Raw genomic sequence first — 57671 nt, 5'->3', positions numbered from 1 at the left:
GTGCAGTCGATTCCGGAACCGGATCGCGCGATCATCGGCCTCGGCAAACGCGATTCCGCTTTCGACGCAGGCATGCCAGAGCCGTCGCGCCACTATCGTCCGGGCACCGAAGCGCCGCGCGATATCGCAGCGAGCGAAGGTTGGGAGATTTTCGGCCTGATGGATCAGCACGCGTATCTGCGGATTCCCGCGGGCGCCGATCTGAAGGTAGGTGACATGATCGCGTTCGACATCTCGCATCCGTGCCTGACGTTCGACAAGTGGCGTCAGGTGCTGGTGGTCGATCCGTCGTATCGCGTCACGGAAGTGATCGAAACGTTCTTCTGATCGCGATAGAACCGGCGCGTTTCACCGCAAGGTGGCGCGCCGTTTGTTGCAGCCCTCCCGCTTAATCGGCAGGTTCGATCCTCGCTGGATTTCGGGCGGCGGGCGCGTCTCCGGCAAGCCGCAGTCTGGATGGTATCCGCACCGGGTGCTCCGGCGGTCGCCGCGGCTTTGAGTCGGGCTTAAGCCTGACGAGCCGGATCCGCCTCCGCCGTGTCGGACACCTGGGAAGCGGATGCCGATGCCGCTGCAGCGCCACTCGTAGCAGCCACTTCGCCGATCCGCACTTCAAGCATCTTCAACGCCCCCGACAACGCGCTCAGCGCTTCGTCCGGCAACGCTGCCATCGTGTCGTGCAAAAAAGCGTTGCGACGCGGCAGGCTGGCTTCGGTCGCCGACCGTCCCACTTCGGTCAAACGCACATTGGTCACGCGGTTGTCGCGCGTATCCATGCTGCGAGCAATCCAGCCTAAACCCTCCAGCGTTTTCAGCTGCCGGGTCAGCGCGCCCGGATCGACGCGCAAGCGCTCGACCAGCCGCTTCTGAGACGATTCGCCGGCCTGTTCGTGCAGCGCGAGCAGAATGCGCCAGCGCGGCAACGGATGGCCCACGTGAGCCTCGAACGCCGACATGAACGCCCGATAAGTGCGGCCGAATTGCTGCATGACGGCGACGCGGTCCTGTTCTTCCATGATCTGTCAGTAAAACGGTAAGACTAAAAAATCAATCCGCGTGAATCACCGGCTCGAGCTTGCGCTGGAGCTTAACTGGCGGCACACGCCGGCTTTGCCACACGGACACCACGGCGATGATCGCCGCGAGCGCGAGACCCAGATGAATGGCTGAAACGAGCGACTCGCGCGCGCTCTCGAGCAGCATCGCGCCGTTGTGGCCCGCATGCGTCAGCTGGCCGAGCAAGGTGGTTTGCGCATCGCGATTGATCAGGATTTGCGGGTCGCCGAGATCGGCGAACCACTGCGACGCGTGATCGTTTTCCAGCGCGCTGCGCACGCCGCTCGCGTACATATGGCTGATCAGCGTGCCGGTCAGCGCCGTGCCTATCATCCCGCCGATCATCCGTAGCGACTGCAGCAGCGCGGTAGCGATACCGAGGTGTTCGCGGCCCGCAGTCTGCTGAGCGAAAATAGTCAGATTTGGCATCACGAAGCCGAGACCGAGGCCGCCGAGCACCATGAACGACATCAGCATCCATTGCGGCATAGAACGCGTCGCGACGACCACGCCGAGGCACGCCAGCGCCACCAGCGCAAAGCCGACGTACAGCATCAGATTCGGATTGCGCACACGCGAGACGATGCGTCCATTGGCGATACTGCCGATCGTGATGAATACGACGAGTGGCGTAATGACCAGCCCCGCCTCTTTCGGCGACATCCCGAAGCCACCCTGAAATAGCAACGGTGCATAGAACAGCAACGAGAACATCGTGAAGCCGCCCAGCACGGCGAGTGTGAAGAGCGCGGCCAGACTGCGATTGCGAAACATGTCCACTGGCAGAATCGCCGTCGGGCAGCGCTTTTCCCACTGCCACAAGCCATATGCCGAGGCGACGCTCAGTGCAAGCAGCGCGAAGGCGCTCAAGGTGACGCCGTGCTTCGGCAACAACTCGACGAACAATTGCAGCGAACCGAGCGCCACTGCGATCAACAACGCACCCGGCCAATCGAGCCGCATCTTGCCTTCGTGCTCGATGTGCCGCAGATGCGGCAGAAAGCGCCAGACGAAAAATAGTGACAGCAAGCCGACCGGCAAATTCACATAAAACACTGAGCGCCAGCCGTAATACTGCGTGAGAAAACCGCCGAGCGACGGCCCCACCGCATTCGCAATCCCGAACGCCGAACTCATCAGTACCTGCCAGCGCAGTCGCACGACCGAATCGGGAAAGAGATCAGGAATGCACGCGAAGGCTGTGCCGACCAGCATGCCGCCGCCGATGCCCTGCAAGCCGCGCGCGAGCACGAGGAACAGCATGTTGTTGGCAGCGCCGCAGAGCACCGATGCCGCCGTAAACACGACGATCGAGGCGATCACAAATGGCTTGCGCCCGTAGTAATCGCCGAGGCGGCCGAAGATCGGCACAGTAATCACCGAGGTCAGCAAATACAACGTGCCGACCCACGCGTAGAGCTCGAAACCCTTCAGTTCCGCGACGATCGTGGGCAACGCGGTGCCGACCACGGTCTGGTCCAGTGCGACCAGCATCGAAACGAAGGAAACGCCGAGCATCGCCAGTAGCGACTCACGGAAAGGTAAAACTTGCCCACTCGAGTGGTGGGCCGCGGTATGGACAGCCATTTTTGATAGAGCAACAGTTGACTCGTCAAGCGATTGGGAATCATACCATGAGGTGATGCTCTAAGCTGGAACCCGCCGGGGCGGCTCAACGCATCGGCAATCGACTGAAGAATGGACAATACATGACGCTAGGGAGGCACATGGAGCCGAGTTCGCTCGCAGCACAATCCTTATCGGACGACGACCTGAGCGCGCTGCGACGCGCGAAACACGAACTGGAGAGCCCGGCGCTGGCGATGAAACTGGCGAGCATCGTCGGCTCGCCGCTCGAGAAGCTGCTCGCGCGCATGCCGGCTTTTGCCAACGAAAAGGTCACGGATGCAACGGAACTGGCGTTGCGCAAGTGCCTGTCGATCGCGCTGCGCACGCTGGGACGGCAGGCTGGCGCCACGCCCCTGGTGGTGCCCGACAAGCCGAGCAACCTGCTGCACAAGTTCGCTGTGGCAACCACCGGCGCGGCCGGCGGCGCATTCGGTCTGTTCGCGCTGCCCGTCGAGTTGCCAGTCACGACCACGTTGATGTTTCGCTCGATCTGCGACATCGCGCGCAGCGAGGGCGAGGATCTGTCGTCGATCGACACGCAGCTGCAATGCCTGACGGTGCTCGGCATGGGCGGCACCTCGAAAGCGGACGACGACGCCGACTTCGGCTACTTCATCATGCGCGGCGCGCTGGCGCAGGCGGTATCGAAGGCTTCATCCGAAATCGCGACGAAAGGCTTCACCGCGCACGGCTCGGCGGCCTTGCTACGCCTGCTCAACACGATTGCTGCGCGCTTTTCGGTGCAGGTGAGTGAGCAGATCGCCGCCAAGTCAATTCCGGCGATCGGCGCGGTGCTTGGCGCGATGGTCAATACGGTATTCATCGACCACTTCCAGCAGGTAGCGCACGGCCACTTCACCGTGCGGCGACTGGAGCGGCAATACGGCCAGGAAACTGTCGAAGCCGCCTATCAGGCGATCGACGTCGCCCTGGATGGCTGAGCGGCCGTGCCGCGCCCATTCGTTGCACTCGTCACGCGCCGCACGAAGGCCGCGGCGCGGTCGAGCGCGCGACCGCCTTCCGGGATGAACGGCGTGAACAAGGGCCAGACGTGCGGCATCTTCTTCCACACTTCGAGTTCGCAGTCGACGCCCGCCGCGCGCGCCTTGTCGGCAACGCGTTGCGAGTCGTCGAGCAATACCTCGGTGCTGCCCGCCAAGATGAAGAGCGGCGGCAAGCCGTGCAGGTCGGCATAGACCGGCGAAGCGTGGGGATGCGTGGCTGGCGTGTCGCCGAGATAAACCTGTGCGGCCCGCGTGATCGCGGGACCGCTGAACATCGGATCAAGACCGTCGTTGGTGCGAATGGTGGCGCCGGCAGCGGCCAGATCGGTCCACGGTGAGAACAGCAGGCAGCCTGCCGGTAGCGGATCGCCGGCGTCGCGCAAGGCGACTACCGTAGCAAGCGCAAGGCCACCGCCTGCTGAATCCCCCGCGATCACAATCGACTCGGGCGGCGTGCCGTCCGCGACCAGTTGACGGTAGGCGGCGGTTGCATCGTCGAGCGCGGCTGGAAAGCGGTGCTCGGGCGCGAGATGATAGTCGAGGGAAAAGATCGGTGCGTTCGCACGCGTGGCGAGGCCGAATACGAGCGAGCGATGCGTACGCGGCGAACAGAAGTAGTAGCCACCGCCATGACAATACAGCACGATCGGGCCATTCCCGAGAGGGGATGTGCCGTCAGCGCGCTCGATCCACTCGCCCTGTAACGGCCAATCGTCCTGCCGGTACGACTCGCGCAGACGCCAGCCGCCCGGCACGCGCGGCGACCAGGCGCGCTTGGCTGTCAGCGCACGCGCCTTCTCGACATTGATACTCGGCTTGAGAGTTTGCGGTCGAAACTGCTTACGCAGATACCAGCACGCGAGTGCACTTTGCCAGCTCATCAGGACACGCTCCTTCGATAGTGTCCCATCATGGTACGTGCGTTCGCCGCCGCGCCGGTGGACGGTGGCTTCTAATCCCGAAAAAGCGCCCGCGCCACCGGGCAAGGCTTTTCTCGTTGCCCTCGTGCCTAGTTCGCCGGCAAAACCTGCCCGCGAATCTCGCCCGTCGGATTCTGCTCGGTATGGACGTTGAAGTACCACTGCCCCGCCATCAGGTCCGTCACCTGCTGTTCGGTGAGCGCCGCCGATCCTTTGATCGGGCTCGCGAGCGCGTCCTTCCCGATCGGCACCTGGACCTTGGCGTTCTGCCCGACCGGCGCAGGACCGTGGAAGTGTGCGGCGGTTGCCGGACCACTCAGCCCTTCATAGATGACGGTCCATTGCAGGGATTTGGTCGACGTATCGAATGTGGCGTTCAACATGCCGTGCCCGTGACTTACGCGCGGCGGCACTTCGCTCGACGGTTCGAGGTCAGCCTTCAACGCCACCGTATCCGCAAAGGCGACGCCCGACGCCAACGCCCACACCACCACAGCAAGATTCAGTTTTCGAAGCGCAATCATGGTCTTCTCCGGACTTTGATGCACCGCCGCACCGACATTTCGGTCACGCGCAGAGCCACCACATACTAGTGCAAATCCGTTGCAGCTGTTTGCGTCGGGGTCAAATGACATCGCGGCGATCTGCGCGACGCCTTCTTCGATATTTACAAACAGTTAATTGCGCAATTCGTACTGAATCTTTTGCGTCATCCCGATTATGCTTCCGACTGCGAGAAGTGACTCCTTCATCGAGGGATGTCTCCAAATCTTTAACGCGGCTTCGGCCGCGTTTTTTTTCGTCCTTTCGATTCGCTGCATGGATTTAGTCACGAGCGCGCACGCACCAATGCGATCGCCCAAGCGAGGCGCTACAGGCCGCCTCGGTGCAGTGCACTGCACTGCGAAGCCGCGTCATGCAAGTAGTGCAGCCTGCTCCTCGATTCCATCTAACATCGCATTGCACTTGCGCACCAATGCCAGCCCATCGCTGCGCAAGCGTTCTGGCGTCTTGACGGTGATATCCCGGCGGTAGTATTCCAACGCATTGAGCAGCGGCGGGTACTGCAATACGCTCGCCGCCCCTGCCACGCGATGATGCCACTCGCGCAGCCGCTCGATCTCGATGCGCTCGAGTAGCGGCGACAATGCCCGCACGTCTTCGCGCACCGATGATACGAATGAATCGAGCAATGCCTTGACGGTCGATTCGCTCCCCCACAACTGCGTCATGTGACTCAGGTCAACCGGGACAAATGGCTCGGCGCCGCAATGCGCATCCGGCCCGGAAACCGGCGGTGCGTTGACCGTTTCAGCGGGAGCCGCTTGCCATGCGCTGTCAGTGCCGAACCAACGGCTCAGGTACTCGCGTAGCGTAGCAAGCCGCGTCGGCTTGACGAGGCAGTCGTCCATGCCGGCGTCACGACACAGCTTCAGGTCTTCCGGCGCGGTGTTCGCGGTAATCCCGAGAATCGGCAAATGATGCATGCCATCCCGTTCCCGCTCCCGGATGCGCCGCGCCAATTCGTAGCCAGACAGGTTCGGCATGTGGCAGTCCGTGATCAGACATCCATAGCTGGTTTGCTCGAGCGCGGCCAGTGCCTCGACGCCGTCGTTCGTCACGTCGCAGGCAAAACCGAGCAAAGCCAGTTGATGGCGGATCAACTCCTGATTGACGGGATGGTCTTCCGCAACCAGGATGAGCCGTCCGCTGGCAATTGCCCGTTCGCGGTCCGGCGGGACGGCGGCGCCGTCAGCCATACGCGGCATGCCGGTGGAACGCGGCGCCACGGAAGGCAGCCCCGTCATCACCGCAGCGCACGCCGCACCGAGACCGCGCCACGAGATTGGGTTGATACTGACGCGCACGTTGTTGTCGAGGATGCGGTAACCAGTCGGTTTCGGCTTCTCGGTCAGGCAGATGATCCGCGATCCGGGCCTCGCGCTTTCGGGCAGCACCACATCTTCACTCACAAAAATCATATCCACGCCGTCCAGGCCGGCTGACTCGCACAGTTCGGTTGCATGCGGCGACACGCGGCTCAACTCGAGTCCGAGGGCCTGGCCGAAATGAATCAGCGCCTGTGCGACCCGCGCGTCGTCCGTCGCCACAACGCCGCGCTTGCCGCGCAAGCCGCTCACCGAGTAGTGCTGCGATGCCACCGGCATGGTGAGCCGCACAGTCATGCGCGTACCGACCCCAGGTTCGCTGCGCAATTCGAGGGTGCCGTTCATCAGATCGATCAGCTTGCGGCAGATCGTCAGGCCAAGACCGGTACCGCCGAAGCGGCGGGTGGTAGACGTCTCCGCCTGCACGAACGGCTCGAACAGTTGCGCCTGCACCTCCGGTGCAATGCCGATGCCGGTGTCCTCAACAGTCATCTCGAGCGTCTGGGCGTCAGCGGACTGATCAACGACCGCAACCTGCACGTCGACTTCACCCTCCGGCGTGAACTTGATGGCGTTGCCGAGGAGATTGAACAGAATCTGCCGCAATCGCACGCTATCCCCACGGAGCGTAGCCGCGACTTCGGGCGCGATATCCACGCGTACCTTCAGCCCCTTTTCGTGGGCGCGGCCCGCGAGCAAACCAACGGCGTTGTCGACCAGTTCGCGCATGTCGATAGGTTCGGCTTCGATAGTCAGCCGCCCCGCTTCAATCTTCGAATAGTCGAGCAAGTCGTCCAGAATCTGCAGCAGCGCACCCGCCGACTCGTGGATCATGCTCAGCATTTCCCCTTGGTCCGCATCGAGCGGCGTGCGCTCCAGCACTTCGACGAGGCCGAGCACACCGTTCATCGGCGTGCGGATTTCGTGACTCATCATCGCGACGAAGTCATCTTTTGCGCGCGAGGCGGCTTCGGCCACGTCGCGCGCTCGCGCGAGTTCCTCGGACCGCGCGTGCTCGACGCTCGCGTCCACCCAATAGCCGCTCCACACCACACTGCCATCGTTCTCACGGCGCGGCACCAGCTCCGCGCGCGCCCACTTGATCTCACGCTCGACTTCGAAGCGAAACTCCATATTCACCGGCGACTCGCAGCGCGCCGATCGCTCCAGCTCGGCCAGCACGAAAGGCCTGTCTTCTTCGCACACGCGTCTGAAATCAATCTCTTCGCGGTTCATCGACGAGGCAGAGCCGTCACCCAGCAGATGTCGCGTGTCGCCGCCGATATACGGAAACGAATACGCGCCGTCCACGGTGCGGCGCAGCTGAAACACGACGGCCGGCAATGAGCGCGTGACGTCGAAAAGGCGCCGCTCGGTTTCGCGCGCGAGCATTTCAGCACGCCGGATATCGGTGATGTCGACCATCGTTCCGAGTACACAACTGGGCTTGCCGTTGCTGCTGTGACAAATCCGGGTCCAGAACAGGCCGTGCCGCAGGTCGCCTGTGCCGCGTTCAAACTCGAGTTCCGCCTGCGCAGGCTCGCCGTCTCTCAGCATCTTGCGTGTGAGGTCGTCCAGAACGTGGCTATTGGCTTCACCCCATGCCTCGACGTCCACGGCCGTACGTCCGATCACCGCTTCGCGGCGCAAACCACACGCTTCTTCATACGCACGGTTGATCGCGATGTAGCGTCCATCCAGATCTTTGGCGACGAGCGGATAAGGAACCATCTCCATCATGGTTTCCTGAAAGTTCAGCTGCAGCGCCAGTTCGCGTTCGGTCTGCTTACGCAGCCTGACTTCGCGTTGCAGCAGTAGATACGCGCGTAGCGTAACCAGCAACACGAGACCGATCCCGATCAGCAACGGCAAAAGACGCACGGCGGTAACGCTCCATGTTCCCGACTCCGCTGTACTGCCGGTCAACCACTTCTGCCGGATGCGCTGATTCTCGGCTGTCAACGCGAGGCGCCGCGCAGCGGACTCAGCTTGCGCGTCGAAGCTGCTGGATAGCCAGTGCATACGGATCGCCGCATCGTCAGCCGGTTTCATTGACGCGATCGCGCGGTCGAGCTGGTCACGCAACGCCACCCGGTTACGCGGTACAGCAAAGCGCAATTCAGCGAGTCTGCTGCGTTCCTCGAAAGCGACTTGCAGTCCGCGGAATTCTTCGGTAGCCAGCGCGTACTGAACAGAAGGACCAAAACCGAGATAGGCATCGGCATCGCCTTGCGCGACCGCCAGGAGCGCCGCGTGCGTACTTGCGAAGGTCCCGAGCTGGGCACGTGGAAAGCGCTCGCGCAGCGAACGTTCCAGTGCAAACCCTTTCTCTACCGCGAGGCGCGCGCCGGCAAGCTGAGCGACACTTCCGTATGCATCGCTGTCGCGGCGGACCACGACTGAAGCGAATGCCCGAAAGTACGGCGCGGTAAAGCTGAAGCAGCGCTCCCGTTCGAGTGTACGAGCGATACTCATGACCAGATCGACGTTGCCTGCGCATGCCGCGGCCAGTAGTTGCGGCATGTCAGGAAACACTTTCGGCTCGATCACGACGTTCGGCCCGACCAGCGCGCGCAGATAGTCGGCGCTCAAGCCGGTTAGCTGACCGTCCTGAAGTCCGTCGAAAGGCAACCAGCCGTTAGCCAGCACACCGACAGTCAATTTGCCAGGAAATGCCCCTGCGACCGGCGGAAGCGATGGACCGGCAAAAGGCTGGGCTGCCGCCGATTGCATCTGCGCAACGACAAAGGCGAACACCACAAGCAGGCACTGCAATACACGTCGGACCACCCGCCGCACCGCGACACCGCGTTGGCGTGTCATAGCGGGCACCATGAGATTAGACGAGGAGGTGGTCACGCGACTTCGCCCTGCCCGTGAGCGAGCGACGCCGCATGCCGGCTGGACTTGCCCCGGAGAAGGCAAAACAGCGCACCGGCGACGACGCCGCCCAGCAGCGGCGCGGCCCAGAACAGCCAGAGTTGGTCGAGTGCCCAGTCGCCGACGAACAACGCCTGACCGGTTGAGCGAGCGGGATTGATCGAACCGTTGGTAACCGGAATCGACACCATGTACACGATCATCAGACACGCGCCGGCGACCAACGGTGCGATCGGCCGCAACCTTCGTCGACTGGCCACCATCAAGCTCGCCATGACGAAAGCGAACGACAGTGCAAGCTCGACGACCAGCGCAGAATGAAGTTGATAGTCGGCCGGAGAATGTTCGCCGAAACCGTTCGCTGCGAATTCGCTCGCGGCCAGTTCGAAGCCAGGGCGGCCGCTCGCCACGTAAGCGAGCAGCGCAGCGGCTGCGATGGCGCCGAGAATCTGGGCGGCAATGTAGGGCAGCAGATCCCGAACCGGGAAACGGTGCGCGACCGTAAAACCGATCGTGACAGCCGGATTGAAGTGCGCGCCTGAGATGGCGCCGAATGCGTAGCTCGCCGTGGCGAGCGCGAGACCGAACGCGAGTGATACCTCGAGCACGCCGTAACCTTGCTGGACCGCGCCGGTGTTCAATACAATGCTGCCGCAGCCGATGAACACCACCCAGGCTGTCCCGACCCCTTCGACCCATAGCCGCTTGCCTAGCCCTACCATGCCGCCTCCCAGTATTTGTGCAAATGGCAGACGGCGCTCCATTTCAGCCGCTCGACATCTGCCTGAATTTTCCAGGCTCGGCGTTGCTCAGCATGGCGAAATGACTGCTTTCGTCAGGCGGGCGTTGGAAGTCGAGCCTCAGCTAATTCGTAACTATGAAGCGGCAACTTAACCCAACCAATCAGAAGACTCCTAAAGTTCTAAGAATCATCGCAGGGGTCGAGGGTCAGTTCTCTGACGCGGGTGTCAGGTCAACCCTATCTGCCTCGCATAATCGATGAGGTCGTTTTCTGTCTCGAGACCGAGCTTGCGCATCGCGCTTCGCTTCTGAGTGCTGATGGTCTTGCCGCTGCGCTGCAATCGCACCGCAATCTCGTGGACCGCCAGACCTTGCACATAAAGCTGGAAGACCTCCCATTCGCGCGCGCTCAGCACGCCCGCGCGCGGTTGCGGCGGCGCATCGCATGCGTCTATCGCAATGCGCGCCTGGTCCGATAGATAAACACGGCCGCTAACCGCCGCCTCGATTGCTTCGATCAACGCCGCGGCGGTATCGCGCTTGTCGACGATTCCGGCTACGCCGAGGTGTAACAATCCTGACAGCATGTGCACATGGCAGATCATGGTCAGCACGACGACGCAGGGGCGCGGCCGCCCCCGCAACAGACGGCGAAGAAACGAGACGGCATTGTTGGCGCCGTGAATGCCTGGCATGCCGATATCCGATACGACGACGTCGCACGCGTGGGTATCGAGCAATTCGGCCAGCGTTTGGGTATCAGGCGCCTCGCCGACTATCTCGATGTGGGGCGCTGCTTGAAGCAGACGCATCACGCCAACACGAACGCAATCGTGATCGTCGGCCACGATGACGCGGATCTTTTGTGTCATTTTTTGTTGTCTTATCGACTGGCACTCCCTGCACGCGACGTGCATCCCCGGGATGTGCGAAGTACATCTTCTATTCGCCATGCCACCGAACCGGCATGACGTCTCGTCGGCTTAGCGCCGGTTTTGCAGGCAATCTTCGGAGATCACGCCGTGCTCGACGGCGAAGCGGAATAGTTCCGCGTCGCTGTGCAGATCGAGCTTGCGCATTGCGGTACATTTCTGAGCGCTGATAGTCTTGACACTGCGCCCGAAGCGCGAGGCGATCTCGGTTACGCCAAGCCCGGAAGCGTACTGCGTGAACACCTCCAGTTCTCGGCGCGACAACATTTTCCGGACAAAATCGAGCCGCTGCACGACCGTTGCATCTGCAATCAGCGATCGCACCACCGGTCCGAGATAGCACTCGCGAGCCAGCGCCGTTATGGCTGCCACGTGAATCAGATCGATCCGGTCACGTTTGCTCATCAGCCCATCGACGCCGAGCGCGATGACCTTTCTCAGCGCGGCCGCTTCAGTTTCCATGGTGAGTACTACGAGTGCGACTTGGGGGTAGCGCGCCTTGAACTGTCTGACGGCCTCCAGTCCGTCGCCGTAGAGGCCGCCTGGCATGTAGAGGTCCATGAAAACGAGGTCGCATGGAATACGATCGACCTCCCTGAACAGTTCCGTGGCGTCGGCAGCGCGGCCGACGATTTGCATATTCGGATAGCCCGCCATCAGATTCTCGATCGCCAACAGAACCAGTGGATGATCGTCCGCGATGATGGTACGCACAGGTGTACTCAATTCAACGTTATCGTTCATCGTCTTTTTCTCCCCCGCACCCAGATTTCCTGTCGCTCTCTCCGGAGCAACCGGCCGTGCCGCGATCATTAATCATATTTCGGTCGATAGACATAAGATCGCTCTTAAATGAGTAATTGTCCTACTCTGAAAATTGATTAGATATACGATCTAACTTCCACAAACCCCATGCGCGCGGATATAAGCAAAAAGGCCGGGATCGTTGGCGACGCCGAGTTTAGCCATTGCTTCGCGTTTCTGACGACTAATGGTGCGACGATGACATCCGAGCGCCGCGGCGATCTCGGAGATCGATCGGCCACGTACAAACATTCTTATAACTTCTGCCTGCCTCGCGGACAATCGCAATACTGGTGGCGGGTCGCACGCGTCGTCTACAGGCTGGGCAAGCGCCTGGATAATGGAGTGGCCCACGTACACCTCACCCTTCCTACCCACCTCGATCGCTTGCCAAAGCTCGTCCATTGTTTCCATTTTGCTGAGCACGCCGACTACACCATCTGACACGATGGCGCGCAGAATCGCCGCATTCGTCAGAGCCGTCATCACGACGATTCGCAAGCATGGCCACGTGGATCGGATTCGCCTGACAAGATCCAGACCATCTTCGACCGTGCCGGATGCCTCCGGCATCGTCAGGTCGGTGACGAGCACGTCGCATGGCGTACTCTGCAGCAGGGTGATCAGTGAAGCGGGGGTAGTCGCTTCGCCAACAATCGCGACACCGGCGTGCATTTCCAGCGCGGCCCGAACGCCAAGTAGAACGAAAGGATGATCGTCCGCAAGAATGACTCGAAGGTTCGCCATGATTTGTTTCCATTTTTGTAGGCGCATTCAGCGAACGAGTAGGGAGACACCGCTCGCTGCATGCGTGCTCTAAAGGCCAGGTGGCGTTGTATGCCATACCAAGGGCGGCCATAAAACCACCGCTACAAACCGGAGAAAATCGGAGCGCTCTGAAACCCACCAACTATTTGATAGTCCATAGCAAAACTATCAACGCGGGAATACGCAATTATGCAAATCGAATATGCGAGAGTTTTTCTCTTGCTGTTTTTTCCTTCTGAAAAGCAATGCAGCGACGAGAGCGGGCGCCGCCGCTCTCGTCGCGTGGAAAATAGCGAATTTGACCAGCAGCATGACGCCACCAGCCGCCCTTACCCCATCATGTGGCATCACAAGCGCGTGCCGCCGTCAGTTTGCTAACGCGAGCAGTGCGCGGAAATACCGGTAGCGCGATCAAGGCGCACACGCTGGCTACCGCCCACACCATCGGCCACGAACCCACCGACAACAGCAGTGGAATCGCGAGCGGTGTCAGGAACAGCGTGAGAAAGACGCAGGTATTGCCGATCGCGAGTGCGGTGCCTGCACGGCTCGTCCCCGCGAGGGTCGCGAGTTCCGTGAAGGCAACGCCGTGCCATGCGGATGCGCTTATGCCGCCCAGCACGATCATCAGCGCGACCACCGCCGTCATCGCCGTGTGGTGCAGGCCGGCCAGACCCGTCACCAGGGCGAGCGATGCGAACAGCACCGCGGTCAGCACACTGCAGGCGCGCATGTAAGCGCGTCGATTGCCGCGCCGATCGGTCCACGCACCGCTCCAGACCCGCGCAATCGCAGCGCCCGTTTGCACGGCCGCCATCGTCAAACTGATCGCCAGCACACCGGCACGGCCGAAGTCGTGAAGAAAGACGGTCCCGAATGTCACGATGGCAATCTGCGGCACACACAACGTACCGGCGCCGAGCGCCACACGCCAGATGCCGACGTCGCGTAGCGGCGAAACCTTCGCCGGCGCAGCACCTATACCTGCTCCCGTAACCGCAGCGTTGCGAGCCGTACCCGCACCATTGCCTTCGACATGCGAAGGCTCGTGCAGCCACCACCATGCGAACATGGCGGTAATCGCACACGCAAGGGCCAGCACGGTATACGCGCTGGCAAAGCCAAATCTCGAGGCGAGCGCCGGCAGGATCAGCGCACCCAGGCCTCCGCCGGCCGGCACCGCGGTCTGGCGAATGCTCATCGCGAGGCCGCGCTCACCTTCGCGAAACCAGGCCATCACCGCACGGCCACTCGACCCGTTGACGCTGCCGCCGAGCAGGCCGACGAGCAACAAGCCCAGCGCGAGCGTCGCCACGCCCGGCACATGCCCGCCGGACGGCACCACGAACAATGCCAGCCCGGCTAGCGCCGCGGCAGTCGAAAGAAGTCCGAGCAACAGCACGCGGCGGTCACCCCAACGGTCGGTCAAGAGGCCCCATGGCAACTCGCTGACCGCGATGCCCAAGCCGAGCATGCCGAGCACCAGGCCAAGCCCGTCGTTGCCGAGGTGATAGCCCGAACGCAAAAACACGGCCGTGGTAGGAATCCCTGAGAAAGCGGCCGAAAAACTCGCGTTCGCCGCAAAGCCGACTCCCAGCACCTTCCACCGATGGCTCGCCGTACGCTCGCCCGGTACCCGCACGGCGGCAATCGAATCGTTTCCCATGACGGCCTCTGCAATGAATGAATTGGAGGTATCCTACGGCTGGGCAAACCATCGGAAAAGCCGGAAATTCAGATGACTTCCATCGGATATGCCGAATTATGAGCCAACGCGGATTTGACCTGACACAGCTGCGCACCTTCGTCGCCGTATCAGAATCAGGCAGCGTTTCGGCGGGCGCGGAGCGCGTGTTCCTGTCGCAGTCGTCGGTGAGCGAGCAGTTGAAGAAACTCGAGGAACGCGCCGGCCAGCCACTCTTCGTTCGCGGCAAGCAGGGTGTGACCGCCACGCCGGCCGGCAGCCGCCTGCTCGATCACGCGCGCCGCATCATCGCCATGAGCGAGGCGGCGTTCGAGGACCTGCAAGGCCGCTCGCTCGACGGGGAACTGCGCATAGCCATCACGGACTACTACCGTCCGCTCGACATCGCACGCATTCTCAAGACGTTCTCGGAACAGCACCCGCGCCTGAAACTTCACGTCACCGTGCAGCCGAGCGCTGTGATCGACAGCAGCGCCGGCGACGATGCGTCATACGACATCGGCCTCTCGTTGCGGCTCGTCACCGGGAGCGCACGCCCCACCAACCGGCGCGGCAGCGCGCAAAGCACCGTGGTGCGGCGCGAGAAACTGCTATGGGTCTGCGCGGCCGATGCCAGTCCGCGGCCTGCCACGCCTTATTCATTGGTATTGCTACCGTCGAGTTGCCAGTTGCAGCGCTTCGTCGTGAAACTCCTCGATGAGCACAAGGTGCCGTATCTGGTGTCGCATTCGGCCTCCGGGGTGGCTGGGTTGCAACTGGCGCTGAAGGCCGGGCTGGGCATTTCCTGCCTGAACGAATCGTCGATCGGCGGGGGCCTGGTGGCCTGTCCGCCGAGTGTCGGGTTGCCCGCACTGCCCGCTGTCGAGTTTCATCTGTTGCCGGGGCGAATCGGCGAAAGCGAACGCGTCAGTAATGCACGCACGGCGTTGATGCATCTCTTCAGTTGACGCGCTCCAAGTCGATGCACTCGTTGCGACTCAGGGAGCACGACAGAAACGCAGTGCATCAATCGCATTCGACGATGCAGTCCGCACTCGAACCAGACACAGAATAAATATTGAAGGCGCTCTAATCGACGCCTATGCTGATCAAATACATCACCGATTGGTCTAGCAAATTTTATTGACGCATCGGATAAATTCCTGCAACCTGCTACACGTCTGCGAGACGCATCAAGCGTTATTACTGCAGCCCGAAAGCCGCCACCCATTGGCGCACTCAGGCAGATCATTGCTTCATAAAGAAGTTGCATTGCCGCATCGCTTCAATACTGTGCCTCCTTAATAAGTCCGTTTCGATGTGCTGTTCATGCAGTCGTGATGAAAAAGAATTGGCAGGCTTGTCATGCATCGTTCATCGAATCCGATGAGTGAATTCACGAGCGAATGCATGAGAAATAAATAGCGAAAATAACCGTTCCCCGGCGAGGCTTGGCGTGCATCGTAGATCTATCGGATTTTCGATTCTGGTGGTGCTTTACGTCATGTTGCGTGGCGCGGCGTTCGCAGCCACCGACGCGTCAGCCGCGATGCCCTCGGCCATGGACGAGCGCGTGCGCGCCTGCACCTCGTGTCATGGGGTGCAAGGCCAAGGCCTGAACAACGATTACTTCCCTCGCATCGCCGGCAAACCGGCCGACTATCTGTTCAATCAGTTGACCGCGTTTCGTGACGGCGGCCGCACCTATCCGCCGATGGGTTATCTGCTCGCCTTTCTGCCCGACGACTATCTGCGCAAGATCAGCCAGTACTTCGCGGACCTGCAACCGCCCTACCCGAATGCCGATCACACCGACGTCGCACCGGCCGTGCTCGCAGCCGGACAACGGCTCGTCACCCAAGGCGACCCAGCGCGCAAGATCCCAGCGTGCATCGCGTGTCATGGAGCACGCATGACGGGGACGCAACCTGGCATCCCGGGCCTGCTCGGCCTGCATGCGAGCTACATCGCCGGGCAGATGGGTACCTGGCGCTCAGGCACACGTCACGCGCTTGCGCCGGACTGCATGCATTCAATTGCCGTCAAGCTGACCGACAAGGACATCACCGCGGTATCGAGCTGGCTCGCCCGCCAGCCGCGCCCTGCCGATCCACGGCCCGCGCCGGCGTCCGCTGAGCGGCTGCCGCTTGCATGCGGGAGCCAACCGCAATGAAGCCGAACTTCCGCTCGATCCGCCCTGTTGCGCATGCCATGACGAAGCGCCGTCGCACCGCTGTCTCCAGCTTGCTGGTTGCCGCCTTGATCGTCGTTGGCGGCACCGCGCTTTTCAGCGCACCGCGTGCATTGCTGATCGCTGAGGCGAGCGCGGCTGAAGCCGTGCCTGCTGCCACGACGGCAACGACTGCAGCGGCCGCTGGCGACAAAGCCGACACCCGCCCCGACATCGTCAAACGTGGCGAGTATCTGGCGCGTGCCGGCGACTGCGTCGCCTGCCATACAGCGCCGCGCGGCAAGCTTTTCGCCGGCGGCCTCGCTATGGATACGCCGTTCGGCACGCTGTATTCGCCGAACATCACACCGGACGCGCAGTACGGCATTGGCACATGGAGCGAGGAAGCGTTCTTCAAGATGATGCGCACCGGCCGCACGCCGGACGGCACCCTGCTCTACCCCGCGATGCCGATCGCCCAGTACACCAAGGTCACACGTGAAGACTCGAACGCGATCTTCGCGTACCTGAAATCCGTGGCGCCGGTACGCGAGCCGAATCACAAGCACACGCTGCGCTTTCCGTTCAACCAGCGCAAGCTGCTGTACGGCTGGCGCACGTTGTATTTCCGTGAAGGCGAGTTCCAGCCGGACCCGACCAAATCGGTCGAATGGAATCGCGGCGCGTATCTCGTCGATGGGCTCGGGCACTGCACGATGTGTCACACCAAGATCAACATGCTCGGCGGCTCGTCGCAAAGCGAGCAGTTCGCAGGCGGTCTGATTCCGGTGCAGAACTGGTACGCGCCCTCGCTCACATCCGATAAAGACGGCGGTCTCGGCGACTGGAGCATCAAGGACATCGTCGACCTGCTGCAGGCCGGCATTTCCGACCGCGGCGCCGTGTACGGGCCGATGGCCGAAGTCACCTATCACAGCCTTCAGTACATGACGGAAGAAGACGTCAAGGCAATGGCGGTCTATCTCAAGACATTACCGGACAAGAGCGGCCGCAAATCGGGGCCGTCCGCACCGACCAACACCAATGTGTTCGCGCTCGGCGAAAAGATCTACGCCGACAAGTGCGCGCTATGCCACGGCGCGAACGGCGAGGGCCAGTTGCAGCACTACCCGCCGCTCGCACGCAACCAGTCGATCGAAATGGACTCCGCGGTCAACCCGATCCGCATCGTGCTCAATGGCGGTTTCCCGCCCGGCACCGCGCGCAATCCCGAGCCGTACGGCATGCCGCCCTTCGGTCAGGAATTGAACGACACCGATGCCGCCGCCGTCGTCACATATATCCGCACTGCGTGGGGCAACCACGGCCAGCCGGTGACGTCCCGCGAAGTCAACGAATTGCGCAAAGCGCCGCTGCACTGAACCTGAACCACTGCACCGGAGAGTCTCCAGATGGAAGCGAACGATACCCGCAGCGCGGCCCCACCTACGGATGAAGAAGTGGAACGCGTCGTCGCGGCCGGCCCGCATGGCGCGATCGCCGTGGCCGGCGTCGCCACGCTGATCGTCATCGCGATCTGGTTCGGCTTCTACTTTCTTGTCTTTCTGCCGCGCGGCGTCATCCACTGACTATGTCGATAGATTCCAATCACCAACCGAGCAGCGGTCACGAAGTCGCCTTGCGCGCCGAGCGCCGTTGGGCGATTTTCGCCACGGCGCTGATCGTACTGATGCTCGCCGTCATCGTGTTCTCGGGGCTGCATTGGGCGATGATGCCGCCGTCGCGGGTCGAGACGATCGATCCTTCGCGCCTGCAACTGTCCGGCGAATTCGTCGAAGACAACCTCGGCAGCGCCGTCGAGCCGGATGGCTCGGTCGTTGTGCGTTTTGTCGCGCAGCAGTATTCGTTCACGCCGCAATGTCTGCTGGTGCCCGCCGACACGCCGATCACAATCCGCACCACCAGCGCCGACGTCGTGCACGGGTTGCTCGTGACCGACACCAACATCAACACGATGGTCGTGCCCGGCTATGTCGCCACGCTGAACACCCGCTTCGACAAGCCCGCTGATCACACCATGCCGTGTCACGAGTTCTGCGGCTTCGGCCATCAAACCATGTGGGCGCACGTCAAAGTCATCGACAAAGCCACGTTCTTCGAGCAAGCCCGACAATCACGGAGGCTCAGCTGTGTTTCACGCTAAGCGACTCGTTCTCGCGCATTTCTGGCTGGCCTTCATCGCGTTTCTGATCGCGCTGCTGCTCGGCGCGTGGCAGATGCTGGTACGTAGCCCGCTGGTGCCGTGGGTCGGCGACCCCGAACTCTACTACCGATCGGTGACCGCGCATGGCTCGGTGATGGCTTACGTGCTGCCCACGCTGGTTTCGATGGGCTTTGGTTACGCGATCGTCGAACTCGCACTTGCGCAGCGGCTCGTCGGTCTCAAGTGGGCGTGGGCCGCGTTCATCATGCTGGCGGTCGGCGCGGTGATGGCGATGGTGCCTGTCGCGCTAGGCAAGGCGTCGGTGCTCTACACCTTCTATCCGCCGATGATCGGCAGTCCGTTCTATTACCTCGGTGTGGTGCTGGTAGTGGTCGGTTCGTGGATCTGGGTCGCGCTGATGCATGTGAATCTACGCATCTGGAAACGTGCGAATCCCGGCAAGCCCATACCGCTCGCGATGTTCGCCAACGTCGCGGGCGCGTACCTATGGGCGTGGACCGCAGTCGGCGCGGCGCTCGAAATCCTGTTCCAGATATTGCCTGTTGCCTTCGGCCTCACCAACACGATCGATGCCGGCCTCTCGCGCATCCTGTTCTCGTGGACGCTGCATGCGATCGTCTACTTCTGGCTGATTCCGGCTTACATCGCGTACTACACGCTGGTGCCGCGTGCGATCGGCGGACGGCTCTATAGCGATTCGATGGCACGCGTGTCGTTCATTCTGTTCCTCGTGTTCGCGATGCCGATCGGCATTCATCACCTGTTCGCCGATCCACAGGTCGGCTCGGGCTTCAAGTTTCTGCATGCGGTGTTCACTGGCATGGTGTCCGTGCCGACGTTGCTGACGGTGTTCACCATCTGCGCATCGGTGGAAATCGCCGGCAGGTTGCGCGGTGGCAAAGGCGCGTTCGGCTGGTTGACCGCGTTGCCGTGGCAAAACCCGATGATGCTGGTGATCGCGTTTTCGTTCGTGATGCTGGGGCTCGGCGGCGCGGGTGGCCTGATCAACATGAGCTACCAGTTGAACTCGACGGTGCACAACACGCAGTGGGTGACCGGACACTTCCATCTGATTTTCGGTGGGGCGATCGTCATCATGTACTTCGCGATCGCGTACGAACTGTGGCCGCAACTGACCGGCCGCGCGATTGCGTCGGTGAAGTTGGTGCGTACGCAACTGTGGCTGTGGTTCATCGGCATGATGGTGGTGACGCTGCCGTGGCATTACGTCGGCTTGCTCGGCGCGCCGCGCCGCATGGCGTATTACGACTACAACATGCCGGGGATGGAATCGCAGGCGTTCTGGGTGGGGATGTCGGCGGTGGGCGGACTGATCCTGGTAGTGTCCGGTATGCTCTTCATCTACATCCTCGCGAAGTCGCAATTCGGGCCGGAGGTACAGCAACAGAGTTTCCGTTTCGCGAGCGCGGTGCAGCCGGTGGAGCACGTGCCTGCCGCGCTCAATAGTTTCGGCTTGTGGGTGGCGCTGATGATCGGGCTGACGGTCGTCAACTACAGTGTGCCGATCGTTCAGTTGCTCAGATTGCCGCAGACGTCGGTGCCGGCAGTTGTCGTCGGAGCGCAGCGATGAGTCAGGAACGCGTCTTCAGCTTGCGCAATCCGTGGTTCACGGTGAGCCTGGGCGGCACGATTGCGATTGCCGTGGTGGCGATATTGATCGGCTTCATCTGGTTGCCTTCCGCCAATAGCGCATTTAGCGATCGTGGTTTATGGGCGACGATTTGCAGCGCCGCGGGTGCGCCATCGAGTTGGTACGGTGGCGCCAATATTGCCGGCCCGGCGCCGAGCGAGGTGGTGGTCTTGCCGCCGTTACGGCGGGTGCGCGCCGACGCGAATTCGATTGGCCGCGGTGCGACGATTGCGACGCAGAATTGCTCGATGTGTCACGGCGTGCTGGGCACGGTGCAGGTGACGGCGCCCGCGTTGGCCGGGCAGTATGCCGACGTGATCTACAAAGAGTTGCGCGACTATCAGAACGGTGTGCGGCAGAACGCGGTGATGCAGCCGATTATCGCGGCTCGCAGCGATCAGGATTTGCATGATCTGGCGGCTTACTATGCATCGCTTTCTCGCGCGCCGGCGGCCGAGGTTGTGCCTACAGGCGTTGAACCGGATGCGAATGCGGTGAAGCTTGCGATGCAGGGTGATCCGCAGCGGAATATTGCGCCTTGTGCGGCATGTCATGGGCAGTTGGATCGTAAAGGGGCGGCGCCCTGGCTTGGAGGACAGTCGTCTATTTATCTTGCTGCGCAAATGCGGGCGTTTGCTTCCGGTGCCCGACATAACGATATTAATGAGCAGATGCGGAATGTGGCCCGGCAGATGACTTCGTCCGAGATTGATAGCGTGGCTAAGTATTACGCGGCTATGCAGTAACCGTTTGAGTCTGGTTTAGCCTTTGCGGCGCTCGACGCGGCGCGCAAGGTCGACCTGGTTGGAAGATTCGCCGACGCGCGTCGCGACATCGATAATGACCTGAATACCTGTTACCAGGCCCGCACTCAGCGGGCCATTTTTTTGTCCAATCTCTTACGCACATTCGGATATCCCTGACGCATTCTCAGATGCGTCCAATACCGCTTTCCGGCAAAAAAAGTCAGGCTCTACAGATAAGTTTTTCAACCCTGTAGGAGACTGATCCATGGCATGTACCACTGCCGACAAAACAATCTTCCTGTTCACCACAACCTGCTCGCTGATGAGATATCAACGTTATTGGGGTGATGACGCGCTCGCAAGATGGGAGCACCGCGCATGATGCGCCTTGTTCTCTGTGTGGGTGATCAACCCGAAACGGGCGGCTATATCGAGCCCATGACGATCGGCGTGCCGAGTTTGATCATGGGTCATCCCGTCGCATTTATCGGTGGCGCAGCGTTTTGCAATGCGTGCAGCGGTGTTGGCGTCATCGCCAAAGCGGAAGGCCCGCGGCGAAGAAAACATCGTGGCGCTGAGATCGCGCTCGAGGGTGACGCTCTGCTCTGCAAGTGTCCCAAGCCGCCGCGCATGGTGGCCGCCATGCAAAGCACATCGCGACACGATGACATGGCCGAGTCCATGGGCACGGTGACTTCGAGCAGGACCGCGAACGGCGAGGTTTCGTCTGTTGCCATGAGCGCTTACGACGAACAGATCGAAGCGAAGCAAGGCAGGCTGTTCGAAGGTTATCCATACTTCATCGAAACCGAAGATGGTCGCGTGGCGTCGGGACGTCTTGATTCGGCAAGGTGCGACGATGTTGCCAGACATTAGCTGGTCAGACCTCGGCGGGTCGAAGTCGATTTTGTTTTGGGAGATCAAGTGAAACGATGCGCGGTGAGCTTAGGCGGCTTTGCCTACGGCTTCGGCCTTACATGGGTCTGCCTATCCGTGCTAGATCATTTCCACTGGACGCGCCACCATGATCGGATAGCAACCGGATGCCATGAAATCGGAGAATGCCCCTTCCCTTGGTGGGCTTGGTTGTTTCTGATTTCGTACCTGTTTGGCCCTGCAATCATTCTAGCAACGATTAACGCAGTCGCATGGCGCAGGTGGTCTGTGAGGAAATGGGCTTGCGGTTGCTTCGGTGCAACGGTGTTGGTTCTTGCGCTATACGCAGTGGATTACTTTGTGTAAAGCCCTATTTGCAAATAGCGGGGGCACGGTACGTTTTCCAGAAGGCTAACAGACACCGCCAAAGCTGGGTTTCGCTCCCTTCGGGGCGCGAAAAAGAATTTTGTTTTGGGAGATTAAATGAGGTGGCGACTTTTCACAGCAGCTTGTTTCAGCGTGATCGGGATCGCAAGCATATTTGCATGGGCGTCTGTAGACGCCAAATTGTGCAAGATGCACCCCACCTTCTGCAAACCAAAGCTGGGCTTTTGCGGTGGAATAGACGTATGCAGCGCCGACGCACACGTGATGGTCGGACTCGCATTGATACTGACTGGACCGGCCGTGTTGTTTGGAATGTTGGGCTACCAGTTAAGCAAGCGAAACGCGAACACGCGTCAGCTATTTTCGTGGGGCCTGGCAGCCAATACCGTTCATTGGACGCTCACCCTTGCGGGCACGAGAGTTCTACCCCTATAGGTCACATCCCACTGCCTTTAGTAACGAACCTACGAATGCCAATCGGAGTCGCTTCATTTCGCCAAGGAGCGAGCGTGCTCGAGGAGCTGAGCTACTCAGATGCGAGCAAGTCAAAGCGCATCCTCTCTGGGGAAATCAAGTGAATCGTGCAGCATGGTCTGTGGCCTTCCTAGTTGTGGGGTTTTTGGTGTCCTGGCAATCAATGTTGTTTGCTAGTCGATTGGCAGGCTGGCACTCCTGGCCCTTAGTCCATAGCCGCTGGCATGGGTGCTGGGACTTTGAACAGTGCAGCGTTTCGTGGCTCGGCTATGCGGCGGCTTTCCTCTTTTTTTTCGGACCGGTTGTCGCTTGGGGTACCGTGGGATTTGCGCAAGCGAGAAGACTCACCATGTCTCGCGCTGCCATTGCCACGTCGATACTACTCGCAGGAACCAGCCTGTTTTACGTGGGTTTTTATGCCGTCGTATGGCCGTGACCACCGGCTAAAGTCGCCAAATTGCGTCGCATCACTGGCGCGCAAGTTTTGATTGCGGTGGAGTTGCCAGCGGGTTCACGGACGAGGCACGTCGATACCGAAGTCCCTGGCAACTACACCGTGTTTTGGGGCGACGAAGCCCTTGCGAAGCAACAAGGAAACTGACAATGCCAAACAAGCCGACCGTGGTTAGAACCAACTCGACACCCGGCTCTATCAAGGTAGTGGAACTGAAGGTGCTGACCTTTCAGGAACTGTGGGATAACTATCCATCTGGTGACCCATACGATGATCCGACGGGACAATACAAAAGCCAGTGCGCGATTCGTATGAGCGTCGCATTCCATCGTGTCGGTATCGCGATGCTATCTTTCTCCCAAAAGCTGGTGAAGCCAGCTCCACGCAGGAAAGACGTTGGTCGCCTCCTGCTTGACGGCAAACCGACGGCAACCCGCGCCTATAAGCTGGCCGAATGGTTGCAGTTGCGACCAATCGCAGGGCTTCAGAAAGCAGAGAATGTCACCGGTCCAGATTGGGTAAGTAAGGTCGAAGGGCGTACCGGCATCTTGTTCTTTTACGGATACTGGCAGCAGGACGGCGATTCGACGGATGATCTCAGCGGTGGACACATCGACCTGTGGAATGGTGAGAAACTGACAGGAATCGGTACAGGCCTTCGTGTCCATTGGAATATTGTGATTTCCGGCATCTGGTCGGATTTTCGAAAGTCCAAGACCATTCTGTTTTTCCCGATTCGGTGAATCGTCATGAGAGTGTTAGCGGGATTCCTTGCAGGAATAATCACATCCAGTCTCGTTTGTTGGGGCGGCCTTATTCTTTGGGGAACAGTTGTTTTGCGCGGGAATGGTAGTCTTTTCGACACCAATCCGACAATCGCTAACGCTTTCTTTATATGCTGGGGAGCTCTTGCCGTGATTTGTGGACTAGCGGGCGCGCTGTATAGTCAGAAGGCTAACGAACGGCGGCGCGGCTAGGCTGCACGTCAAAGTGACGAGAGAAAGCGAAACCTACGCATCATTCATTGATCACGCAGAGGTAGAACCCAGCGGCGAAATTTTTCTGCGCGGCGAGGATGCACAGCGGTTCGTTGTTGCCTGTCAGAGCGCCGGAATGGCAATCCTTGGCATCGAGGCGGCACGCATTGATGCCAATCAGGTAGTGCCATATTTCGATGTCATTGCCGACTATTCGCCGAGATCCGCTATGCAATGGGAGGCATATCAAGAGCGATGTAATCGGCTTGCCCAGGATTTTCTGCGGGAGACGGTTGAGCAAAAAGGCGAGGACACGTACTTTTGCTTTGAAGTCATGGATCGCGTTGAACATGCCGATTGCTTGAAACGATTCACTTCCACCTCTTAGAGGCATGACAACAAAGGCGCGAATTTCTCGCGCCTTTTTAGTTGCTGCGACGCGGCGGCCGCTAGTGTTCTTTAGTGTGCAATGGCAGAGGCCTGTGCGCCGGCTTCTGCTCGCGACGCGACCTTTGTACGCATCGATTTGGGTCGCGCTGTATCCGCGGGCTTCGCGTTCAGCTTGTCATCTGATTTCCTCCGCACTGCGTCAGACAGAAGGCTCGCGGCGCGTTTGGCGGTGATGCGGCTATGAGGCACGTCCTTCGCATCAAGCGCGATCACCTGGTACAGTTCGCGGTCGCATTCAATCTCGCGCTCGTATCCTTCGCCAGTTTCGACAAGCAGTTCCAGCAACGCCTGTTGGCTTTGCCGTTCTTCCCTTGTCATGCAGGGAGTCCTGCGTATTGAGGCCGCAAGCGTAACCAGTCTCTTAAGTTGATCCAACTGCCGGTTGCATAAATCGAAAGCTGAGAGCGCGAGTTTCTCGTACTGGAGCGCATCAACGGGCGCGCGTGAGGTTGCTTGAGGGTTCTTGGCAGATTTGCTCATGGTGCGATTTCCGGTTCGTTCCTGAATCGCCCGACACTCGCTGAAAGATGGGGTGAGCGGGCACGTGGCAAGGTTGACAGACCGGGCGAAATACGAAACCGGCGAGCCTCTCGGCTCCCTCACCACGACCCGCCCATTGAACGCGGCGCGCATAGGTGAGCACTACCCACTTTCGCGGGCAGTGCCGTACTTCGCTGCGGGCTGTCAAACCCGCGCCGTTTTGTCTAACGGCAGGAACAATCTAACGCACCTATTTTTTAAGACGATCAACCAAACAGGCTAAACGCGCGAATTATAACTAATCTTTACATTTGGCCTGGCGCGCACCTTGTACTGATTTTCATGCAGTGCACGCAAGCGCTCGATCACCCTTCAGCACGCTACGCGGTCAGCCGCATCAAGCCGCTACAAACTCACCCGCTTTAACCTTCCGCTGCGTAGCTGCAGCCCCACCTTGCCGCCCGGCAAAAGAAGAATCCCCACTCCCCGTCTGAAACACAGCCACCGCCGAAGTCAACCTCCGAGCCTGCTCCTCCAGCGAACTAGCCGCCGCGGCAGCCTGCTCAACCAGCGCGGCATTCTGCTGCGTCACCTCATCCATCTGCGCAACAGCCAGGTTCACCTGATCGATCCCGGTGCTCTGCTCAAGCGCCGCGGCCGCGATCTCACCCATGATCGAACTCACGCGCGAAATCGAATTGACAATCTCGGTCATCGTCGACCCTGAGCGCTCGACCAGCTGCGACCCTGCCTGCACTCGCGCCGTCGATGCATCGATCAACCCCTTGATCTCCTTCGCCGCCGCCGCGCTTCGCTGTGCCAACGATCGCACTTCGCTCGCCACCACCGCAAATCCACGCCCTTGCTCGCCCGCGCGCGCCGCTTCGACCGCCGCGTTCAGCGCCAGAATATTAGTCTGAAAAGCGATCCCTTCGATCACGCCAACAATGTCGGCAATCCGCCGCGAGTCGTCGACGATGCCATGCATCGTGCCCACCACCTGCTCCGTCAGATCGCCACCCTGTGCGGCCAAGCTCGACGCACCTTGCGCCAGCGAACTCGCCTGCTTCGCGTTGTCCGCCGTCTGCTTGACTGTCGAGGTCAGCTCCTCGATGCTCGCCGCCGTTTCTTCGAGCGATGCGGCCTGCTCCTCGGTCCGTTGCGACAGGTCGGTATTGCCCGCGGCAATCTCGCTCACGCCCGTATCGATGGATTCCGTGCCGTGACGCACAGCGTTCACCGTCTCGATCAGCGAGTCCTGCATCTTGCGCAACGCCGCCGCGAGGCGACCCATTTCGTTGTTGCTCGTCACGTCGATCTGGCTGGTCAGATCGCCATTGGCAATCCGCTGAAACTGCGCAATGGTCGCGTCGACCGGGCTGACAATCGCGCGCACCATAACCGCTCGGCCGATCAATGCGCCCAGCAGCGACAACCCCATGCCGATCGCCACCGCAACGCAGATCGCGTAGAACAGGTCCTGTGCATCCTGATAACGCTGGGCGCCGTGATCGAGTTGCAATTGCTCGAGCGTGAGCATGGCCTTCTCGTACGCGCTGTAGAGCGACGGCAACTTGTGCGCCTGCAACTGCTCAAATGCGGTCTTGTCACCAGACTTGAGCGCGGCCAGCGCCGGTTCGACACCGTCGTGCAGGAAGGTGTCGCGCTTGTCCTGCATGTCCTTGATCAGGCGCTGTTCGTCGGCATCCGCGCTCGCACGGCTCACATAATGGGCAAGGCGATCATTCGATGCTTTCTGATACTGATCAAAGCGCTTGAGCACCGCGTTCGCGCCGTCCTGATCGTTCAGGTCGACCAACGATGCGTAAGTCGCCAGCGCCAGACGCAGGCGCAGCAGTTGTCCAGCGCTTCCTTCGAGGTCGGCGACTGCGGGTGTGTCCACGGTGTACATCTGCTGGAGCGACGCGTTGCTCGAACGCAACGACAACAGTCCGGCGGCTGCGCCGAACAGCAGCACCACGCCGAAGAACACAATCATCAAGGTAAGGCAGGTTCGAATCGACAGATTTTTCAACATCGGGCTGGTCTCCATTGGGCTGCGTGACCGAATGTTCAGAAAACTAGCCTCGGCCACGCGTGCTGCGCCCAAGCCCATACGGCCAGGTCCGCAACCTTTGATCAAAATTTAAGCGAACGCCACATAGATGGTCTACGGCGGGATTACAGAAAACTTTATGGTTGATGGCGCATACGTTTGCGATACATCAACATATGAGCGGAAGTCGGCCGATGTTTGAGCAGGGGCATTTGCGGGACTACCCGGGTGGTCGGCAGGCGGCGGTTGGTAGAAAGTGACGAAGCACGCGTATCCGGAGCATTTCTATGTCAGAAATAGGCTCGGCCCTGCTGGTTTTCGCTTTATTGCTTGTCGGAACCGGCTTTGGCGTCTGGGTGCGACCGTTGCTGCCAGAGGAACACAAGGCACACGAAACCGTGCAACTCATCCAGTTGGTTATCGGCATGCTGGTGACGTTTGCCGCTTTGGTGCTCGGATTGATGACGGCGTCCGCAAAATCCAGTTTCGATACCGAATCGAATGATTTGCGCACCTATGCGGCCGACCTGATCGAGTTCGACACGACCTTGCGGGAATACGGCAGCGATACCGATGCGTCCCGTAACCTGCTGCGCGTCTACACCGCCGCCGCGATTGCATCGACATGGCCGGGCGAGCCCGCTCCAGCCGGTGACTATCCGAGGAACATCGGGACACAGGACGACTCGCAGAAGCTGGAGAACGTACGGCTCGGCGACATGCTGACCGTGGTGGGCAGGCAGCTACGGCAACTGCGAGCGCACGATCCATTGCAACAGCGCGCGCTCGATGATGCCTTGGCGCAATATCGGCGAACGGTGGATGCCCGATGGAAGATCATCGAGGAAGCGCACAGCTCAATTTCCATGCCTTTTTTGATGACGCTGACGTTCTGGTTGTGCGTGATTTTTCTCAGCTTCGGATTGATTGCGCCGCGCAATGCTTTGGCTTGGGTGACCATTTCACTTGGGGCAGTATCGATTGCTTCTGCCATTTATGTGATCGTCGATCTGGATACGCCGTTTACCGGGCCGATTGTCGTTTCCAGTTTGCCGATGAGAGATGCGCTCGAACATCTCAGGCGGTGAAACCTATGTTCTGACTGGCTTCAAACCCGGAGATTCTCCTGGCGCGATCGACGATCGGCTTATCAACCAGTTTGCCGTCCACTGCAAACGCCCCTTCGGGATGCTCGCTGCAAGCGGCCAACACCCGCGCGGCCCATCGCCGCTCCGCTTCGCTCGGCGCGAACCCGCGATTCACCGGGTCCACCTGTCTGGGATGAATGCAAAGCTTTCCGGTGAACCCAAACCGCCGCGCGGTAGCAATCTCCTCAGTCAACCGCTCAAGGTTATCGAGCTCCAACGTCACTCCGTCGATTGGTGCAGCGAGGCCTGCATACCGCGATTCGATCACCATTTGCGAGCGCACGTAATCCAGTTCAGCGCCAAGCCCCTCAATCCCTGCATCGCCGCAAAAATCAACCGTACCGAATGCAAGCCGCGCGACTGACGGCGCGGCGGCAATCTCGCGCATCGCCACCACGCCCGCGACGGTCTCGATCAGCGCCACGAGCCTTACCTGCGACGGCAACCGCGCAGCCACATAGGCAAGTTGCTGTGCACTGTCTGACTTTGGCACCATCACGACCGAAGCGCCGGAGCGACCAACCATCTCCACGTCTTCGGCATGCCACGGCGTGCCCACCGCATTCACGCGAACAATCAGCCGCGAACGATCCGCGGTCATCAGCCAGCGCTGCAAGCCCTCGCGTGCGTGCTCCTTGGCGGCCGGTGCGACCGCGTCTTCCAGATCGATCACCACCGCGTCGGCGCCCGTGTCGAGCGCCTTCATAAAGCGCTCGGGCCGGTCGCCTGGAACGAACAGATAACTGCGTGCGTCCATGTTGCTCTCCTTCAGAAGCACGCAGCCAGGTGCTGCCTAGTTCGCGTGCCAGTCGAGTTGAAACGTTTCGGAATAACTGTAGCGATCGGCCGGGTGAACACTGATCGTCAGTTCCACCAGTTGCCCACGACGGTTCAGATAGCGGCGGCACAACCACAGCGCCGGCGAACGCGCCTTCGCGTTCAAACGTTGTGCGAGTTTCGCCGGCATCGCGATCGCGCGGATTTCCTGCTGCACTTCGGTGATCTGCTCGCCGAACTGTTTTTCGATCAGCGTGTAGATCGGCACGTGAGACCGGCCGCTCAGCCCCGTCAGCGATCGGAATGCCGGATGGATGTACACCTCGGTATGGCAGATCGGCTCGACGCTGCCTGGCGTTCGGCGAATGCCTTCGGCCAGCAGCCACGTTTCTCCCGGCTTCGCGTTCAGTCGCTCAAGCAGTTCCGCATCGTCGATCTCGATTGTTTGCGTCGAGGCAATCTCCAGCTCGGTGTCGGCCGTATAACGGTGCAAATCGCTCAGCCGCTCCATCACCTGACGGTATGCGGTCTCGCTCTGCGTCGCCTTCACGCGGGTGCCGATGCCGGGCCGCCGGTCGACGAGGCCGCGCTGCTCCAGTTGCTTGATCGCCTGCCGCACCGTGAAGCGGCTCGCGCCGAACTGCTCGCATAACTCGAACTCGGTGGGCAGCAAGGCGCCGATGGGAAACCGCCCGCCCTGAATCTCGTTGAGGAGCGTCTGTGCCAGCTGCATGTAGCGCGGCTGTTGCCCAAGGACTGTCGTGGTGGCCATCTCGGTGTGCAATGAAGTGAAGGAGCGGGCAGTTGTACCCGCCCGGCCTTATTGCACCACACCCGCCTCCCTCAGCAAAGCAATCCTTTCAGCGCCATAGCCCAACTCGTCGAGGAGGCGCTGGGTATCCTGGCCGATATCCGGTGCGGCGCGCATCGGCAGTGCTTCGTCGACCCGTACCGGTGCGGCGACGCCGCGAATCTTGCCGAAACGCGGATGCTCGGCATCCACCACGCATTCGCGCTCCGCGACGAACGGATTCTCCAGCGCCTCCTTGACGTCGAACACCGGAGCGGCCGGGACGCGGCCGCCGAACCGTTCGAGCCACTGCGCGGTGGTCGCGGTCGAGAGCACCGCGTCGAGTTCGGTCTGTACCAGCTCACGATTCGCGAGACGCGCCTGAAAGTTGGAGAAACGCGGATCGGTGACCCACGATGGTTTGTCGACCACTTCGGCAAGCACGCCCCAGAACTTCTCCTTATTGCACATCAGGAAGATCCAGCCGTCCTGCGTCTTGTACAACTGGCTCGGTGTGAGCGAAGGATGCGACGAGCGGTTCTCGCGCCCTGTCACCACGCCGCCGTTCAGATACCACGTTGCAACATAGGCGAGGTTATGCAGCGCGACATCGAAGAGGCTCACGTCGATATCACGCCCCTTACCCGAAGTCTTCGCATCGACGAGACCGGCGAGCAGCGCCATCGCCGCGGTCGTGCCGGTCATCAGATCGATGATCGACAGACCGAAACGTGCCGGCGGACTATCGGGCTCACCAGTCACCGACAAATAACCCGCCTCGGCCTGCATCAGATAGTCGTAGCCAGGCCACGCCGCGCGGCTGCCGGTACGGCCATACGCAGACAGATGCGCGCAGACGATCTTCGAGTTCGCCTCGCACAACTGGTCGTACGTGAGCCCGAGTTTCACCGGCAGATCGCCGCGCAGATTGTTGAACACGGCGTCGCTCTTCTTGACGAGGTCCAGCAGGACAGCACGCGCTTCAGGCTTCTTCAGATCGAGCGTCAAGCTGCACTTGTTGCGATTGAACGCTTCGAAGAAGTGGCTATCGCCTTCGCCGAAGAAATACGGGCCGACCGCGCGGCCCACATCGCCGCCATTGCTCGGATGCTCGATCTTGATGATCTCCGCACCGAGGTCCGCGAGATGCTGGGTCGCGAACGGCCCGGCTCCATACTGTTCGATGGCGAGCACACGAACACCGGAAAGGGGCAGGCTCATACCGGACTCCGTTCGATCAGCTGTTTGGCGATGATGATGCGCTGCATCTCGTTGGTGCCTTCGCCGATCACCAGCAGCGGTGCATCGCGGTACAGCCGCTCGACGTTGTATTCCTTCGAATAACCGTACGCGCCGTGAATGCGCATCGCCTCGATGCTGTTTTCCAGCGCGGCTTCGGTGGCGAAGTATTTCGCCATACCGGCTTCCATATCGCAGCGCTCGGCACGGTCGTACTTCTGCGCGGCGGCGTCCACCAGCAGGCGGCCGGCTTCGGCGCGCGTTGCCATTTCGCCGAGCTTCAACTGAATCGCCTGGTGCTCGCAGATCGGCTTGCCGAAAGTCTTGCGTTGCTGCGAATAGCTAACCGATTCTTCGAGCGCCGCCAGCGCAATGCCAACGCCACGCGCAGCCACGTTGATGCGTCCGAGTTCGAGGCCGCCGAGTATCTGCTGCAGGCCCTTGCCTTCCACGCCGCCGATCAGTGCATCGGCCGGGGCGTGAAAATCGTTGAACGATAACTCGCAGGTATCGATGCCTTTGTAGCCGAGTTTTTCGAGCTGACGGCTGACTTCGAAGCCGGGTCCCTTCTGCACCAGCAGCAGACTCATTCCCTTATGACGCGGCTGCGCGGTTGGGTCCGTCTTCACCAGTAGCGCGAGCGTGTTGCCATACTTGCTATTGGTGATCCAGGTCTTGTTGCCGTTCACGATGTACTCGTCACCGACACGTTTTGCGGTGGTGCGGATCGCCTGCAGATCGGTGCCGCAGTCGGGCTCCGTCAGGCCGATACCACCCCGCCATTCGCCCGTAGCGAACTTCGGCAAATATTTGCGCTTCTGTTCGGGCGTGCCGTTTCGTTGCACCAGCATCGCGAGAATCAGATGGGAATTGATGATGCCGCTCACCGACATCCACACGCGCGCGATCCGCGTGATGATCTGCGCATACGTGCGGGTCGATAGGCCCAAGCCGCCGTACTCGGGATCGATGATGCAACCAAACAAACCCATCTCCTTCATCTTCTCGACGATCTCTTCCGGGTAGATGTCGTCGTGATCGAACTTGTGAACGTAGGGCCGCACTTCGGTTTCAAGGAAGCGGTCCAGCGAGTTGAGAATCAGCTGATCGTTGTCCAGTGTGTCGAGTTCGGTAGCGGTCATGATGACGTCCTTGAAGATTCGGTGGATCCGGCGAGCGTGTCGGCAAGCTCGCGCGCCGGGCGTTCGTCGAGTTGCAATACGGCTTGAGCGATCTGTTCAGCGGTGCTGCGGGATACGGTGCGCTGAGCGTTCGCGTAGAATTTGGTGACGATGTCGTCGTTGCTCACGGGGCGGTCGGCGCAACCACGATTGATCGCCTCGCGATGTGCGACGCGTGTGCCGTCGTTGCGCTCCACCACAACCTCACCGGTGTAGTGACGTGGGAAGGTGGTATCCGGATCGATCTCGTAGTCGACGCGTGCGGCCAGCGCCAGCACGGCGGGATCGGCAAGCGCGGCCGGTTCGAGTTCGTCGAGCGTGAAGCGGCCTTTGAGCAATGCGGTGGCGACGATGTAGGGCACGCTGAATTGTGCGTCGTAGCTGCTCACCGCTTTGCGCTTCGGCCCGAGCGGCTCGCAGACGACCTCAACCGTTTCGCGCGGCACCTTGGCTACCACGCGTACGATCGAGTCGAGGTTTTGCGCCGAGAAGCGATGTTCCTGATGCAACGCGATCGCCGCATCGGCCACCGCGTGCGTGAAGTGGCAAGCTGGCAGCGGCTTGATCGCGACTTCATCGATTTGCCACGATCTGCCGAGTCCTTCGGCTGCAAGTTGCTGATCAGCATTGTCGAGGCGCTTGCCCAGATGGCTGGCGTACAGGCCGAAGCGTCCTTCGTAGGCCGAACGTGGACCGGTGAAACCGTGCTTCGCGAGCGTCGCGGCGGTGATGCCGGACGCGGCGGCGAGACCCGGATGAACGCGCTTGGTCCACGCGCCGTCTTCGAGGAATTCGAGGCTGCCAGCGGCCATCGATAGAACGATGCCTTGTGCGTGAGCAGCCTGAGGATCATCCAGATGCAGCAAACGCGCCGCCGCGACCGCGCAACCGAACGTCCCGACCAGGCCCGTCGGATGAAAGCCGGCCTGATGAAAACCGCCCTTCGCGGCGGATGCAACGCGAGTCGATACTTCCATCGCGACGATATAGGCGCTGAGCAGATCCGCGCCGCTCATTTCGTCGCGGTCGGCGAGCGCCAGGACACAAGGCAATGCGCTGGTCGTCGAATGGATGACGCCGCGAGAATGCGTGTCGTCGAAATCGAGACCGTGAATCAGCACGCCGTTCATCATCGCGGCATCGCGCAGAGCGAGACGCCTGCCAAAACCGATCACCGGCGAGGCGCCGCTGCCGAGTTCGGAAAATGCCGCGAACGACACATCGGCGTAAGTATAGCCGCGCGATGCCAGCGCGATGCCGACGGCGTCGAGAATCAGGTGCTTGGCGCGCGTCTGCACCGCGCGCGGAACATCGCGCAATTGCAGACTCAAACCGAAACGCGCGTACTGATCGGAGAGCGTGACGGATGGACTGAGTGAAGTCATGTCGATTTATCCTTGCTGCGTAGCGGGCATCGGATCGGAATGGGTGTCGAGGCTCGGCGAGATCTGCTCAAGCGCATGCTGATTGGTCTCGACGCGCAGCAGCAGAATGCCGACCACCAGCAGCGCCAGCACGCCGCTCACCATCGCCAGCACACCGGACACGCCAAAAGAGTTGTAGAGCAGCACCGCAAAATACGGCGTCGTCATTGAGGCAGCGCGTCCGCATACGCCCGCCGTGCCGGTACCGCGCAAACGCAACTCGGTCGGAAAGAGTTCGGGAATGTAGGCAAAGAGGCCGAGCGTCGCGACTGTGTAGATGCAGGTGATCAAGACAAAGCCGACCAGGCTGATCGCCCACCCCGCGTGCATGTTCGGGTAGACGAAGCCGACCGCGATGGTCGCGATCGCGAAGACCACAAGACCACGCGCACGGCCGAGACGGTCCGCACACAGAAAGCCGATCACCGCGCCGCCGGGCGCACCGAACGCCATCAGCGTCGTGAAGCCGAGCGACTGCACGATGGTGAGCCCTTCCTTCACGAAGAAGGTCGGCAGCCACGCGACAAAGCCGTACACCGAAATATTCACCGCGACTGCCGTCAATGCGGCAACCAGCGTGCGGCCGAGCATCGCGTGCGAGAACAGGGCGGAGAACGGCGCTTTCGGTACTTCAAGACTTTCAGTGCGATCGACCGGTGGCAACGGCCCCTTTTGACGCTGCACCTGCTGTTCGATCGCCGAGACCGTCGCCTCTGCTTCTTCGGCGCGGCCCACCGATTCGAGCCAGCGCGGCGATTCAGGCATGCGATGCCGCAGCACCCACACGATGATCGCGCCGACACCAGCGATCGCGAACATATAGCGCCAGCCGAGATGCGGGATCACGACGTAGCCGACTGCAGTCGACACCAGCAAGCCGGAGTTGATAATGAACGCGAGCAACGCGGTCCACCGTCCGCGTGAAGCAGGCGGAATGAATTCGCACAAGGTGCCGGCCGCGACCACCAGTTCGGCGCCAAGGCCGATGCCCATGATCAACCGCAAGGCGATCAGCCAGGTCATGTTCGGGACGAAACATGCGGCAATCGACGCGATGCCGAAAATCAGCAGGTTGGTCTGATACGACGAGCGGCGCCCGAAGCGGTCACCCAGATAGCCGGCGAAACCGGCGCCGATCAGCATGCCGAGAAAGGTCACCGAGATGAACAACGCGTTCAGCCGCAGATCGGAGAAGCCCGACTTCACCATTGCGCCGAGCGCGCCGGCTGCGAGATAGATGTCGAACGCGTCGAGAAATGCCCCGGCACTGATGAGACCTAGAACCTTCCAGTGGAAGGACGCGATAGGCAGGCGATCGAGTCGCGCGCCCGAGTTGACGATACCGATAGCCACCTTTGTCTCCTTGGTGTGCATGCCGCTCTGCTTACGCTTGCCGCATTGCGGCGCGTTGTTCGGGCGCCGCCGGGATTCGCGCGCCGCGTGCTCTTGCTGACAGGTTGGCGCTGCGTGCTGCTGTTTGTTTTGTCTGACTGCGCGAGTCGTGGGCTCGGTGTCGCAGCGATTCGAGCCGTGCAGCCGTGTCAGTCGCCTACGCCGTTTCCACGCGTCGGCACCAGTGCGCTGCGCACGAAGTCCATGATCGGCGTGCCGTCCTGCTTGAACGCGCGAGTCTGCACGGTGACGATGCCCTGCCCCGGACGAGATTTCGATTCGCGCTTTTCGAGTACCTCGGATTCCGCGTAGATCGTGTCGCCGCAAAACACCGGAGCGGTGAGGCGGATCTCTTTCCAGCCGAGATTGGCGATCGCCTTGCCGCTGACGTCGTTCACCGATAGCCCGAGCACCACGGCAACGGTGAGGCCGCTATTGACGAGCAACCGGCCGAACTCGCTTTTGGCCGCATAGGCGGCATCGCAATGCATCGGATGGAAATTCATCGTCAGCAGCGAAAAATGGATGTTGTCGCCTTCGGTGATGGTGCGCCCGGGCCGGTGTTCATAGATATCGCCTACGTGGAAATCTTCGAGGTAGCGGCCATAGCTAGCGCGGATGCGGGTTGTTACTGCAACGTCGGACTCCATGCTCGTCTCCTGTTTTCGGGTTACTTGTACGCATTTGTTACTTTGTCCGTACAAAGTATGAATTCAGTATTGTCGGCGGGAGGGCGAAAGTCAAGGCGGGTTTGTGGAAGCTGAGCCGCAATCCGTCACAAACGTGCCGCTGAGGCGCGCCGGACCATGTCGGAAGGTTTACCCTCGGGGGCAGTAAAACTGCTATCCGGCAGCGCACCGATCGGCTAAATATCGAAGGAAGCGCTGCGTGAACGGCACCGCCTCGCGCCGTCAACCAGGCAGGCGATTCGCCCGTGGCCCCAATAAAAAACCCCGCTCGGAAGCGGGGTTTTTTGCATTCACGTATCCGACGCCAGCGTCAGAACGGAATATCGTCATCCATCTCATCAAACCCACCACCAGCCGGCGCGCTCGGACGGCTCGAACCACCACCGCCACCACCGCTGCCGCCACGCGAGGCGCCACCACCCGAAACCGCGCGACCACCGCCACCGCCACCGCCACCACCGCCGCCGCCGCTACGCTCCGACGGCTCACCGCGGCTGTAACCACCTTCGTCGCCACCGCCGCCGCCCGTCGAACCGCCACGGCCACCCAGCATTTGCATCTGCTCAGCGACGATTTCGGTCGAGTAACGGTCAGTGCCGTCCTGAGCCTGCCACTTGCGGGTGCGGATGCGCCCTTCCAGGTACACCGACGAACCCTTCTTCAGATATTCGTTCACGATTTCAGCAAGCCGGCCGAAGAACACCACACGGTGCCATTCGGTTGCTTCCTTCATTTCGCCGGACGTTTTGTCCTTGTACCGATCCGTTGTCGCAAGGCGGATGTTCGCCAGTGCGTCGCCGCTCGGAAGATAACGGACTTCCGGATCGGCTCCGAGATTGCCGACGAGAATGACCTTGTTCACGGATGCCATGAGTTTCTCCTGTTGATTCTGTTACGGGCGGCGCGGCAACGCGCGGTTCGCGTCTCATGGCCGGCAGGCCGGAGACCAGAACTGCGCCTCTGCCCGCCACCGGGTGAGTTCTGTGAGTTCCGTTACGCCTTGCGCGGCGGCTGTTTCATATTTGCCGCGATTATAAGCCAGCAAAAGACGAGCCCTGAGCAAGTAAAAAACACCGCGCTCTGACCATCCACTTTCAGCAGCCAGCCGCCGACCACCCCACCTAGCGCAAGACCGATCGACTGCGTGGTGTTGTACACGCCCGCCGCCGCACCCTTGCGGGTTCCCGGCGCCAGTTTCGACACCAGCGAAGGCTGCGATGCTTCAAGAATATTGAAGCCGAGAAAGTAGACAAAGAGGATCGCCGCCACACTCAGAATCGTATGCGGCGCGACGCCCAACAACAACTGTCCGATCAGGATAAGACCGATCGCCGACAGCAGCACGATTTTCATTTTTCCGCGCTTTTCCGCGGCGATGATCGCCGGGACCATCATCACGAACGAGAGGCCCATCACCGGCAAATACACCTTCCAGTGTGACGCGACCGGCAGGCCGCCGGCTTCGAGAATGCGCGGCACGACGAGGAACAACGCGGTTTGCGTGGCGTGCAGCACGAGTACGCCGAAGTTCAGCCGCAGCAGTTCGACGTTATGCAACACCTCGGCGAACGGCGCGCGCACGTGCACGGGCTTGGGTGCATCCGGCACGACCCACAGCACCAGGCCGATCGCCAGAATCGAGAAAATGCCGACCAGCGTGAACAGGCCGCTCATGCCGACCCACTGGAACACGATCGGCGCACCGACGATTGCCACCGCGAACGAAACGCCAATACTGCCGCCAACCATCGCCATTGCCTTGGTGCGATGCTCTTCGGAGGTCAGGTCGGCGATAAACGCGATCACCGCGGACGACACCGCGCCCATGCCCTGAATCACCCGGCCGACGATGATCCACGTCATGTCGTGCGCGCCCGCCGCGACGAAGCTGCCAAGCGCGAAAATCAGGAGACCGGTCGCAATGACCGGCTTGCGGCCGATCTTGTCGGAGATCCAGCCATAGAAGATGTACAGCATCGACTGCGTCACGCCGTACGCACCCAGCGCGATCCCCACCAGCAGCACGTTGTCGCCGCCGGGGATGGTCTTCGCGTAGATCGAGAACACCGGCATGATCATGAAGAGACCGAGCATGCGCAGCGCGAAGATGGCGGCAAGCGACATGGTCGCGCGCATTTCAGGCGCGCTCATGCGTGAGGATGTAGCGGACGGATTGGACATCGGGAACGTTCTTTGAATGAGCGGGGCGACAAACATACGGCGCGGCATTCGGGCCGGCGGCCTTGCCAGACGCTCGTCCGGAGCCTCGCGGCGCCTTGTACTCGCGAAAAATGGTCCCAGTTAGACCTCTTTCCCACGGCGCTGGACCGCAGCCTTACAGCTTGCCTTGCACCTTCTTCGGGCTGTCAGGAAGCCGTAACGGCGGTCTTGAAAAGTCGTTATAGTAGCAGGTTTAGCCTCCTCCTCTTTCCGCCAGGTCACGGGCCAAGTCTTGGAATAACGCGTGGAACAAATCCGTATCCGTGGGGCTCGCACCCACAACCTGAAGAACGTCAATCTCGACCTCCCACGTCACAAGCTCGTCGTGATTACGGGCCTATCCGGCTCGGGTAAATCGTCGCTGGCGTTCGACACGCTCTACGCGGAAGGACAGCGCCGCTACGTCGAAAGTCTCTCCGCTTACGCCCGCCAGTTCCTGCAATTGATGGAAAAGCCCGACGTCGATCTGATCGAAGGCCTGTCGCCGGCGATTTCGATCGAACAGAAGGCGACCTCGCACAATCCGCGTTCCACGGTCGGCACCGTCACCGAAATTCACGACTATCTGCGCCTCTTGTTCGCCCGGGTCGGCACGCCGTACTGTCCGGACCACGAAATTCCGCTGGAAGCGCAAAGCGTCTCGCAGATGGTCGACGCGGCGCTCGCGCTGCCGGACGAGACCAAGCTGATGATCCTCGCGCCGGTGGTGGCGAACCGCAAAGGCGAGCACGTCGAACTGTTCGAAGAGATGCAGGCGCAGGGCTTCATCCGTTTTCGCGTCCGTTCGGGCGGCGGCACGGCCAACGAAGGCGTAGCGAAGATCTATGAAGTCGACTCGCTGCCGAAGCTCAAGAAAAACGACAAGCACACGATCGACGTCGTCGTCGACCGGTTGAAAGTGCGCGGCGATATGAAGCAGCGCCTCGCCGAATCGTTCGAAACGGCACTGCGTCTCGCCGACGGCCGCGCGATCGCGCTGGAAATGGATACGGACAAGGAGCATCTGTTCAGCTCGAAGTTCGCCTGCCCGATCTGCTCGTATTCGCTGCAGGAACTGGAGCCGCGCCTCTTCTCGTTCAACAACCCGATGGGTGCGTGCCCGGAATGCGACGGCCTCGGCCAGATCACCTTCTTCGATCCGAAGCGGGTCGTCGCGCATCCGTCGCTGTCGCTGGCGGCAGGCGCGGTGAAGGGCTGGGACCGGCGCAATCAGTTTTACTTCCAGATGCTGCAGAGTCTCGCGGCGTTCTACGAGTTCGACATCGACACGGCCGTCGAAGACCTGCCGGAAAAAGTCCGCAAGATTCTGCTGTTCGGTTCGGGCAAGCAGGAGATTCCGTTCTCGTACATCAACGAGCGCGGCCGCACTTCCGTGCGCGAGCATGTGTTCGAAGGGATCATTCCGAACCTTGAGCGGCGTTACCGCGAGACCGATTCGGTCGCGGTGCGCGAAGAACTCGCCAAGTATCAGAACAACCAGTCCTGCCCCGCCTGCGCCGGCACGCGGCTGCGTAGGGAAGCCCGTTTCGTGCGAATCGGCTCGAACAGCGACGCACGCGGCATCTTCGAAATCAGCGGCTGGCCGTTGCGCGACGCGCTCGGTTATTTCCAGACGCTGCGGCTCGAAGGCTCGAAGCGCGAGATCGCCGACAAGGTGGTCAAAGAAATCGTCGCGCGCCTGATGTTCCTGAATAACGTCGGGCTCGACTACCTGTCGCTGGAGCGCAGCGCGGAAACGCTGTCGGGCGGTGAAGCGCAGCGGATTCGCCTCGCCTCGCAGATCGGTTCGGGTTTGACCGGTGTGATGTACGTGCTGGACGAGCCGTCGATCGGTCTGCATCAGCGCGACAACGACCGGCTGATCGCCACGCTCAAACATTTGCGCGACCTGGGCAACTCGGTAATCGTCGTCGAGCACGACGAAGACATGATTCGCATGGCCGACTATGTGGTCGACATGGGCCCAGGCGCGGGCGAGCACGGCGGGATGGTGATTGCCGAAGGCACGCCCAAGCAGGTCGAGGAGAACGCGGCATCGATGACCGGGCAGTACATGTCCGGCGCCCGCAACATCGAATTCCCGGACGAACGCAAGGAACCGGACGAGCGCCGTCTGCGCATCGTCGAGGCGTACGGCAATAATCTGCAGCACGTCTCGCTCGATCTGCCGGTCGGCCTGCTGACCTGTGTGACCGGTGTGTCCGGTTCGGGCAAGTCCACGCTGATCAACGACACGCTGTACCACGCGGTCGCGCATCACCTGTATGGCTCTTCCGCCGAGCCGGCGCCGTACGAATCGATCGAAGGCCTGGAGCACTTCGACAAGGTCATCAATGTCGACCAGTCGCCGATCGGCCGCACGCCGCGCTCGAATCCGGCCACGTACACGGGCCTGTTCACGCCGATCCGCGAACTGTTCGCGGGCGTGCCTGCGGCGAAAGAACGCGGCTACGAAGCGGGCCGCTTCTCGTTCAACGTGAAGGGCGGCCGCTGCGAATCCTGCCAGGGCGACGGCGTACTGAAGGTGGAAATGCACTTTCTGCCGGACGTCTACGTTCCCTGCGACGTCTGCCACGGCAAGCGCTACAACCGCGAAACCCTGGACGTTCAGTACAAAGGCAAGAACATTAGCGAAGTGCTCGACATGACGGTGGAGAACGCCTACGAGTTCTTCAAGCCAGTGCCGGTCGTCGCGCGCAAGCTGAAAACCTTGCTGGACGTGGGTCTCGGCTATATCCGGCTGGGCCAGTCGGCCACCACCCTGTCGGGCGGCGAGGCACAGCGCGTCAAACTTTCGTTGGAACTGAGCAAGCGAGACACGGGTCGCACGCTATACATCCTGGACGAGCCGACCACCGGTCTGCACTTTCACGACATCGCATTGCTGCTGGAAGTCATTCATCGTTTGCGAGACCAGGGTAATACCGTCGTGATCATCGAGCATAATCTCGATGTAATAAAGACCGCCGACTGGGTCATCGATCTCGGCCCCGAAGGTGGAGCCGGCGGCGGTCAGATCATTGCGCAAGGCACGCCGGAGCAGGTTGCCAAGTCGAAGGCAAGTTTTACCGGTAAGTATCTGGCGCCTCTGCTGAAACGCATTGCCAGTAGAAAGTAACGCTGCACAACACGGGTTGGAGACGGAATAAGCCATGGCCAAGCGGAATCAGGCGAGCGACGACGGGCAAGTGCGGGACCTGCGCCCACGCCCGGTCAGGCTGACTAGCGACATGAGCCTGCCGAAGCTGTCGGCGGTCGAAATCGGCAGTTACGTGCTGATGCTGATCGGGATGTGGGCGGTCATCGAACTGAGGCTGCTCGGCGCCTTACTGGCCGGGCTGCTCGTGTTTCAACTCGTGCACACCATCGCGCCGCGCATCGAACGGCATATGTCGAGTCAGCGCGCGCGCTGGCTCGCGGTGGTGATCCTCTCGGCCGTGATCGTCGGTGCATTGACGGGGCTGACGCTCGGCATCATCGAACATTTCGAGAGCGACGTGCCGAGCGTGCAGAAGCTGCTCGACCAGGCGATGCAGTTGATCGACCAGGCGCGTGGCCGGATTCCGCAATTCGTCGCCAACTATCTGCCGGTCGATACCGACCAGATGAAGACCAAGGCGGCCGAGCTGATGCAGACGCACGCGAACATGCTGCAGCAAAGCGGCAAAACCGCGGCGCGCGGCTTCACGCATATCCTGATCGGCATGATCATCGGCGCGATCATCGCGGTCGGGGCGCAGAAGCATATGCAACGACTACCGCTGTCCACGGCGTTCGTCACGCGCGTGACGCGTTTCGCCGACGCCTTCCGCCGCATCGTGTTCGCTCAGGTCAAGATTTCCGCGATCAATGCGGTCTTCACCGGCATCTTCCTGCTGGTGATCCTGCCGATCTTTCACGACACGCTGCCACTCTCCAAAACGCTGGTGCTGGTGACGTTTATCGTCGGCTTGCTGCCGGTGATCGGCAATCTGATCTCGAACACGATCATCGTCGCGGTGGCGCTCTCGGTGAGCTTTCCGGCGGCGATCATGTCGTTGGTATTCCTGATCCTGATCCACAAGCTGGAGTACTTCCTGAACGCGCGCATCGTCGGTGGTCAAATCGAGGCGCGCGCCTGGGAACTGCTGATCGCGATGCTCGTGATGGAAGCCGCGTTCGGCATCCCCGGCGTGGTTGCGGCGCCGATTTTCTATGCGTATATCAAGCGGGAATTGATTTATCTGCGGCTGGTGTGAGCGCCGTCCGTGCAAGCAGGCGAACCAATGAACGGCACTTCGGTGCCGTTTTTTTTCGCCCGCTGCACCCACCAGTAAATGCCCAGCGCCGACACTCTTCGAGTTGAACCGCACGCCGCTCACGAGAAACTTGCGGTAGACTGCGCGATTCCTTAAGATGCGAACAATTCCCATTTACACCGCACTGCAGTGAATCGCCGCTACTCCTTCCTTCCTGTCCCGCCGGCTCGCCCATGAGGCGGCAACTCGTCCGCCTGCACCGCTGGTTCGGTGTCGCCATAGCGCTGTTTCTGTTCGTCGCCGGCCTGACCGGCGCGATCATCGCGTGGGATCACGAACTCGATGCGGCGCTGAATCCGTCGTTCTTCAAGGTGCGCACCGCCGGTCCGGCGCTGTCGGGACTAGAACTGGCGCGCCGCGTCGAAGCGGCCGATCCGCGCCTGCAGGTGACATATCTGCCGCTCGACGCTGAACCCGGCCACACGCTGCAGATGATGGTGCTGCCGCGCACCAACCCCGCGACGAAGCAGCCCTACCCGCTCGACTTCAACCAGATTGCCGTCGACCCCGCCACCGGCGACATCCAGGGCCGGCGCGAATGGGGCGCCGTTTCACTCGCGCGGCTCAATCTGATTCCGTTCATCTACAAGCTGCACTACACGTTGCATTTGCCGTTCACCGGCGGTGTCGATATCGGCACGTGGCTAATGGGCATCGTTGGGATCGTGTGGCTGTTCGACAGCGTGGTCGCCCTATGGCTGTCGTTTCCGAGCCTCAAGGCATGGCGCAAGTCGTTCGCATTCCGCCTCGGGCGCGGCGGCTATGCGCTCACCTTCGATCTGCATCGCTCAGGCGGCGTGTGGATCTGGGGCCTGCTGGTGATCGTCGCGCTAACGTCCGTATCGATGAATCTCTCCGGGCCCGTGGTTCGACCGGTCGTGTCGCTAGTCTCAAAGCTCACGCCGGATCCGATCAACAACCCCGAAATTTTGCGTGCGCCGCAACCCGGCGATCAGGTGCTGAGCCGCGAGCGCATCGTGCAGCTAGCGGAGCAAGCCGGTAAGGCGCAGAACCTGAAGGTGCCGCCAGGCGGCGTCTACTACGCGGAATTCCTGCACGCCTATGGCGTCGGCTTCTACGCAACCGGCAACGATCACGGCGATCTCGGCCTCGGCAATCCGTGGATGTATTGGGACGCGGCCACCGGCAAGCAACTCGGCGCGCAGATTCCCGGCAAAGGCACGGCGGGCGACATCTTCATGCAGGTGCAATTCCCCCTGCATTCGGGACGCATCCTCGGACTCGGTGGCCGGATTCTGATTAGCGCGATGGGAATTGCGGTCGCCGTGCTGAGCGCAACGGGACTACTGATCTGGCTGAAGAAACTGAATGCGCGCCGCCGTTCCGCACAAAACGCGCGGCTTGCGCCGGACGCGCGGAATGCGGGTGGCTCCGCAATGCGGTCCTGATCTGAAGAGGGAGCGCCGACTCATTCGGCGCTAGCTTGCAGCGGGGTGATGCGGCCGCGGTTTGGCCGCCCCACTGCAAGCGCATCAACTACGCTTAACGAAACACCACCGTCTTGCTGCCGTTCAACACGACGCGATGCTCGACGTGCCATTTCACCGCGCGCGCAAGCGTCACGCATTCAACGTCGCGGCCAATCGCAGTCAGTTGCTCCGGCGTCATGCTGTGGTCGACCCGCTCCACGCCCTGCTCGATGATCGGACCTTCGTCGAGATCCGTCGTCACGTAGTGCGCCGTTGCACCGATCAGCTTCACACCGCGGTCAAAGGCCTGGTAATACGGCTTCGCGCCCTTGAAGCTCGGCAGAAACGAATGGTGAATATTGATCGCGCGGCCGGCGAGCGATTCGCACAATTGCGGCGACAGAATCTGCATGTAGCGCGCGAGCACGACCAGATCGGCTTGATGCTCGTCGATCACTTCAAGCACGCGCGCTTCCTGCGCGGCCTTCGCGTCCGGCGTGCCGCCCATCAGCGGGAAGTGATGGAACGGAATGTCGTAGCTGGCCGCGAGTTGATAGAACTCCTTGTGGTTCGAGATGATCGCCGGAATCTCGATACCCAATTGACCAGTGCGATAGCGGAACAGCAGGTCGTTCAGGCAATGACCGATCTTCGACACCATGATGACGACGCGCGGCTTCACCGACGCATCGTGCATTTCCCAGCGCATGCCGAACTGCTCAGCGAGCGTTGCGAACGACGTACGCAACGCGTCCAGGCCCGGATCGCCGCCGACCTGCTGGAAATGCACGCGCATGAAGAACTCGCCGGTGCGGCTGTCGCCGAACTGCGCGGAGTCGAGAATATTGCTGCCACGCTCGAACAGAAAGCCCGAAACTGCGTGGACGATGCCGGGCCGGTCGGCGCACGACAGTTTGAGGATAAAGCTGTGATCGGTCGACATGACCTGGGTGACTCCCTTCTTCAGTGCGTGGTTTGTTCGGTGTGTCTCAATCGATGCAGCGTGCTACAGCGTAACCTGGCATGTTCCCCGCACCTGCGCCTGACTAGCGCTTAGGCAAGCACCGGTGGTGCGAACAGCGCCTCGATGCCCGGACACGCGTCTTCGTCGATCCAACGGCGGCGCAGCAGGCAATCCAGCGTAGCCAGACTCGCATCCACGGTCATTGCGCCTTCTTCGATCCAGCGCGCCACTTCGTCGATGCGTGCGAGCCGGTGTTCACCCACTTCGCCGTCCTGATTGCGCGGCACGAAATCGGCCGGCAGCGCGAGGTCGTAGATAAAAATCTGTTCGGCCTGCGTGCCTTCCGGCAACGATTGCAGCACATGCGCGGTGCGCCCGGCGGTGACGCGCGCGGCGATCTCCTCGGGAATGCCGGCTTCCTCCCAGCACTCCTTGATGATCGTCGCCTCGACGCCGAAGCCCCAGCCGATCCCGCCTGCGACGACATTGTCGAGCATGCCCGGGTCGGTGGCCTTGGTGTCGCTGCGGCGCGCGATCCATAATTGCGGGGCGGCCTTCCGTGGCGCGCCATCCGCGTATTCTACGACGCCGTTCAGATGCACCGCGTAGGTCATCGTGCCGAAGAAGCGCGACGCCGCGCGTTCGATGTAGGCGAGCGGCGGCGCATCGAACGCGTTGCGGATCGCGTAAGTCTCGTTGCGCCAGCCGGGAATACGGCCCTCGGCGGCAAGCGCCCCGATCACGGAACCGAGTGCCGCGCTGCGCAGATCGACGGTGTTGAATACAGGCGCGAGCGTCACGCGCCTTTGTTCAACACTGTCGATTGCAAACACATCGGGCCAGCGCGCGAGCAAGGGCACATCAGTCGAGCGAATCCAGCCGACCTGCTCGGCGTCGATCCAGAACGGCAGATGCGCGTCTATGTCGAAGTGACGCGCGGCGGTGATGCAAGGCAAAGTCATTTAAAGCTCCAAACTGGTCTTCGGCCGCACTCGGTTTTCGGCAGTCGTGCCAGCCGCGTCAATTGATTCAATCCCGCAAGGCGACGCGAATCCCGATTGCGATGAACGTCGCGCCGGCGAGCCGATCGAGCCACACGCCCACGCGCGGCCGGCGCTTCAGCCAGCCGCCGATCATCCCCGCGCACACGCCGAACAGCGAAAACACCACCACGGTCTGCAACATGAACAACACGCCGAGTTCGAGCATCTGCACCGTGACGCTTTGCGTGCCGTGCGGCTGCACGAATTGCGGCAGGAATACGACGAAGAACAGCGTCACCTTCGGATTCAGCAGATTGCCGAGCACGCTCTGGCGAAACACCGCCATCAACGGCTGCGGCGGGCGCTCGTGCGCGGTGGCGAGGCCCTGGCTGCGCAGCGCCTTGATGCCAATCCAGATCAGATACGCGGCGCCGGCCAGCTTGATCACCTCAAACGCAACCGGCGACGAACGCAGCAACGCGGCCACGCCAAGCGCGGCCAACGTGGTGTGAAAAGTGATTCCGGCGGCAAAGCCGAGCGCGGCGACGAGACCCGCCGCGCGGCCTTGCGAGATGCCACGCGCGAGCACTTGCAGGTTGTCAGGGCCGGGCGCCATCGTGATAGCGATCGAGGTCGCAAGGAACAACAGGAAGTTAGGCATCTTTTCTTACCTTCGTTGTGTGCAGGAAGAAGTTGGCATCCGGTGCTCAATGGCCGCCGAATTCAGTCACCGTGTAGAGCGGCAGGCCCGCTTTGCGCAGCAACGCCGAGCCGCCAAGGTCAGGCAGATCGATAATCGCAGCCCCTTCGATCACCACCGCGCCGAGCCGCTCGAGCAGAATCTTGCCGGCCATCATCGTGCCGCCGGTAGCGATCAGATCGTCGATGATCACGACGCGGTCACCCGGCTTGCAGGCGTCCTCGTGAATCTCGACCGTCGCGGTGCCGTATTCCAGCTCATAGGATTGCGCGACCCGCTTGTACGGCAGCTTGCCCTGCTTGCGGATCGGAATGAAGCCGAGGTTCAGCTCATAGGCCAGAATCGGCCCGATGATGAAGCCGCGCGCGTCCAGCCCGGCGACGTAGTCGAGTTTCGCGTCGATATAGCGTTGGACGAACAGATCGATCAGCACGCGCAGCGACTTCGGCTCCTGCAGAAGCGGCGTGATATCGCGAAACTGCACGCCCGGCAGCGGCCAGTCGGGCACCGTGCGAATGTGGCTTTTGATGTAATCGGCCGCATCGAGCGGCGCGCTCGCGAGCGCGTTGGACATGATGTCTCCGGATGGACCTCGGCGGGTCCGATGAAAGGCTAAATCAGGTGCGGCCGGCCAGGTGCGAGCGGCTCAAGCGCGGCCGGCAACACCAGCCTGGCAAGACCTCACCAGGCAACGCCACGCCGGCCATACCCGCTACTAGGCCGCAGCGGCGCCCGCACGGCGATGCTTCGAAAGCCGCTCTTCGGCTTCGGCCAACTGTTCGGGCAGACCGCGTAACACCACGATGTCGCTTGCGCGCAGCTTGGTGGACGGGTCCGGCTCGACACCGCGAATGCCGTGCCGGCGAATCGCCGTCACCTCGACGCCCAGTTCGAACAGACCCACTTCCGCCAGCGTTCGGCCCACCGCGTCCGAGTTTTCGTCGACCGGCACCGATTGTAGCCGCACCTGTTCGTGGCCGTCGTCGTCTTCCATGTCGTCCGCGCCGTGGAAATAGCCGCGCAGTAGCGCGTAGCGCTCGTCGCGCATTTCCTCGACCCGCCGCACCACGCGCCGCATCGGCACACCCATCAGCACCAGCGTGTGCGAGGCCAGCATCAGGCTGCCCTCGACGATTTCCGGAATCACTTCGGTCGCGCCGGCGGCCAGCAGCTTTTCCAGATCGGCGTCGTCGACGGTACGAACGATTACCGGCAGCGTCGGCTCAAGCTCGTGAATATTGTGTAACACGCGCAATGCCGACGGCGTGTTCGCGTAGGTAATCGCGATTGCCGCGGCGCGATGGATACCGGCGGCAAGCAGCGATTCGCGCCGCCCCGCATCGCCGAACACCACCGACTCACCTGCCGCGGCCGCGGCCTGCACGCGGTCAGGGTCCAGGTCCAACGCGACATACGACAAGCCTTCATGCTCCAGCATGCGCGCCAGATTCTGCCCGGCCCGGCCGTAGCCGCAAATGATCACGTGACCGCTTTGCTTCAGGCTCTGCGTCGCAATGCGCGTCATCTGCAAGGACTGCATCATCCATTCAGTCGACGACAACCGTAGCACGATTCGATCGGCGTTCTGGATCATGAAAGGCGCGGCCAGCATCGACAGCAGCATCGCCGCGAGAATCGCCTGCAACAGGGTGGCGTCGACGAGATGTTTGTCGAGAATCAGGTTCAGCAGCACGAAGCCGAACTCACCGGCTTGCGCGAGGCCGATACCGGTGCGCATCGCGACACCCGGCGACGCACCGAAAAGGCGCGAGAGTCCGGTCACCATCACCGCCTTCAGCAGGATCGGGCCGACCAGGAAGCCCAACACGATGAACGGGTGCTCCCAGATCACACGTGGATTCAGCAGCATGCCGGTCGTGACGAAGAAGAGGCCAAGCAGCACGTCGCGAAATGGCTTGATGTCCTCTTCCACCTGATGACGGTACGGCGTTTCGGCAATCAACATACCGGCGATGAACGCGCCGAGCGCGAGCGACAGACCGAACTTATCCGTGATGAACGCTGCGCCGAGCGTCACCAGCAGCAGATTAAGGATGAACAGTTCCTGCGAGCGGCGGCGCGCGACCACGTTGAACCAGCGCGTCATGAAGCGCTGACCCACTATTAACAATAGCGCCAACGCCACGACGATCTTGATCGCGGCCACCCCGAGCGAGCTGACGAGATCTTTCGAATCGCCGCCCAGCGCTGCGATCACGATCAACAGCGGAACCACCGCCAGATCCTGGAACAGCAGCACACCGAAGATATTGCGGCCGTGCTCGGTTTCAATCTCGAGCCGCTCAGCCAGCATCTTGCTGACGATCGCCGTCGACGACATCGCCAACGCGCCGCCCAGCGCCACGCTCGCCTGCCACGTGATGTGCACCCAGCGCTCCAGCACGAAGCCGAGCGTGACCGCCACGGCAATTGTGCCGATCACCTGCAACAGGCCTAAGCCGAACACAAGCCGGCGCATTGAGCGCAGCTTGGAAAGCGAAAACTCCAGCCCGATCGAAAACATCAGGAACACGACGCCGAACTCGGCCAGGTTCTGCGCCCCCACCGAGTCGGGAATCAAACCGAACGCGTGCGGCCCGACGACGATGCCGACCGTCAGATAGCCGAGCATCGGTGGAAGATTCAGAAAGCGAAAAGTCACCACTCCGGCCACTGATGCCAGCAGCAGGAATAGCGTCATTTCGAGGGGGGAAATCATCGGCTAAAACGCATCGGTAAAGCGTCCTCGTTCGTCAGCGGAACCGCGCACGAGAAAGGCCGTGCGACAAGGTTGAGGGGCCGGTAAAGGCAGCAATAAAGACAGCGGCTTGGCACAGCAGGCCCGGCGCGGCGAACAAGCGCCTTTGCTATACTCCGCGAATGATAGCGAAAATCAATGGCGACCGGGCACTCGCGCTCGCTCGCGACGTGCTCGACATCGAAGCGGACGCCGTGCGCGCGCTTCGCGATCAACTCGACGAGGGATTCGTCGGGGCGGTCGACTTCATCCTGGGTTGCCGTGGACGCGTTGTCGTTTCCGGCATCGGCAAATCCGGCCACGTGGCCCGCAAGCTCGCGGCCACGCTCGCCAGCACCGGCACACCGGCGTTCTTCGTTCACCCGGCGGAAGCGAGTCATGGCGACCTCGGCATGGTTACGGCAGACGACGTGTTCCTCGCGCTGTCCAATTCCGGTGAAACTGAAGAACTCGTGGCAATCCTGCCGCTCATCAAGCGGCTCGGCGCGAAGCTGATTGCGATGACGGGCCGTCCGTCGTCGAGTCTCGCACAACTGGCCGACGTACATCTGAATTCTGGCGTGTCAAAAGAAGCCTGTCCGATGAACCTTGCGCCCACCGCCAGCACCACCGCCGCGCTCGCGCTCGGCGATGCGCTCGCAGTCGCGGTGCTGGACGCACGCGGCTTTGGCCGGGACGACTTCGCCCGCTCGCATCCGGGCGGCGCGCTCGGCCGCCGCCTGCTCACTTATGTGCGCGACGTGATGCGCACCGACGACCAGGTGCCGAAGGTGACGCCTGACGCGACCGTGCGCGACGCGTTGTTCCAGTTGACAGCCAAGCGCATGGGCATGACGGCGATCGTCGATCACAACGATCATGTGACCGGCATTTTCACCGACGGCGACTTGCGCCGCGTGCTCGAACGCGACGGCGATTTCCGCGAGCTGTCGATTGCCTCGGTAATGACCGCCGGCCCGCGCACCATCGGTCCGGATCAACTTGCTGTCGAAGCCGTGGAACTGATGGAACGCCACCGCATCAATCAGATGCTGGTCGTCGACGAAGCAGGCAAGCTGATCGGCGCACTCAACATGCACGACCTGTTCTCGAAGAAGGTGATCTGATGCCCGTCGCCCCCCTTACCGCCACTGAACGCGCAAGCCGCGTCAAGCTGATGATTTTCGACGTCGACGGCGTGCTGACCGATGGCGGCCTGCTGTTTACGGCGGAAGGCGACACGATGAAGGGCTTCAACTCGATGGACGGCCACGGCATGAAGCTGCTGCGCCAGGCCGGCATCGAAACGGCAATCATCACCGGGCGCAAGTCGGGCATCGTCGCGGCGCGGGCGAAGGAAATGAACATCACCCACGTCTATCAGGGCGTGCAGGACAAACCCCTGGCGTTCGCCGACCTGCTCAAGCAAACCGGCATGACGGCGGAAGAATGCGGCTATATGGGCGACGACTGGGTCGATCTCGGCGTGATGCTGAAGGTCGGTTTCGCGGCGGCGCCGGCCAATTCGCATCCTGAAGTGATCGCGCGCGCCCATTGGGTGAGCGAGGCGCGCGGCGGCCATGGTGCGGCGCGCGAAGTCTGCGACACCTTGCTGCGCGCACAGCACAAATATGAAGCGCTGCTCGCGGCAGCCTGTAGCGGCGAACAGCGAGGCCTCGTCGGATGAATCGGTTTCGCTGGACCTCATTGATTCCGCTCGTCGCGATGGCCGCGCTCGCCGGTATTACATGGTGGCTGCTGCAAGCCACGCTGCCGCGGCAGAACGAAGGCGTGGCGCGCCCCAAGGAGCACACGCCCGACTACTTCGCGGACAACTTCTCGGTTTCGGAACTCGATCAGTCGGGCTCGACGCAATACCGTCTGACCGCCCAGTCCCTGATCCATTACGAGGATGACGAGCTGAGCGACCTGGTCAAGCCGGCCATGCGCGCCTTTCAGCCCGGCAAGCCGATCGTCACCGCGACCGGCGACACCGGCACGGTGAACGGCGACGCCTCGATCGTCAATCTGTACGACAACGCGCGCATCGTGCGGGCCGCCGGTAACGGCGATCCGCAGATGCAGGCAGATTCGCAGCATTTTAGGGTGCTGGTCAACGACGATGTGATCGAGACCGAAAAGCCGGTTAAACTTCAGCGCGGCATGTCTGTAATGACTGCCAGCGGCATGAACTACAACAACGTCACCCGGGTGATGCAGCTGTTCGGCAATGTGAAGGGCGCGATTGCCGCGTCTGAAGGCTCCGTCAGCTCGCCCAAGCAACCCGGGTAATCCATTCCAGGCGTGACTGCATGAACGAATCGTTCCCCCGTTTTGATACCGGCCGCTCGCGCACCCTGTCCGCGTGCCGCGCCGGACTCGCTGCGCTGATCATCGCGTTGCCGCTCGCCGGCTTCGCGCCGCTTGCGCACGCCGATCGCGCCGACAAGGACAAGCCGCTGAACGTCGAAGCGGACAACATGACTTACGACGACCTCAAACAGGTCAACATCTTCACCGGCCACGTGGTCGCCACCAAAGGCACGATCGTGATCAGGGCCGATCGGGTCGAAGTGACGCAAGACCCGCAGGGCTATCAGTACGCCACCGGCACGTCGAGCGGCGGTAATCTGTCGTATTTCCGCCAGAAGCGCGAAGGCCTTGATGAATACATCGAAGGCACGGCTATTCGGATCGACTACGACGGCAAGCAGGATCTGACCACGCTCACCACCAACGCCACCGTCAAGCGCCTGCAAGGCCTCTCAACGGTGATGGACCAGGTGCATGGCAGCGTCATTACCTATGACGGCCAGAGCGACTTTTACACCGCGAAGGCGGGTAAGGACGTCGCCGGCCCGGGCAACCCGACCGGCCGCGTGCGCGCCATGCTGGCGCCGCGCAATGGCGGCGCAGCGCCCTTGAACGGCGCGTCGGCCACACTCGCGCCGTCCACCACGATCCAGGGAGCACCGAACCAGTGAGCTCCTCCGCGTCCCTCCCCAATCGCAAACCGGCAGGCACCAGCAGTTCGCTGGTGGTCCGCAACCTGAAGAAGCGCTACGGCTCACGCACGGTCGTCAAAGACGTCTCGCTCGACGTGAAAAGCGGCGAAGTGGTCGGCCTGCTCGGCCCCAACGGCGCCGGCAAGACCACCTCGTTCTATATGATCGTCGGCCTCGTGCCGCTCGATGCAGGTGAAATCGACCTGGACGGCAAGTCGATCAGCCTGTTGCCGATTCACAAGCGCGCGTCATTGGGCTTGTCGTATCTGCCGCAGGAAGCATCGGTGTTCCGCAAGCTCAGCGTCGAGGAAAACATTCGCGCGGTGCTGGAATTGCAGGTCGAAGACAACGGCAAGCGGCTTAGCAAGGACACCATCACGAACCGCACAGAGGCGTTGCTCGACGAACTGCAGATCGCTCACCTGCGCGAGAATCCGGCGTTGTCGCTGTCGGGCGGCGAGCGCCGGCGGGTCGAAATCGCCCGTGCGCTGGCCACCAATCCGAGCTTTATTCTGCTCGACGAACCGTTCGCGGGCGTCGATCCAATCGCGGTGCTGGAAATCCAGAAGATCGTCAAATTTTTGAAGCAGCGCAATATCGGCGTGCTGATCACCGACCACAACGTGCGCGAAACCCTCGGCATCTGTGATCACGCCTACATCATCAGCGACGGCAGCGTGCTGGCCGCCGGTGCGCCGAGCGACATCATCGAGAACGAAAGCGTGCGGCGCGTCTATCTGGGCGAGCACTTCCGCATGTAAGTGCACAAAGGATTGCCGGCGGTGCGAGCGTGCATCCGCCGGACCCTTTGCGGCATCCGCACATCAGCATTTTTGACCTGGGCCGTCCCGCGCCCAGCGCCGCCGAAAACGGGCGCACGCGTAATTGCGAATGTCGCAATGTATCGCGGTCGTGGCAAACTCTCTACAATGAATCTCAACTTGCCATGAAAGCCAGCCTCCAACTCCGCCTATCGCAGCATCTTGCGCTGACCCCGCAACTGCAGCAGTCCATCCGGCTGCTTCAGCTGTCTACGCTCGAACTGCAGCAGGAAGTCTCAATGGCGATCTCGCAGAATCCGCTCCTTGAGAACGAGGACGACTGGATCGCGAGTCCCCTGCGCGTGGCGGCCGACGGCTCACTGATCGCCCAGTCGCCCAATTCCTCCCCACCGCCCGACCAGATGGGCGGCAATACGTCGTCTTCGTCCACCAGCAGCAGCGAGCGCGCCGAGAACGGCGAGCCACAGGGTGTCGACGAATACAACGGCCTCGCGAGCGACAACAACGGCGACGCGTCACAATGGGATCTTGGCGACTACGGCCGCTCCGGCAACGCCTCGGACGACGACGATCTGCCGCCGCTACAAATCCACGAATCGAGCACCTCGCTGCGCGATCACCTGATGGCGCAACTTCGCGTCACGCAGGCGAGCCAGCGCGACCGCGCGCTGATCACCTTCCTGATCGAATCGCTCGACGACGACGGCTATCTTGCCGCCACGCTCAATGAAGTGCTGACCGATCTGCCCGAAGAGCTCGAGGTCGATCTCGACGAAATGAACGCCGCGCTTGCGCTACTGCATAGCTTCGACCCGGCAGGGGTCGGCGCGCGCTCCGCGTCCGAGTGCCTCAAGCTGCAATTGCTGCGGCTCGAACAGTCGTCTACGCGCACGCTTGCGCTCGACATCGTCGCCCATCATCTGGAACTGCTCGCGGCACGCGATTTCACGCGCCTGCGCAAACACCTGAAGGCGAACGACGACGATCTACGCGATGCGCATGTGTTGATCCGCTCGCTCGAACCGTTTCCGGGCGCCGCTTACGGCAAGGCAGAAGCGGACTACGTCGTGCCGGACATCATGGTGCGCAAAACGGCACAGGGCTGGCAGGCAGAGCTGAATCCGGAGGTGGTGCCCAAGCTGCGCATCAACCACCTGTACGCGAATATTCTGCGCAATAACCGGGGGGACCCCGGCAGCGGATCGTTGCGCCAGCAACTGCAGGAAGCACGCTGGCTGATCAAAAATATCCAGCAGCGTTTCGAAACGATCCTCAGGGTCGCGCAAGCCATTGTCGAGCGTCAAAAGAGCTTTTTTGTGCACGGCGAAATTGCCATGCGCCCCTTGGTTTTGCGAGAAATTGCTGATACGCTGGGCCTACACGAGTCAACTGTCTCGCGTGTGACAACCGGTAAATACATGCTGACCCCATTCGGGACGCTTGAATTTAAGTACTTCTTCGGATCACACGTTTCGACTGACACGGGCGGCGCGGCGTCTTCCACGGCGATTCGCGCGCTCATCAAGCAACTGATAGGAGCGGAAAACCCGAAATCTCCTCTTTCAGACAGCCGCATAGCCGAACTGCTGGCGGAACAGGGCTTCGTGGTCGCACGGCGTACCGTTGCGAAGTATCGCGAGGCCCTCAAGATTCCGGCAGTCAACCTGCGCAAGTCTCTGTAGCCCGCCGCCTCCCGCGACGGGCATTTACCGGCCGCTCCGCAGTTGGCGGACAGGCCGGCCGATGCGACCTGCCAGAAGTCAGTCACCGGGGGGCGACTCAGGCAAGCCGACAGATCGACCGGACCTTCGTCATCGTGCGGAACAAGCGGCCTCTAGCTTGGAGAAGCACTATGAATCTGCAGATCAGTGGACACCACCTCGAAGTAACGCCTGCGTTGCGCGAATACGTGATCACCAAACTGGATAGGGTGCTAAGACATTTTGATCAGGTCATCGACGGCAGTGTGGTCCTCTCGGTCGACAACCACAAGGAAAAGGAAAAGCGTCAAAAGGTTGAAATCAACCTGCATCTGAAGGGCAAAGATATCTTCGTCGAGAGCTGTGACAGCGATCTCTACGCTGCGATCGATCTGATGATCGACAAGCTCGACCGGCAAGTGATACGCCACAAAGATCGCCTGCAAGGCCATCAGCACGATGCGATCAAGTACCAGCCGGCACCGATACTGGACGTGCCGCCGCAATAAGGAAGATTAGAAGGTCTGCTTTACTTTCCTTCGTTTTCCTCATTCGCCCGCATTTGCGTATCCCCAGCCAAACCGCCCGAGACCGGGCGGTTTTTCGTTTCAGGGCGCCTTTTTCAGGCAGCCGGGCAGACCGGATCAATCCTGCGAAGAAACCCATGATGCATGGATGGCGCGCCGCACCATCCGTGGCTACCCTGTTCTATAATGTTCCGGTTACCATCGGGGTCAAGTTAGCTCAAACGGGAAATCGGTCGGCCGGAGTCCTTCGCTTTCGGACTCCAACGCACGTCGCCGTGAGCATCAAACGAATGGAACATCACTCAAACGCCCCAGCGAGGAGAACCCAGGCCACGTTTTCGCCTGTCAACATGAATCGTTTAGCCAAATTTCTTCCCCTCGAGAACGTCGTCGTCGGACTATCGGTCACCAGCAAGAAGCGCGTGTTCGAGCAAGCGGGCCTGATCTTCGAGAACCAGAACGGCATCGCCCGTAGCACGGTCACTGACAATCTGTTTGCGCGCGAGCGCCTCGGATCGACGGGGCTTGGTGAAGGCGTCGCGATTCCGCATGGCCGGATCAAAGGCTTGAAGCAGCCGCTCGCCGCATTCGTCCGTCTTGCCGAACCCATCCCCTTCGAATCGCCCGACGGTCAGCCGGTCTCGCTGCTGATCTTCCTGCTCGTGCCCGAGCAGGCCACCCAGCAGCACCTCGAAATTCTCTCGGAAATCGCCCAGTTGCTGTCCGATCGCGAAGCCCGCGAGCGCCTGCACACGGAAGAAGACCGCGAATCGTTGCATCGCCTGCTCACTCAGTGGCAACCTTGATGCATCGGCGGTTATCCGCACGTCGCCTATTCACCCGGCTTCCCGCCTGCAGGCGGGTACAGCCAGGCGAGGTGCGCGGTCCGCGTTAGCGCGGCCGCATCCTTTCCCAAGCAAGCGGTCCACACGGGAGTCACCGACTCATGGATACGTCCAGCATCAACGCCCAGAGCATTTTCGACGACAACGCCGCCATGCTGAAGTTGAGCTGGCTGACGGGGCATGAAGGCTGGGAGCGCGGCTTTTCTTCGGAATCGGTCGCCAATGCCACGTCGAGCGCCGACCTCGTCGGCCACTTGAACTTGATCCACCCGAACCGGATTCAGGTGCTCGGCGACGCCGAAATCGACTACTACAAGCGCCAAACCGACGAAGACCGCTCGCGCCACATGGCCGAACTGATCGCGTTGGAACCGCCGTTTCTGGTGGTAGCGGGCGGCGTCGCCGCTCCGCCGGAACTGGTGCTGCGCTGCACGCGCTCGTCCACGCCGCTTTTCACCACACCGATGTCCGCTGCTGCAGTGATCGACAGCCTGCGCCTCTACATGTCGCGCATTCTCGCGCCGCGCGCCACGCTGCACGGCGTGTTTCTCGACATTCTCGGTATGGGCGTGCTGCTCACCGGCGATTCCGGCCTCGGCAAGAGCGAACTCGGGCTGGAACTGATCAGCCGCGGCCACGGCCTTGTCGCCGACGACGCCGTGGATTTCGTGCGCCTTGGGCCGGATTTTGTCGAAGGGCGCTGCCCGCCGCTGCTGCAAAACCTGCTTGAAGTGCGCGGTCTGGGCCTGCTCGATATCAAGACGATCTTCGGTGAAACCGCGGTGCGCCGCAAAATGAAGCTGAAACTGATCGTGCAACTGGTGCGCCGTCCCGACGGTGAATTCCAGCGGCTGCCGCTGGAAAGCCAAACCGTCGACGTGCTCGGCCTGCCGATCAGCAAAGTCACGATTCAGGTTGCGGCCGGCCGCAACCTCGCGGTTCTGGTCGAAGCGGCCGTGCGCAACACGATCCTGCAACTGCGCGGCATCGATACGCTGCGCGACTTCATGGATCGCCAGCGTCTGGCCATGCAGGACCCGGACAGCCAGTTTCCCGGCAAATTGATCTGAATCCGCTCGCCCCGCGGCACCGTGTAACGCCCGCAGCCAACGGCAGGCTGCGGCGGCGCGCACACGGGGACCAGATGCTATGATGAACTGTACGGATTTCACGACTCCATGCGCATAATCCTGATCACCGGTATTTCCGGCTCCGGCAAATCAGTTGCCCTGAACGCGCTTGAAGACGCAGGCTATTACTGCGTCGACAATCTGCCGCCGCGTTTTTTGCCGCAACTGGCCAACTATCTCGCCGACGACGGCCAGGAACGCCTCGCGGTCGCCATCGACGCGCGCTCGAGCGCTTCGCTCGACGAAATGCCCGCGATGATCCGCGACCTGTCGCGCGCCCACGATGTGCGCGTACTATTCCTGAACGCAAGCACGCAGTCGCTGATTCAACGCTTCTCCGAAACACGCCGCCGCCATCCGCTGTCCGGTTCCACCGCGCATGATGCAGACGTCGGCTTGTTGACGTCGCTCGCCGAAGCGATCGAACGCGAACGCGAACTCGTGGCGGGCCTCGTCGAATTCGGCCATCAGATCGATACCAGCAATTTGCGCGCGAA

At 61.3% G+C, this 57671-nt stretch carries 52 protein-coding genes (2 of these 52 running past the window's edge); 25 read left to right on the top strand and 27 right to left on the bottom strand.

What is annotated here, in order from left to right:
- On the top strand, positions 1 to 327 hold the 3' portion of the coding sequence (locus PQQ86_RS02035) for an amino acid deaminase (RefSeq protein WP_408264526.1). The gene continues 951 nt to the left of window position 1, outside the view; 327 of the gene's 1278 nt are visible here — the last part of the coding sequence; its start codon lies off the left edge, out of view; its stop codon occupies positions 325 to 327.
- A gap of 179 nt (positions 328 to 506) precedes the next feature.
- Here the strand turns inward: PQQ86_RS02035 and PQQ86_RS02030 are convergent, their stop codons facing one another.
- Positions 507 to 1016: a MarR family winged helix-turn-helix transcriptional regulator gene (locus PQQ86_RS02030; protein ID WP_408264524.1), complete on the bottom strand. Its 510-nt coding sequence runs from the start codon at positions 1014 to 1016 to the stop codon at positions 507 to 509.
- A gap of 31 nt (positions 1017 to 1047) precedes the next feature.
- Positions 1048 to 2643, bottom strand: a complete 1596-nt coding sequence (locus tag PQQ86_RS02025; RefSeq protein ID WP_408264522.1) for an MDR family MFS transporter — start codon at positions 2641 to 2643, stop codon at positions 1048 to 1050.
- Between the two features lie 140 nt (positions 2644 to 2783).
- Between PQQ86_RS02025 and PQQ86_RS02020 the strand changes: the two genes are divergently transcribed.
- Positions 2784 to 3626 (top strand): EcsC family protein, encoded by an 843-nt coding sequence (locus tag PQQ86_RS02020; protein WP_408270017.1) that lies wholly within the window; start codon positions 2784 to 2786, stop codon positions 3624 to 3626.
- Here the strand turns inward: PQQ86_RS02020 and PQQ86_RS02015 are convergent.
- The 8 genes from PQQ86_RS02015 to PQQ86_RS01980 form a co-directional block, all read right to left on the bottom strand.
- Positions 3596 to 4570, bottom strand: coding sequence for an alpha/beta hydrolase (locus tag PQQ86_RS02015; RefSeq protein ID WP_408264520.1), 975 nt, complete (start codon positions 4568 to 4570; stop codon positions 3596 to 3598). The two genes, PQQ86_RS02020 and PQQ86_RS02015, sit on opposite strands and share 31 nt — an antisense overlap.
- 128 nt (positions 4571 to 4698) lie before the next feature.
- Positions 4699 to 5133: a CHRD domain-containing protein gene (locus PQQ86_RS02010; protein ID WP_408264518.1), complete on the bottom strand. Its 435-nt coding sequence runs from the start codon at positions 5131 to 5133 to the stop codon at positions 4699 to 4701.
- A gap of 390 nt (positions 5134 to 5523) precedes the next feature.
- A complete protein-coding gene (locus PQQ86_RS02005) occupies positions 5524 to 9321 on the bottom strand; it encodes an ATP-binding protein (protein WP_408264516.1) in 3798 nt (1265 codons plus the stop codon).
- 32 nt (positions 9322 to 9353) lie between these two features.
- Positions 9354 to 10100 (bottom strand): aquaporin Z, encoded by a 747-nt coding sequence (aqpZ, locus tag PQQ86_RS02000; protein WP_408264514.1) that lies wholly within the window; start codon positions 10098 to 10100, stop codon positions 9354 to 9356.
- 246 nt (positions 10101 to 10346) lie between these two features.
- Positions 10347 to 10991, bottom strand: coding sequence for a response regulator (locus PQQ86_RS01995; RefSeq protein ID WP_408264512.1), 645 nt, complete (start codon positions 10989 to 10991; stop codon positions 10347 to 10349).
- Between the two features lie 111 nt (positions 10992 to 11102).
- Positions 11103 to 11795 carry a response regulator gene (locus tag PQQ86_RS01990; RefSeq protein ID WP_408264510.1) on the bottom strand — a complete coding sequence of 231 codons (693 nt, stop codon included), beginning with the start codon at positions 11793 to 11795 and terminating at the stop codon, positions 11103 to 11105.
- A gap of 150 nt (positions 11796 to 11945) precedes the next feature.
- Positions 11946 to 12602 carry a response regulator gene (locus tag PQQ86_RS01985; protein ID WP_408264508.1) on the bottom strand — a complete coding sequence of 219 codons (657 nt, stop codon included), beginning with the start codon at positions 12600 to 12602 and terminating at the stop codon, positions 11946 to 11948.
- A 358-nt stretch (positions 12603 to 12960) separates the two neighbouring features.
- On the bottom strand, positions 12961 to 14289 hold the full coding sequence (locus tag PQQ86_RS01980) for an MFS transporter (RefSeq protein WP_408264506.1): 1329 nt from the start codon (positions 14287 to 14289) through the stop codon (positions 12961 to 12963).
- Between the two features lie 98 nt (positions 14290 to 14387).
- Here PQQ86_RS01980 and PQQ86_RS01975 point away from each other — a divergent pair, with 98 nt between their 5' ends.
- The 9 genes from PQQ86_RS01975 to PQQ86_RS01935 all read left to right on the top strand — a co-directional run bounded on the left by PQQ86_RS01975 (position 14388) and on the right by PQQ86_RS01935 (position 23993).
- Positions 14388 to 15275: a LysR family transcriptional regulator gene (locus tag PQQ86_RS01975; RefSeq protein WP_408264504.1), complete on the top strand. Its 888-nt coding sequence runs from the start codon at positions 14388 to 14390 to the stop codon at positions 15273 to 15275.
- Between the two features lie 488 nt (positions 15276 to 15763).
- Positions 15764 to 16480: a c-type cytochrome gene (locus PQQ86_RS01970; protein WP_408264503.1), complete on the top strand. Its 717-nt coding sequence runs from the start codon at positions 15764 to 15766 to the stop codon at positions 16478 to 16480.
- On the top strand, positions 16477 to 17859 hold the full coding sequence (locus tag PQQ86_RS01965; RefSeq protein WP_408264501.1) for a c-type cytochrome: 1383 nt from the start codon (positions 16477 to 16479) through the stop codon (positions 17857 to 17859). Before PQQ86_RS01970 ends, PQQ86_RS01965 begins: the two co-directional genes overlap by 4 nt.
- A gap of 30 nt (positions 17860 to 17889) precedes the next feature.
- Entirely contained in the window at positions 17890 to 18066 is a 177-nt protein-coding gene (locus PQQ86_RS01960) for a hypothetical protein (protein ID WP_166618295.1), read from the top strand.
- Positions 18067 to 18068: 2 nt separating this feature from the next.
- Positions 18069 to 18641, top strand: coding sequence for a cupredoxin domain-containing protein (locus tag PQQ86_RS01955; RefSeq protein WP_408264500.1), 573 nt, complete (start codon positions 18069 to 18071; stop codon positions 18639 to 18641).
- Positions 18628 to 20253: a b(o/a)3-type cytochrome-c oxidase subunit 1 gene (locus PQQ86_RS01950; protein WP_408264498.1), complete on the top strand. Its 1626-nt coding sequence runs from the start codon at positions 18628 to 18630 to the stop codon at positions 20251 to 20253. Before PQQ86_RS01955 ends, PQQ86_RS01950 begins: the two co-directional genes overlap by 14 nt.
- Positions 20250 to 21059, top strand: coding sequence for a c-type cytochrome (locus PQQ86_RS01945; RefSeq protein ID WP_408264496.1), 810 nt, complete (start codon positions 20250 to 20252; stop codon positions 21057 to 21059). The genes PQQ86_RS01950 and PQQ86_RS01945 overlap by 4 nt, the downstream gene beginning before the upstream one ends.
- 378 nt (positions 21060 to 21437) lie before the next feature.
- Positions 21438 to 21935: a PAAR domain-containing protein gene (locus tag PQQ86_RS01940; RefSeq protein WP_408264494.1), complete on the top strand. Its 498-nt coding sequence runs from the start codon at positions 21438 to 21440 to the stop codon at positions 21933 to 21935.
- Between the two features lie 1464 nt (positions 21936 to 23399).
- Positions 23400 to 23993, top strand: coding sequence for a type VI secretion system amidase effector protein Tae4 (locus PQQ86_RS01935; protein ID WP_408264492.1), 594 nt, complete (start codon positions 23400 to 23402; stop codon positions 23991 to 23993).
- A 274-nt stretch (positions 23994 to 24267) separates the two neighbouring features.
- On the opposite strand, the gene PQQ86_RS01930 is transcribed toward PQQ86_RS01935, so the two are convergent.
- The 3 genes from PQQ86_RS01930 to PQQ86_RS01920 all read right to left on the bottom strand — a co-directional run bounded on the left by PQQ86_RS01930 (position 24268) and on the right by PQQ86_RS01920 (position 27195).
- Positions 24268 to 24579, bottom strand: a complete 312-nt coding sequence (locus PQQ86_RS01930) for a hypothetical protein (RefSeq protein WP_408264490.1) — start codon at positions 24577 to 24579, stop codon at positions 24268 to 24270.
- Positions 24580 to 24686: 107 nt separating this feature from the next.
- On the bottom strand, positions 24687 to 25157 hold the full coding sequence (locus tag PQQ86_RS01925) for a hypothetical protein (RefSeq protein ID WP_408194592.1): 471 nt from the start codon (positions 25155 to 25157) through the stop codon (positions 24687 to 24689).
- A gap of 397 nt (positions 25158 to 25554) precedes the next feature.
- Positions 25555 to 27195 (bottom strand): methyl-accepting chemotaxis protein, encoded by a 1641-nt coding sequence (locus PQQ86_RS01920; RefSeq protein ID WP_408264488.1) that lies wholly within the window; start codon positions 27193 to 27195, stop codon positions 25555 to 25557.
- Between the two features lie 305 nt (positions 27196 to 27500).
- Between PQQ86_RS01920 and PQQ86_RS01915 the strand changes: the two genes are divergently transcribed.
- A complete protein-coding gene (locus PQQ86_RS01915) occupies positions 27501 to 28301 on the top strand; it encodes a bestrophin-like domain (RefSeq protein ID WP_408264486.1) in 801 nt (266 codons plus the stop codon).
- Here the strand turns inward: PQQ86_RS01915 and PQQ86_RS01910 are convergent.
- From PQQ86_RS01910 to PQQ86_RS01870, 9 genes are all read right to left on the bottom strand, one after another.
- Positions 28291 to 29118 carry an HpcH/HpaI aldolase/citrate lyase family protein gene (locus PQQ86_RS01910; protein ID WP_408264484.1) on the bottom strand — a complete coding sequence of 276 codons (828 nt, stop codon included), beginning with the start codon at positions 29116 to 29118 and terminating at the stop codon, positions 28291 to 28293. The genes PQQ86_RS01915 and PQQ86_RS01910 overlap by 11 nt on opposite strands.
- A gap of 36 nt (positions 29119 to 29154) precedes the next feature.
- Positions 29155 to 29910 carry a GntR family transcriptional regulator gene (locus PQQ86_RS01905; protein ID WP_408264482.1) on the bottom strand — a complete coding sequence of 252 codons (756 nt, stop codon included), beginning with the start codon at positions 29908 to 29910 and terminating at the stop codon, positions 29155 to 29157.
- A gap of 48 nt (positions 29911 to 29958) precedes the next feature.
- Positions 29959 to 31149 (bottom strand): CaiB/BaiF CoA transferase family protein, encoded by a 1191-nt coding sequence (locus PQQ86_RS01900; protein ID WP_408264480.1) that lies wholly within the window; start codon positions 31147 to 31149, stop codon positions 29959 to 29961.
- Complete coding sequence (locus PQQ86_RS01895) at positions 31146 to 32309, bottom strand: acyl-CoA dehydrogenase family protein (RefSeq protein ID WP_408264478.1); 1164 nt, start codon at positions 32307 to 32309, stop codon at positions 31146 to 31148. The genes PQQ86_RS01900 and PQQ86_RS01895 overlap by 4 nt, the downstream gene beginning before the upstream one ends.
- Positions 32306 to 33733 carry an MmgE/PrpD family protein gene (locus PQQ86_RS01890; protein WP_408264476.1) on the bottom strand — a complete coding sequence of 476 codons (1428 nt, stop codon included), beginning with the start codon at positions 33731 to 33733 and terminating at the stop codon, positions 32306 to 32308. The genes PQQ86_RS01895 and PQQ86_RS01890 overlap by 4 nt, the downstream gene beginning before the upstream one ends.
- Before the next feature lie 6 nt (positions 33734 to 33739).
- A complete protein-coding gene (locus PQQ86_RS01885) occupies positions 33740 to 35146 on the bottom strand; it encodes an MFS transporter (protein ID WP_408264474.1) in 1407 nt (468 codons plus the stop codon).
- 167 nt (positions 35147 to 35313) lie between these two features.
- Positions 35314 to 35814 carry a MaoC family dehydratase gene (locus tag PQQ86_RS01880; protein WP_408264472.1) on the bottom strand — a complete coding sequence of 167 codons (501 nt, stop codon included), beginning with the start codon at positions 35812 to 35814 and terminating at the stop codon, positions 35314 to 35316.
- Between the two features lie 349 nt (positions 35815 to 36163).
- On the bottom strand, positions 36164 to 36724 hold the full coding sequence (locus PQQ86_RS01875) for a single-stranded DNA-binding protein (RefSeq protein WP_408264470.1): 561 nt from the start codon (positions 36722 to 36724) through the stop codon (positions 36164 to 36166).
- 122 nt (positions 36725 to 36846) lie between these two features.
- Positions 36847 to 38034, bottom strand: coding sequence for an MFS transporter (locus PQQ86_RS01870; protein ID WP_408264468.1), 1188 nt, complete (start codon positions 38032 to 38034; stop codon positions 36847 to 36849).
- Between the two features lie 283 nt (positions 38035 to 38317).
- On the opposite strand from PQQ86_RS01870, the gene uvrA reads away from it, so the two are divergent.
- From uvrA to PQQ86_RS01855, 3 genes are all read left to right on the top strand, one after another.
- The gene (gene uvrA, locus PQQ86_RS01865) at positions 38318 to 41191 is read left to right on the top strand and encodes an excinuclease ABC subunit UvrA (protein WP_408264466.1); all 2874 of its coding nucleotides are present in this window, start codon (positions 38318 to 38320) and stop codon (positions 41189 to 41191) included.
- Positions 41192 to 41225: 34 nt separating this feature from the next.
- Positions 41226 to 42311 (top strand): AI-2E family transporter, encoded by a 1086-nt coding sequence (locus PQQ86_RS01860; RefSeq protein ID WP_408264464.1) that lies wholly within the window; start codon positions 41226 to 41228, stop codon positions 42309 to 42311.
- Positions 42312 to 42544: 233 nt separating this feature from the next.
- A complete protein-coding gene (locus tag PQQ86_RS01855) occupies positions 42545 to 43780 on the top strand; it encodes a PepSY-associated TM helix domain-containing protein (protein WP_408264462.1) in 1236 nt (411 codons plus the stop codon).
- A 94-nt stretch (positions 43781 to 43874) separates the two neighbouring features.
- Here the strand turns inward: PQQ86_RS01855 and purU are convergent, their stop codons facing one another.
- The 5 genes from purU to PQQ86_RS01830 form a co-directional block, all read right to left on the bottom strand.
- A complete protein-coding gene (gene purU, locus PQQ86_RS01850) occupies positions 43875 to 44744 on the bottom strand; it encodes a formyltetrahydrofolate deformylase (RefSeq protein WP_097391246.1) in 870 nt (289 codons plus the stop codon).
- Positions 44745 to 44854: 110 nt separating this feature from the next.
- Positions 44855 to 45727, bottom strand: a complete 873-nt coding sequence (locus PQQ86_RS01845) for an NUDIX hydrolase (RefSeq protein ID WP_408264460.1) — start codon at positions 45725 to 45727, stop codon at positions 44855 to 44857.
- A 67-nt stretch (positions 45728 to 45794) separates the two neighbouring features.
- A complete protein-coding gene (locus PQQ86_RS01840) occupies positions 45795 to 46409 on the bottom strand; it encodes a LysE family translocator (RefSeq protein WP_408264458.1) in 615 nt (204 codons plus the stop codon).
- Positions 46410 to 46455: 46 nt separating this feature from the next.
- Positions 46456 to 47022: an adenine phosphoribosyltransferase gene (locus tag PQQ86_RS01835; protein WP_408264456.1), complete on the bottom strand. Its 567-nt coding sequence runs from the start codon at positions 47020 to 47022 to the stop codon at positions 46456 to 46458.
- Positions 47023 to 47163: 141 nt separating this feature from the next.
- Positions 47164 to 49167, bottom strand: coding sequence for a monovalent cation:proton antiporter family protein (locus PQQ86_RS01830; RefSeq protein ID WP_408264454.1), 2004 nt, complete (start codon positions 49165 to 49167; stop codon positions 47164 to 47166).
- Between the two features lie 161 nt (positions 49168 to 49328).
- Between PQQ86_RS01830 and kdsD the strand changes: the two genes are divergently transcribed.
- The 10 genes from kdsD to rapZ all read left to right on the top strand — a co-directional run.
- Positions 49329 to 50312: an arabinose 5-phosphate isomerase KdsD gene (gene kdsD / locus PQQ86_RS01825; RefSeq protein WP_408264452.1), complete on the top strand. Its 984-nt coding sequence runs from the start codon at positions 49329 to 49331 to the stop codon at positions 50310 to 50312.
- A complete protein-coding gene (locus PQQ86_RS01820) occupies positions 50312 to 50872 on the top strand; it encodes a KdsC family phosphatase (protein ID WP_408264450.1) in 561 nt (186 codons plus the stop codon). Before kdsD ends, PQQ86_RS01820 begins: the two co-directional genes overlap by 1 nt.
- A complete protein-coding gene (gene lptC / locus PQQ86_RS01815) occupies positions 50869 to 51477 on the top strand; it encodes an LPS export ABC transporter periplasmic protein LptC (protein WP_408264448.1) in 609 nt (202 codons plus the stop codon). Before PQQ86_RS01820 ends, lptC begins: the two co-directional genes overlap by 4 nt.
- Before the next feature lie 20 nt (positions 51478 to 51497).
- A complete protein-coding gene (gene lptA / locus PQQ86_RS01810; protein ID WP_408264446.1) occupies positions 51498 to 52169 on the top strand; it encodes a lipopolysaccharide transport periplasmic protein LptA in 672 nt (223 codons plus the stop codon).
- Complete coding sequence (gene lptB / locus PQQ86_RS01805) at positions 52166 to 52951, top strand: LPS export ABC transporter ATP-binding protein (RefSeq protein ID WP_097391240.1); 786 nt, start codon at positions 52166 to 52168, stop codon at positions 52949 to 52951. Before lptA ends, lptB begins: the two co-directional genes overlap by 4 nt.
- 185 nt (positions 52952 to 53136) lie before the next feature.
- Entirely contained in the window at positions 53137 to 54654 is a 1518-nt protein-coding gene (locus PQQ86_RS01800) for an RNA polymerase factor sigma-54 (RefSeq protein ID WP_408264444.1), read from the top strand.
- Between the two features lie 170 nt (positions 54655 to 54824).
- A complete protein-coding gene (hpf, locus tag PQQ86_RS01795; protein WP_054035819.1) occupies positions 54825 to 55181 on the top strand; it encodes a ribosome hibernation-promoting factor, HPF/YfiA family in 357 nt (118 codons plus the stop codon).
- Positions 55182 to 55489: 308 nt separating this feature from the next.
- On the top strand, positions 55490 to 56005 hold the full coding sequence (locus tag PQQ86_RS01790) for a PTS sugar transporter subunit IIA (protein ID WP_074285509.1): 516 nt from the start codon (positions 55490 to 55492) through the stop codon (positions 56003 to 56005).
- A 140-nt stretch (positions 56006 to 56145) separates the two neighbouring features.
- Entirely contained in the window at positions 56146 to 57114 is a 969-nt protein-coding gene (gene hprK / locus PQQ86_RS01785) for an HPr(Ser) kinase/phosphatase (protein ID WP_012431656.1), read from the top strand.
- A gap of 108 nt (positions 57115 to 57222) precedes the next feature.
- Positions 57223 to 57671 carry the 5' portion of an RNase adapter RapZ gene (gene rapZ / locus PQQ86_RS01780; RefSeq protein WP_408264443.1) on the top strand. 445 nt of this gene lie beyond the right edge of the window, so 449 of the gene's 894 nt are visible here — the first part of the coding sequence; its start codon is at positions 57223 to 57225; the stop codon falls past the right edge of the window.

Origin of the sequence: Paraburkholderia sediminicola, assembly GCF_046026675.1 — a bacterium.
GTDB classification, from domain to species: domain Bacteria; phylum Pseudomonadota; class Gammaproteobacteria; order Burkholderiales; family Burkholderiaceae; genus Paraburkholderia; species Paraburkholderia sediminicola_F.
This window is presented reverse-complemented; position numbering and strand designations above follow the sequence as displayed.

Excerpts from the sequence above, each read along its gene's own strand:
- PQQ86_RS01980 (WP_408264506.1), bottom strand. The coding sequence starts at position 14,289 with ATGGGAAACGATTCGATTGCCGCCGTGCGGGTACCGGGCGAGCGTACG.
- PQQ86_RS01935 (WP_408264492.1), top strand. The coding sequence starts at position 23,400 with ATGCCAAACAAGCCGACCGTGGTTAGAACCAACTCGACACCCGGCTCT.
- lptC (WP_408264448.1), top strand. The coding sequence starts at position 50,869 with ATGAATCGGTTTCGCTGGACCTCATTGATTCCGCTCGTCGCGATGGCC.
- PQQ86_RS01830 (WP_408264454.1), bottom strand. The coding sequence starts at position 49,167 with ATGATTTCCCCCCTCGAAATGACGCTATTCCTGCTGCTGGCATCAGTG.
- PQQ86_RS01925 (WP_408194592.1), bottom strand. The coding sequence starts at position 25,157 with ATGAGCAAATCTGCCAAGAACCCTCAAGCAACCTCACGCGCGCCCGTT.
- PQQ86_RS01985 (WP_408264508.1), bottom strand. The coding sequence starts at position 12,602 with ATGGCGAACCTTCGAGTCATTCTTGCGGACGATCATCCTTTCGTTCTA.
- PQQ86_RS01870 (WP_408264468.1), bottom strand. The coding sequence starts at position 38,034 with ATGTCCAATCCGTCCGCTACATCCTCACGCATGAGCGCGCCTGAAATG.
- PQQ86_RS01975 (WP_408264504.1), top strand. The coding sequence starts at position 14,388 with ATGAGCCAACGCGGATTTGACCTGACACAGCTGCGCACCTTCGTCGCC.
- PQQ86_RS01790 (WP_074285509.1), top strand. The coding sequence starts at position 55,490 with ATGGAACATCACTCAAACGCCCCAGCGAGGAGAACCCAGGCCACGTTT.
- PQQ86_RS01945 (WP_408264496.1), top strand. The coding sequence starts at position 20,250 with ATGAGTCAGGAACGCGTCTTCAGCTTGCGCAATCCGTGGTTCACGGTG.
- PQQ86_RS01875 (WP_408264470.1), bottom strand. The coding sequence starts at position 36,724 with ATGGCATCCGTGAACAAGGTCATTCTCGTCGGCAATCTCGGAGCCGAT.
- PQQ86_RS02005 (WP_408264516.1), bottom strand. The coding sequence starts at position 9,321 with ATGACACGCCAACGCGGTGTCGCGGTGCGGCGGGTGGTCCGACGTGTA.
- PQQ86_RS01820 (WP_408264450.1), top strand. The coding sequence starts at position 50,312 with ATGCCCGTCGCCCCCCTTACCGCCACTGAACGCGCAAGCCGCGTCAAG.
- PQQ86_RS01855 (WP_408264462.1), top strand. The coding sequence starts at position 42,545 with ATGAGGCGGCAACTCGTCCGCCTGCACCGCTGGTTCGGTGTCGCCATA.
- PQQ86_RS01995 (WP_408264512.1), bottom strand. The coding sequence starts at position 10,991 with ATGACACAAAAGATCCGCGTCATCGTGGCCGACGATCACGATTGCGTT.
- PQQ86_RS02030 (WP_408264524.1), bottom strand. The coding sequence starts at position 1,016 with ATGGAAGAACAGGACCGCGTCGCCGTCATGCAGCAATTCGGCCGCACT.
- PQQ86_RS01990 (WP_408264510.1), bottom strand. The coding sequence starts at position 11,795 with ATGAACGATAACGTTGAATTGAGTACACCTGTGCGTACCATCATCGCG.
- PQQ86_RS01800 (WP_408264444.1), top strand. The coding sequence starts at position 53,137 with ATGAAAGCCAGCCTCCAACTCCGCCTATCGCAGCATCTTGCGCTGACC.
- PQQ86_RS01940 (WP_408264494.1), top strand. The coding sequence starts at position 21,438 with ATGATGCGCCTTGTTCTCTGTGTGGGTGATCAACCCGAAACGGGCGGC.
- PQQ86_RS02015 (WP_408264520.1), bottom strand. The coding sequence starts at position 4,570 with ATGAGCTGGCAAAGTGCACTCGCGTGCTGGTATCTGCGTAAGCAGTTT.
- PQQ86_RS01840 (WP_408264458.1), bottom strand. The coding sequence starts at position 46,409 with ATGCCTAACTTCCTGTTGTTCCTTGCGACCTCGATCGCTATCACGATG.
- PQQ86_RS01930 (WP_408264490.1), bottom strand. The coding sequence starts at position 24,579 with ATGTTCAACGCGATCCATGACTTCAAAGCAAAAGTACGTGTCCTCGCC.
- PQQ86_RS01860 (WP_408264464.1), top strand. The coding sequence starts at position 41,226 with ATGGCCAAGCGGAATCAGGCGAGCGACGACGGGCAAGTGCGGGACCTG.
- PQQ86_RS01885 (WP_408264474.1), bottom strand. The coding sequence starts at position 35,146 with ATGCACACCAAGGAGACAAAGGTGGCTATCGGTATCGTCAACTCGGGC.
- PQQ86_RS01955 (WP_408264500.1), top strand. The coding sequence starts at position 18,069 with ATGTCGATAGATTCCAATCACCAACCGAGCAGCGGTCACGAAGTCGCC.
- PQQ86_RS01905 (WP_408264482.1), bottom strand. The coding sequence starts at position 29,910 with ATGGCCACCACGACAGTCCTTGGGCAACAGCCGCGCTACATGCAGCTG.
- PQQ86_RS01880 (WP_408264472.1), bottom strand. The coding sequence starts at position 35,814 with ATGGAGTCCGACGTTGCAGTAACAACCCGCATCCGCGCTAGCTATGGC.
- PQQ86_RS01895 (WP_408264478.1), bottom strand. The coding sequence starts at position 32,309 with ATGACCGCTACCGAACTCGACACACTGGACAACGATCAGCTGATTCTC.
- PQQ86_RS01900 (WP_408264480.1), bottom strand. The coding sequence starts at position 31,149 with ATGAGCCTGCCCCTTTCCGGTGTTCGTGTGCTCGCCATCGAACAGTAT.
- purU (WP_097391246.1), bottom strand. The coding sequence starts at position 44,744 with ATGTCGACCGATCACAGCTTTATCCTCAAACTGTCGTGCGCCGACCGG.
- PQQ86_RS01835 (WP_408264456.1), bottom strand. The coding sequence starts at position 47,022 with ATGTCCAACGCGCTCGCGAGCGCGCCGCTCGATGCGGCCGATTACATC.
- PQQ86_RS01890 (WP_408264476.1), bottom strand. The coding sequence starts at position 33,733 with ATGACTTCACTCAGTCCATCCGTCACGCTCTCCGATCAGTACGCGCGT.
- PQQ86_RS02020 (WP_408270017.1), top strand. The coding sequence starts at position 2,784 with ATGGAGCCGAGTTCGCTCGCAGCACAATCCTTATCGGACGACGACCTG.
- PQQ86_RS01910 (WP_408264484.1), bottom strand. The coding sequence starts at position 29,118 with ATGGACGCACGCAGTTATCTGTTCGTTCCAGGCGACCGGCCCGAGCGC.
- PQQ86_RS01920 (WP_408264488.1), bottom strand. The coding sequence starts at position 27,195 with ATGTTGAAAAATCTGTCGATTCGAACCTGCCTTACCTTGATGATTGTG.
- PQQ86_RS01965 (WP_408264501.1), top strand. The coding sequence starts at position 16,477 with ATGAAGCCGAACTTCCGCTCGATCCGCCCTGTTGCGCATGCCATGACG.
- lptA (WP_408264446.1), top strand. The coding sequence starts at position 51,498 with ATGAACGAATCGTTCCCCCGTTTTGATACCGGCCGCTCGCGCACCCTG.
- PQQ86_RS01960 (WP_166618295.1), top strand. The coding sequence starts at position 17,890 with ATGGAAGCGAACGATACCCGCAGCGCGGCCCCACCTACGGATGAAGAA.
- aqpZ (WP_408264514.1), bottom strand. The coding sequence starts at position 10,100 with ATGGTAGGGCTAGGCAAGCGGCTATGGGTCGAAGGGGTCGGGACAGCC.
- hpf (WP_054035819.1), top strand. The coding sequence starts at position 54,825 with ATGAATCTGCAGATCAGTGGACACCACCTCGAAGTAACGCCTGCGTTG.
- PQQ86_RS01915 (WP_408264486.1), top strand. The coding sequence starts at position 27,501 with ATGTCAGAAATAGGCTCGGCCCTGCTGGTTTTCGCTTTATTGCTTGTC.
- PQQ86_RS02025 (WP_408264522.1), bottom strand. The coding sequence starts at position 2,643 with ATGGCTGTCCATACCGCGGCCCACCACTCGAGTGGGCAAGTTTTACCT.
- hprK (WP_012431656.1), top strand. The coding sequence starts at position 56,146 with ATGGATACGTCCAGCATCAACGCCCAGAGCATTTTCGACGACAACGCC.
- kdsD (WP_408264452.1), top strand. The coding sequence starts at position 49,329 with ATGATAGCGAAAATCAATGGCGACCGGGCACTCGCGCTCGCTCGCGAC.
- PQQ86_RS01845 (WP_408264460.1), bottom strand. The coding sequence starts at position 45,727 with ATGACTTTGCCTTGCATCACCGCCGCGCGTCACTTCGACATAGACGCG.
- PQQ86_RS02010 (WP_408264518.1), bottom strand. The coding sequence starts at position 5,133 with ATGATTGCGCTTCGAAAACTGAATCTTGCTGTGGTGGTGTGGGCGTTG.